We start from the raw sequence: 57,671 nt of genomic DNA on the forward strand, positions 1-57,671 counted from the left end.
TTTCTTCGTTGAGTGAAACGGTGAAGGTGGGGTCTTCCGCTGACAGCTTCTGGATAGCGGTTGACATCTTTTCCTGGTCACCCTTGGTCTTGGGCTCGATAGCCACGAAGATCACGGGGGCGGGGAAGGTCATGGATTCCAGAACGACGGGGTTGGCGATGTCGCAGAGGGTGTCACCGGTGGTGGTGTCCTTCAGACCAATCGCTGCGTAGATGTGGCCTGCCTGGATCTCTTCAACAGGGTTCTCCTTGTTGGAGTGCATCTGGAAGAGCTTGCCGATACGTTCCTTCTTACCCTTGGTGGCGTTCAGGACCTGCTGGCCCTGTTCTGCCTTACCGGAGTAAACGCGGATGTAGGTCAGCTGACCGTAGAAGGGGTGGGCTGCAACCTTGAAGGCCAGTGCTGCGAAGGGCTCGTCAGCTGAGGGCTTGCGGGTTACTTCAACCTCTTCGTCGGTGGGCAGGTGGCCGATCATCGCGGGGACGTCCAGCGGTGAGGGCAGGTAGTCGAGAACTGCGTCGAGCATGGGCTGGACGCCACGGTTCTTGAATGCTGAGCCACAGAAGACGGGGTAGGCTTCGTTAGCTACGGTGAGCGCACGAACGCCAGCCTTGATCTCCTCGATGGACAGTTCGCCCTCTTCGAGGTACTTTTCCATGAGCTCTTCGGAAGCTTCAGCAACGTTTTCGATCAGTTCGGCACGGTACTGTTCAGCCTTTTCCTGGAGGTCAGCAGGGATTTCCTGGATCTCGTAGGAGGCACCCATGGTGACGTCGCCCTTGGCGTCGCCGGGCCAGACGTAGGCCTGCATGGTGAGCAGGTCGACGACGCCGACGAAGTCGTTTTCAGCGCCGATGGGCAGCTGCATAACGAGGGGCTTAGCGCCGAGGCGCTTGATGATGGTTTCTACGGTGAAGTAGAAGTCTGCACCCAGCTTGTCCATCTTGTTGACGAAGCAGATACGGGGAACTTCGTACTTGTCAGCCTGACGCCAAACGGTTTCAGACTGGGGCTCAACGCCTTCCTTGCCGTCGAACACTGCAACAGCGCCGTCGAGGACGCGCAGTGAACGCTCAACCTCAACGGTGAAGTCGACGTGGCCGGGGGTGTCGATGATGTTGATCTGGTTGTTCTTCCAGAAGCAGGTGGTTGCCGCGGAGGTAATGGTAATACCGCGTTCCTGTTCCTGAGCCATCCAGTCCATGGTTGAAGCACCGTCGTGGGTTTCACCGATCTTGTGGTTGATACCGGTGTAGAAGAGGATGCGTTCGGTGGTGGTGGTCTTACCGGCGTCGATGTGCGCCATAATACCGATGTTGCGGACCTTATTCAGGTCGGTAAGCACGTCTAGTGCCACTTTGTTCTCCCTTGTGAGAAACTCCGAAAGCCTGCCGCTATGTACTTGTGCAATAACGGCAGGCTACGAAGAAATTACCAGCGGTAGTGTGCGAAGGCCTTGTTGGATTCGGCCATCTTGTGAGTGTCTTCGCGACGCTTCACAGCGGCACCGAGACCGTTGGATGCATCCAGGATCTCGTTCATGAGACGCTCGGTCATGGTCTTCTCGCGGCGGAGCTTTGAGAAGCCAACGAGCCAGCGAAGAGCCAGAGCGGTTGCGCGGCCTGCACGAACCTCGACGGGGACCTGGTAGGTCGCGCCGCCGACGCGGCGTGAGCGAACCTCGAGTGAGGGCTTGACGTTGTCCATAGCCTTCTTGAGGGTTGCTACGGGGTCTGCGCCGGTCTTCTGAGCAACACCTTCGAGAGCGCCGTAAACGATACGCTCAGCGGTGGACTTCTTGCCGTCCAGCAGAACCTTGTTGATGAGCTGGGTAACCAGCGGTGAACCGTAAACGGGGTCGTTTACGAGGGGACGCTTAGGAGCGGGACCCTTACGAGGCATTACTTCTTCTCCTTCTTTGCGCCGTAGCGTGAACGGGCCTGACCGCGGCCCTTAACGCCCTGGGTGTCCAGTGCGCCACGAACAATCTTGTAACGAACACCGGGGAGGTCCTTTACACGACCACCGCGAACGAGCACGATGGAGTGTTCCTGAAGGTTGTGACCCTCACCGGGGATGTAAGCGGTAACTTCGACGCCGCCGTTGAGCTTAACACGTGCGACCTTACGCAGTGCTGAGTTCGGCTTCTTGGGGGTGGTGGTGTATACACGGGTGCATACGCCACGCTTCATGGGGTTGCCCTTAAGTGCGGGCGCCTTGGTCTTGACGACCTTGGGTGCACGGCCCTTACGGACCAACTGCTGAATTGTAGGCACTTGTTCTCCGTTTGGTATCGGCCTCCCCGCTAGGGGTGACCGGTTTACTTGCCTTCTGACCCCATTACTGAGGGCAAAAGAAAATCTAACGACTGAGCAAAAGTTTCCCAGACACAACAAAAAATGGCATTTAGGCCTCAAGATCGCTTTTCCGGCTTTTGCCGGGCGAACAAGGCCAAAGGACGGTGTCCATTCTGCCATTGGTCTAAGGTACCTCCGCCTCCTAGAGAGGGGCAGGCACTGTACATAGGGTAGTTAAACTACCTGCTCAGTACTCCAAGTACGACTCTACCCTGTTTCTAGGCCTTAATCCAGCCCTATTCCAGCTCTTTCCTGCCGGTGCCAGCTTTAAACCGGTGATATCCCGCACTTAAGTCCATAATCTCCCTCAAAATGCAGGACGCCCCACCCCGCCCTCCCTGCCCAGGGGCAGGGAAGAGGGGTGGGGCGTCCGTCCGGGGCTCAGGGCTAGGAGACTCGGAACTCCCGGGTGGTTCCGGTGAAGGGGGTAATCCAGCCTGAGCTTGTCTTTGAATCGCCGTGGTAAACCAGGCGGTAGGTACCGGGGGCAGCGTCAGCCGGAATCTGCCACTCAATAGTCACCCGCGACTGGGCAGCCAAATGCCGCTTCCACCGGAACCTGGTATTCGGGTCATTATCCCCAGCAACCGTCACCCAGCTATTGCCCTGCTTCCGCTGGACCTCCAGGTAGGTTGAATTCAGTTGCTGATCATTATTGGGATGGGCTCCCACAAAGAGGGCAGACACCGTGCGGCCACGAGGAGTATTCACCGGCTGGGTCAGCACCTTGCCGTAATGGTTCCCCACCCCAGGCAGGTCATACAAGACCTTACCGACAGCAGACTTCATGGGAGTACGCACCGCAGGCTTATCCCCCAGAGGTAGGGCCGTGCCGTCCCTCAACGATGTACCCACCGTATTCAAAACCTGACGGTAGGCGCCCATCGAGTTAATACCGAAAATTGTCGCCCCACCCTCATACTGCTGGGAGACGTACTCCTGCGGGGTCGCCACATAATGGCTATAAGCGTTGGTCACGCCCTGAACAATAATGTGCGACTGATCCACGCCCAAGAGCTGGGCCATATCCTGCCGGTACTGAACACCCACAGCGCTGTTGTGTTCCCCGGGCAGACCGAGCACATAGTAAGACCCAAATCGCATGATTTGGATGGGCAGCTTCTGCTGAATCTGGTTATGAACCGCCAAGAAATTAGCCTTGGGGTACTGGCAGGCCGTCAAAGGAGCAGACGCATTGTAGGCAAGCCAGTTAAAATCAGCCAGCACCTTATTAGCGTTAGCCCCCTCATAGAACCCAGCTGCCCCGGGGCCGTCCTCCAGGGAACCAGCCGCAAAGGGGGCCCCCAGGGAGGCATTACAGGTAGAGCCGGGGTAGCCAGTACCGGTGAAGCGGGCCTCAACATTAATCTTCGAAAAATCAGTGTAGGTAATCCGAGAATCCAGGCCCTGCCCCACGGGGGTGCCGGGGCTCGCCAGCTGGGCCCGCACCGCGTCCGCCTGCTTAGTGCCCTGAATCTTTACGTTCTCGAACTCGTTATTGGTCGGCCCCATGCCCGGCTGCAGCCAGGTATTCGGGGAAACATCCCCGCTGTTTGCGTTGGCAAAGGCCGCCACGAAAGCGTCGTCCTCAGAACCCGCATTGAGGTTGACCCCGTGGTCCACCGTCTCAAGCAGGTAGGAGGCATACCCCTTGTTATCTGACGACACCAGGGTATTTTTGTTGGTCAAGGATGTTGGGTGGATAGCGAACCAGTTCAGGACGGCCCGGGTCACCCCGTTATGCTCAAACCGGAAGGTGGTGTTGGTGGGGTCAACCCCGTTGACCAGCTCCTTCATCAGGTGCTGCGGGTTCTGCTGCTGGGCCACAGCCGACCGGTTCACGCCTACGCCGGTCACCTTCGTCGTTGAAACCGTCACGTTACCAGGGGCAAGGTCGGCCAGGGCCTCACGGATAGCCTTCATTGAACCGTTGACCTGGGCCCTAAAAGTAGGTTCATGGAAACCCAAGGTGGTGAGGTTGTAGAGGGAATCCTTGCTGACACCGCCGGGAGTGGCATGGGTGTGGGTCGCCGTAATCATGACGTTAGACTCGCCAAACTCCGGCCCGATCTCGCTCTTGAGGCGGTTCAGCAGCTCAGCGCGAACACTGTTCCAGCCACTCAGGGCGTCCAGCACAACCATCAGGTTACGAGAACCCGTCGCCGGATCAATCACCACAAAAGCCCGGGCGTACTGGCGGGTATGGATACCACTGCCCTTCTGGGTGTCTGTTGCATACCCCATGAAGCCAACCTCTGCGACTTCACCGGTCATATCAGCCACGCCAGCCCCCACCAGGAAGGGGTTCTGGGCCGTCGGGCGGGTAGATTTCACCAGGGCGGCAATACTCGCTGACGATACCGTCGCAGGATTCGCCTGGTAGGTCGCCTCAGCAGGGGGAAGCAGGACGCCACCTGCCAGGGCCACGGTAGCGCCCAAAGCCCCAACTTTCAGCCACAGCTGCTTAGTCTTTCTCATGAATAACCTCAAAAGTGCGATAGGCGCCGTCCAGCGCCTAGAGTGGTGTGTAACCTAACTAGATTACGGGGTTTTCGGCCGAAATACCCGCACTTGTGACACCTGTCAAGATTTCATCCAAGGAGCCCCTCCTGAGCACTCCAGACCAGTCCTACCTCGTTGGTTTGATCGGTAGCGGCATCACCGCGTCCCTCACCCCACCCCTCCACGAATACGCAGCTGATACCGCCGGAATCCGATATCTCTGCCGGCCTCTTGACATAGACCGGCTCGGCCCTGCGGGACGCTCGGCAGCAGCCACCCCCGTTGGGGATCTCCTGCGCTGGGGTTTCGACCTGGGCTACAACGCTTTCAATATCACCTACCCCTACAAGCAGGATGTTCTCCAAGAACTCGACGACGTTTCTGCCGAGGCCCAGCGGCTCGGCGCAGTGAACACGGTCGTCCTTCGCGACGGGCGCACCGTTGGGTTTAACACGGACGTCACCGGCTACTCCAGGGCCCTGACCACGGGCCTCTCCCCTACCGCCGCTGACCTCACTAGGGTCACCCAACTCGGCGTAGGAGGCGCAGGCTCTGCCACCGCAGACGCTCTTCTCAGCCGGGGTGTCCAACACCTTGCCCTCTTCGACACAGACTACGAACGGGCAGAAACAAAAGCCCGGCACCTCTCAGCCCTCTTCCCCCAGGCAAGAATACAGGCGGTAGCAGAAGCAGACCTCGCCGCCTCAGTAGGCGACTCCACCGGCCTGGTCAATGCAACACCCATCGGTATGCACCACCACCCGGGAAGCCCCCTGCCCCTGGACTACCTCCACAGCGACCTCTGGGTTTCGGACGTCATCTACCTACCCCAAAACACCCCCCTCATCACCCAGGCCCGTCGCCTCGGCTGCCGGATCCTCCCCGGCGGGCTCATGGCCGTCGGCCAAGCCATTGACGCCTTTGAGCTCATTACCGGCCACCGCCCAGACTTTGCCCCCATGCTGGCCCACTTCGAGCAGCTCCTCGACGGCCAACAGGGCAAGGCAACAGGCCAAGCCTAAGTCGCCCCCGTCCGTCCGACCCCCAGCCAGCTGCCCCCTAGCAAGACCAAAGGGCGCTCCCCCACCATCGTGGGGAAGCGCCCTTTATCTATACCCTAGGGTTCGGTTTACTTGCCGAACTCGTAGTCATCCAGCGGAATCGCCTGGAACTCGGGGCTAATAGCACCCTCGTTAGTTTCGGCGTAGCTGAAATCGTTGTAGGGGGTCGCGGTCTGAGCGTACAGGGCTTCACGGGCCTCGTCGGTGGGCTCAACCTCGATGTCGTTGTAACGGGCCAGGCCGGTACCAGCGGGGATGAGCTTACCGATGATGACGTTCTCCTTGAGGCCAACCAGCGGGTCTTCCTTACCTTCCATAGCAGCCTGAGTAAGAACTCGGGTGGTTTCCTGGAAGGAGGCAGCTGACAGCCAGGACTCGGTCGCCAGTGACGCCTTGGTGATACCCATCATCTCGGGACGGCCCGAGGCAGGACGCTTACCCTCAGCAACAGCTGCACGGTTAGCGTTCTGGAAGGCGATGTTCTCCACCAGCTCACCGGGGAGCAGGTTGGTTTCACCGGAGTCAATCACGGTAATACGACGCAGCATCTGACGGACGATCACCTCAACGTGCTTGTCGTGGATACCTACACCCTGGGAGCGGTAAACGCCCTGGACCTCGTCCACCAGGTGCTTCTGGGCCTCGCGGGGACCGCGAATACGCAGAACTTCCTTGGGGTCAACAGCACCGGCAACCAGCTGGGTACCGACGGTGATGTGGTCACCTTCAGCAACTTCCAGGCGGGCACGACGCAGGACGGGGTAGGCAACCGGCTCGTCACCGTTATCGGGGGTGACGATTACGCGCAGGGACTTGTCGGTGTCCTCGATGGTGACCCGGCCAGTGACCTCTGAAATCGGGGCAACACCCTTGGGGGTGCGGGCCTCGAAGAGTTCCTGAATACGGGGCAGACCCTGGGTAATATCGTCAGCTGACGCGACACCACCGGTGTGGAAGGTACGCATGGTCAGCTGGGTACCGGGTTCACCAATGGACTGGGCCGCGATAATACCGACGGCTTCGCCGATGTCGACCAGGTTGCCTGACGCCATGGAACGGCCGTAGCAGAGGGCACAGACACCAACTGCTGACTCACAGGTCAGAACGGAACGAACGCGAACTTCCTGGATACCAGCCTTGAAGAGGTCGTCGATGACGATATCTGATACGTCAGCGCCTGCCTCAGCCAGGACGGTGCCGTCTTCAGCCACAACGTCAACAGCCAGGGTACGTCCGTGGATGGAGGACTCGACGTTCTCGTGCAGGGTGACGACGCCGGACTCGTCTGCCTGAATCAGAGGCAGGGTCAGGCCGCGGCGGGTGCCACAGTCGTCCTCGCGGACGATGACGTCCTGGGAGACGTCGACCAGACGACGGGTCAGGTAACCGGAGTTTGCGGTACGCAGCGCGGTATCAGCCAGACCCTTACGGGCGCCGTGGGTTGCGATGAAGTATTCCAGAACCGACAGGCCCTCACGGTAGGAGGACTTAATCGGGCGGGGCATAATTTCACCCTTGGTGTTAGACACCAGACCACGGATACCGGCAATCTGACGGACCTGCATCCAGTTACCACGAGCACCAGAAGTCACCATGCGGTTAATGGTGGTGTTCTTCTCGGCCAGGTTCTGCTTCATGGCCTCGGCGACCTCGTCGGTTGCCTTGGTCCAAATGTCGATCAGCTCGGTACGGCGTTCAACGTCGTCGATCAGACCCATAGCGAACTGGGATTCGATGTCGGCAGCCTGGGCCTCGTAGCCTTCCATAATGGTGGGCTTGGTGGGCGGTGCCGCGATATCGGTGACGGCAACGGTCACGCCTGAACGGGAGGCGTAGTAGAAGCCGGTGTTCTTCAGTTCGTCCAGGGTCTTAGCAACCACGTGCATGGGGTACTTCTCAGCAAGGTCGTTGATGAGGGCACCCAGGGACTTCTTGTCGGCGACGCCGGTGTACCAGGGGTAGTCAGCGGGCAGGGTCTCGTTGAAGATGACCTGACCGACGGTGGTTTCAACCAGGACGGGCTGGCCGGGCTCGTAGCCTTCGGGGGCTTCCCAGCCCTCGTAGGGGACGAAGTCGTCGAGAACGATCTTGACCTTGGTGTAGAGCTCAATTTCGTGACGGTCCATGGCCATGATGGCTTCTGCGTAGGACGAGAAGAGGCGGCCTTCGTTCTTTTCACCATCGCGGGGGGTGGTGAGGTGGAACAGACCGATGATCATGTCCTGGTCAGGTACCGCAACGGGGCGACCGTCGGAGGGCTTCAGGATGTTGTTGGAGGACAGCATGAGAATGCGGGCCTCAGCCTGGGCCTCGGGTGACAGGGGCAGGTGAACTGCCATCTGGTCACCGTCGAAGTCAGCGTTGAATGCTGAACAGACGAGGGGGTGCAGCTGGATAGCCTTACCTTCGACCAGCTGGGGTTCGAAGGCCTGAATACCCAGACGGTGCAGGGTGGGAGCACGGTTCAGCAGAACGGGGTGCTCGGTGATGATCTCTTCGAGGACGTCCCAGACCTGGGGGCGGAAACGCTCGACCATGCGCTTAGCAGACTTGATGTTCTGGGCGTGGTTGAGGTCCACCAGGCGCTTCATGACGAAGGGCTTGAAGAGCTCCAGGGCCATCTGCTTGGGCAGACCACACTGGTGCATCTGCAGGGTGGGGCCACCAACGATGACGGAACGACCTGAGTAGTCAACACGCTTACCGAGCAGGTTCTGACGGAAGCGGCCCTGCTTACCCTTGAGCATGTCAGAGAGGGACTTCAGGGGACGGTTACCGGGGCCGGTGACGGGGCGGCCGCGACGGCCGTTGTCGAAGAGGGAGTCAACGGCTTCCTGCAGCATGCGCTTTTCGTTGTTGACGATGATCTCGGGGGCGCCGAGTTCCAGCAGACGCTTGAGGCGGTTGTTGCGGTTGATGACGCGACGGTAGAGGTCGTTGAGGTCGGAGGTGGCGAAGCGGCCACCGTCGAGCTGGACCATGGGACGCAGTTCCGGCGGGATGACGGGAACGTAGTCCAGGACCATACCCAGCGGGGAGTTGTCGGTGGTCAGGAAGGCGTTGACGACCTTGAGGCGCTTGAGGGCGCGGGTCTTCTTCTGACCCTTACCGGTCTGGATGATCTCCTTGAGGGCCTCAGCTTCGGCCTCCATGTCGAACTTTTCCAGGCGCTTCTTGATGGCCTCTGCGCCCATGGAGCCTTCGAAGTACATGCCGTACTTGTCGACCATGCCACGGTAGAGGGACTCGTCGCCTTCGAGGTCAGCGACCTTGAGGTTCTTGAAGCGGTCCCAGACGCGCTCGAGGTGCTCGATTTCGCGTTCTGCGTTCTTGCGGACGGCACCCATCTGGCGCTCGGCAGCGTCGCGCAGCTTGCGCTTCTCGGCAGCCTTGCCGCCTTCAGCCTCGATCTTGGCGAGTTCCTCTTCGGTTTCGCGGGCAATCAGGTTGATGTCGGCAGCCAGCTGGTCCTGCAGGACCTTCTTGTCGCGGTCGTGGGCAGCCTGCAGATTGGGCAGGTCCTCGTGGCGGGCTTCTTCGTCCACATGGGTGATCATGTAGGCGGCGAAGTAGATAATCTTTTCGAGGTCCTTGGGAGCCAGGTCAAGCAGGTAGCCCAGGCGGGAGGGAACACCCTTGAAGTACCAGATGTGGGTGACGGGAGCGGCCAGCTCAATGTGGCCCATGCGCTCACGACGCACCTTGGCACGGGTTACTTCAACACCACAGCGCTCACAGATGATGCCCTTGAAGCGGACACGCTTGTACTTACCGCAGTAGCATTCCCAGTCGCGGGTGGGGCCGAAGATGCGCTCGTCGAAGAGGCCTTCCTTCTCGGGCTTCAGGGTTCGGTAGTTGATGGTTTCGGGCTTCTTAACCTCGCCGTAGGACCAATCCAGGATGTTCTGGGAGGTCGCTAGGCCAATACGCATCAAACCAAGTGAAGATTCGTTGGACATTTGGTCCTTATCTCTTTCCTAGTATTTTGAAGTCTTTGTGAACAGATGAGGGAACCGAAACCGGTTTAGACCTCTTCGACAGAGCTAGGCTCTGCGTGGGACAGGTCAATGCCCAGGTCATCTGCTGCTCGGAAGCCTTCGTCTTCTGCATCGCGCATTTCGATGGTCTGACCGTCGGTTGAGAGGACCTCAACGTTCAGGCAGAGGGACTGCATTTCCTTGATCAAGACCTTGAAGGACTCAGGAACACCCGGTTCGGGGATGTTCTCGCCCTTGACGATTGCCTCGTAGACCTTGACACGGCCGTGGACGTCGTCGGACTTGACGGTCAGGATTTCCTGCAGGGTGTAGGCGGCACCGTATGCTTCCAGTGCCCACACTTCCATTTCACCAAAGCGCTGGCCACCGAACTGGGCCTTACCGCCCAGGGGCTGCTGGGTGATCATGGAGTAGGGGCCGGTGGAACGGGCGTGGATCTTGTCGTCAACCAGGTGGTGCAGCTTGAGGATGTACTGGTAGCCAACGGATACCGGCTCGGGGAAGGGCTCGCCGGAGCGACCATCGAGCAGGCGGGCCTTACCTGAGCTGTTGATCAGGCGGTCGCCGTCGCGGTTGGGGTTGGCGTGATCCAGCAGTTCGAAGAGTTCCTCTTCACCAGCACCGTCGAACACGGGGGTTGCGACGTTGGTCGGGCCAGATTCCTTGGGGAAGTTGTGGAGCTTGTCCAGCCAGGCGGGGTTGCCCTCAATCTTCCAGCCCTGCTTGGCCAGCCAGCCGGTGTGAACTTCAAGTACCTGACCGATGTTCATACGACCGGGGACGCCCAGGGGGTTGAGGATGACGTCAACGGGGGTGCCGTCTTCCATGAAGGGCATGTCCTCGATGGGGAGGATCTTGGTAATAACACCCTTGTTACCGTGGCGGCCTGCCAGCTTATCGCCGACGGTGATCTTACGCTTCTGGGCAACGTAGACGCGCACCAGCTGGTTGACGCCGCTGGGCAGGTCTTCGTCGTCGTTTTCGCGGTCAAAGATACGGACGCCGATAACGGTACCGGACTCGCCGTGGGGAACCTTGAGGGAGGTGTCACGGACTTCTCGGGACTTCTCACCGAAGATCGCACGGAGCAGGCGCTCTTCGGGGGTCAGTTCGGTTTCACCCTTGGGGGTGACCTTACCGACCAGGATGTCGCCAGCTTCAACCTCAGCGCCGATGTGGATGATACCGCGCTCGTCGAGAGCTGAGAGGACCTCTTCGGAGACGTTGGGGATGTCGCGGGTGATCTCTTCGGCACCCAGCTTGGTGTCGCGGGCGTCGATTTCGTGCTCTTCAATGTGGATTGAGGTGAGTACGTCGTCGGAGATCATGCGCTGGGACAGGATGATACCGTCCTCGAAGTTGAAGCCTTCCCAGGACATGTAGGCCACGAGCAGGTTCTTACCCAGAGCCAGCTCGCCCTTGTCGGTGGAGGGGCCATCAGCAATCAGGCCACGGGCCTCAACGCGGTCGCCCACCTTGACCACAACGCGGTGGTTGTAGCAGTTACCGGGGTTGGATCGCTGGAACTTGAGGATGGGGTAGGAGGAGGTGGTGCCGTCGTCGTTACGGACGACCACCAGGTCAGCGGAAACCTCAGAGACTACGCCGGCCTTCTTGGCCAGGACGGAGTCACCGGAGTCGATCGCTGCGTAGCGTTCCATGCCGGTACCGACGACAGGTGCCTCGGATTCGAGCAGGGGAACGGCCTGACGCTGCATGTTAGCACCCATCAGTGCTCGGTTAGCGTCGTCGTGTTCCAGGTAGGGAATCAGGGCGGTTGCCACGGACACCATCTGGCGGGGGGAGACGTCCATGAACTCGATCTCGGAGGCGGGTACCAGCACAGCTTCGCCGGAGCCGTCGCCTGCACGGCAGAGGACCTGCTCTTCGGAGAAGGTCATGTCGGAGTTCAGAGGCGCGTTGGCCTGTGCGATGGTGTGGCCCTTTTCGTCATCAGCGGTGAGGTACTTGACCTCGTCGGTGACCTTGCCGTTCTTGACGATACGGTAGGGGGTCTCGATGAAACCGAAGGGGTTGATTCGGGCGTAGGTTGCCAGCGAGCCAATCAGACCAATGTTGGGGCCTTCAGGGGTTTCGATGGGGCACATACGGCCGTAGTGGGAGGGGTGGACGTCTCGAACTTCCATGCCTGCACGGTCACGGGACAGACCGCCGGGGCCCAGGGCTGAGAGACGACGCTTGTGGGTCAGGCCTGCCAGCGGGTTGTTCTGGTCCATGAACTGGGAGAGCTGGGAGGTACCGAAGAATTCCTTGATGGAGGCAACAACCGGGCGGATGTTGATCAGGGTCTGCGGGGTGATGGCCTCGACGTCCTGGGTGGTCATACGCTCGCGGACGACGCGCTCCATGCGGGACAGGCCGGTACGGATCTGGTTCTCGATCAGTTCGCCGACAGCGCGGATACGGCGGTTGCCGAAGTGGTCGATGTCGTCAACGTCTACGCGGATGTCGACCTCCTGGCCGTCGCGGACACCCTTGATGGTGGTGCCACCGGCGTGCAGGGTAACCAGGTAGCGGATCATCGCTGCGATGTCGTCCTGGGAGAGCACGGAAGCTGAGGGGTCGTTGACGGGGGTGTCGATGCCGAGCTTGCGGTTCACCTTGTAGCGACCGACCTTTGCCAGGTCGTAGCGGCGGGGGGTGAAGTACATGTTGTCCAGCAGGGCCTGGGCAGCGTCAACCGTGGGGGGTTCGCCCGGACGCAGCTTGCGGTAGATGTCCAGCAGGGCCTCTTCGCGGGTCTGGACGGTGTCCTTCTCCAGGGTGGCGCGGATGGAATCAAATTCACCGAATTCAGCCAGGATCTTGGCTTCGGTCCAGCCCAGGGCCTTGAGCAGGGTGGTGACGGACTGCTTACGACGGCGGTCCAGACGGACACCGACCTGGTCGCGCTTGTCGATTTCAAGCTCGAACCAGGCACCGCGGGAGGGGATAATCTTCGCGGTGTAGATGTCCTTATCGGAGGTGCGGTCAGCGGTCTTTTCAAAGTAGGCGCCCGGTGAACGAACCAGCTGGGACACCACAACGCGCTCGGAGCCGTTGATGACGAAGGTGCCGGATTCGGTCATGAGGGGGAAGTCGCCCATGAACACGGTCTGCTGCTTAATTTCGCCCGTGTTGTTGTTCATGAACTCGGCCTTGACGTACAGGGGGGCAGAGTAGGTCGCGTCGCGATCCTTGCACTCTTCCATGGTGTACTTGGGGTCGGCGAATTCAGGATCGGAGAAGGACAGGGACATGGTGCCCTGGAAGTCTTCGATCGGGGAGATTTCTTCGAAAATGTCAGCAAGGCCGGAGGTCTGGCTGACAGAGGTGTCGCCAGTTTCTGCTGCTACAGCGGCTTTCGCTGCCCAGCGTTCATTACCGACGAGCTGATCAAAGCTGTCGAGCTGGAGCGCGAGCAGGTTAGGAACCTGCAGGGGCTCAGCAATTTTTGCGAATGAGATTCGACGCTGCGAATCTACGCCATTAGCGGCTTCAGTATGAGAGGTGCTCGAGGCGACCAAGATGGGGATCCTTCCACAGACAGGTCTGTTCGTACCCGCTCCCCCGCCAGGGGAAGTACGTGAAGTTACCCAGAAAAGAGCGGCAAACTAGCCGAAAAAGCACCTGTGCCGTGCTGGTGTTGGCTCGATTGATGTTCAAGGGTACTGGCGTACTTTAACCTGTGACAACCGGCCCACCGCTATATGAAGGCACAGAAGATTAGGGAAGCGCAAATATTCATGCTACAGCAAAATACCTGCGCTGTCCATACCTAATCTCTGCTCATTTTGCAAACTCTCTTCAGCTCTAGCACTCCACCACATTAACCGCCAGACCACCCATGGAGGTTTCCTTGTAGCGGTGGGACATATCCTCACCGGTCTGGCGCATGGTTTCGATGACCTGGTCCAGGGAGACGCGGTGCTGACCGTCGCCGCGCAGGGCCATCTTGGCTGCGGTCACGGCGTTAGAGGCTGCCATGGCGTTGCGTTCAATACAGGGAATCTGCACCAGGCCGCCGACGGGGTCGCAGGTCAGGCCCAGGTTATGTTCCATGGCGATTTCGGCGGCGTTCTCGATTTGCTCGTTGGTTCCGCCCATGACCTGGGCAAGCCCGGCAGCTGCCATGGATGAGGCAGTGCCTACCTCCCCCTGGCACCCAACCTCAGCCCCAGAAATTGAGGCCCGCTTCTTGTAGAGGGCCCCGATCGAGGCAGCTGCCAAGAAGAACTCAACGACGGCGTCGTCCACAACCTTCTGCCCCCGGTGGCGCACCGAGGGAACATAGTTGAGCGCATAGTGCAGGACGGCAGGAATAATGCCAGCAGCCCCGTTGGTGGGGGCTGTGACGATGCGTCCCCCAAAAGCGTTTTCTTCATTGACGGCCATAGCCATCAGATTGACCCAGTCAATGGCGAATTCGGGTGACTTCTTGGGGTCTTCAGCCAAGAGGTCCCGATGCCACTGGCCCGCACGGCAGCGCACCTTGAGGGGGCCGGGCAGGTAGCCCATACGCTCCAGGGAGGAACCGATGCATTCCTTCATCACCTGCCGGATCTGCAAGATACCGTCCCGCACCTCGTCCTCGCTGCGCTCAGTCTTCTCGTTTTCCATCTTGAGCTGGGCGATGGAAAGGCCTGCACTATTGGCCATATCGAGTAGTTCCTCACCCGAGCCAAAGGGGTAGGGGGCCTTGGAGAGCCCGGTAGAACCTGATGATTCTTCGTTCTCCTCAACAATGAAACCGCCACCAATGGAGAAGTAGGTCCGTTCCAGTAGCAGGTCCTCCCCCGCGTGGGCGGTGATCTTAATACCGTTGGTATGACGGGGTAGCACCGTGAGAGGGCGCAAGGTGATATCGGCTTCCCGGTAGGTCAGGACGGGGCCGCTCACCTGGGTTGCATCCGGGCTAGGTGCTCCACCCTCAAAGGCGGAGGAGGGGTAGCCGGCCAGGGGCAGGGTACCGTCCACCTGGTTCCGGTCGAGGAAAGCGTCAGCTGCTGCTATGTCGATGGTTTCCGGCACAAAACCAACTAGCCCCTTGAGGGCTGCGCTCATGGTTCCGTGTCCGGCGCCGGTGGCGGCCAGGGAACCGTAGAGGTCAATATGGATTCGGGTGACATCCCCCAGCTTTCCTGCGTCAATCAGTTCGGCGATGAACCGGTTGGTGGCCCGCATGGGGCCCACTGTGTGGGAGCTGGAGGGGCCGATCCCTATCGAGAAAAGCTCAAAAACTGAGATGTCATAGTCCAGGGCCTCAGCCTGGGTTTGGGCGTCGGGCTGGGGCTGGCCATGGCCGGGAGAAAAGTCTGGCACTGAGTCGATCTTCATTGTCTCAACCTGTTCTGGCACCGGGTGGGGTACCTGTGTGTGCGGGGCGGACGCGCTCGGGGTGGGAGGGCGGGCGCTGGTGGGGCAAGGAGGTGGGTCTAGATATGCCAAGGGCGGGTGACATAGAGCCACCCGCCCTTTCGCGAATCTACTTCTGACGCTTGTAGAAGGGCAACTCTACGATGTCGAAGGGGGCGACCTTACCACGGATATCGACGTTGATGGTCTCACCGACGGTAGCGTGCTCGGTAGCCAGTAGGGCCATAGCAATGGGGTAGCCCAGGGTGGGTGAAGGAATGCCCGAGGTGATCTCACCGATCTCGGTGCCGTTCTCGTCCACCAGCTTGGAACCTGCGCGGCCGGGACGCTTGCCCTGGGCCTTGAGGCCCACCAGGGAACGAGCCGGGGTCTGCTCAGAGAGCTGAACCAGGGCGTCCTTGCCCACGAAGTTGGCGGCCTTCTTGGTCAGGGCAATCTCAACCAGCTTGCCCATACCCGACTCGAAGGGGGTAATGTCGCGGCCCAGTTCGTGGCCGTAGAGGGGCATGCCGGCCTCCAGGCGCAGGGAGTCGCGGGCGGCCAGGCCTGCAGGAATGGCCCCGTGCTTCTGGCCGCGCTCGGCTGCCAGGGCCCAGAGCTTGGCGGCGTCCTCGTTGGCGACGTAGATTTCGAAGCCGTCCTCACCGGTGTAGCCGGTGCGGGCCAGCAGCACCTCGATGTCGCCGAAGCGCAGCGGGGCTGCTGCGTAGTAGCCCATGGAGGTGATGGTCTCAGCATCTGAGGGGTCCATATCCAGCAGGATAGCCTCGGAGGCCGGGCCCTGAACCGCAACCAGGGAGGTCTGGGCGGTCTCGTCCATCAGTTTCACGTCAAAGCCTGCGGTGCGGGCGCTCATGGCCTCGTAGTCGGCGGCCACGTTGGCAGCGTTGGGAATGACCAGGAACTCTTCCTCGCCCAGGCGGTAGGTAATCAGGTCGTCGATGACGCCACCGTCCTCGGCCAGGAGCAGGGAGTACTTGGCCTTACCCACCTTGAGAATGGACATGTTGGAGAGCAGGGCGTAATCCAGGAAGGCGCCAGCATCGGGGCCGGTCACACGGAATTCACCCATGTGGGAGAGGTCGAAGAGCCCGGCAGCTGAGCGCACAGCCTTGTGCTCTTCAACGTCGTTGGTGTACTTGAGGGGCATGTCCCAGCCGCCGAAGTCAGTGAAGGCGGCGCCCAGGTCTGCGTGGACCTGGTAGAGGGAAGTTTTCTGGGGTGACACGGTCAACCTTTCAGGGTATCTGGTGAGTCAAAGGTGGGGGCTGGCCCCGGTAGGTGAGCACCGGGGCCAGCTAGTGAGGCCGGTTTTTAGGCGCTGTGGATTTCGAGGTCGAAGGCTTCCATGGGCGGGCATTCGCAGACAAAGTTGCGGTCGCCACCGGCGCCGTCGATGCGGCCAACGGGGGTGAAGTACTTGTTCAGTCGCAGGGACTGGACGGGGTAGGCTGCCTGGGAGCGGCTGTAGGGGCGGGTCCATTCGTCGGCGGTGACGACCTCGGCGGTGTGCGGGGCGTTGCGCAGGACGGACTCTTCAACTGCTACCTTGCCGTTGATGACTTCCTGGATTTCAGCGTGGATCAGGGTCATAGCCTCGATGAAACGGTCCAGTTCGGCCAGGGACTCTGATTCGGTGGGCTCGACCATGAGGGTGCCGGGCACGGGGAAGGCCAGGGTGGGTGCGTGGAAGCCGTAGTCCATGAGGCGCTTGCAGACGTCCTCGGCAGTCACGCCGGAGGCGGCGGTCAGCTCGCGCAGGTCCAGGATGCACTCGTGGGCAACCAGGCCGGTCTCACCCGCGTAGAGCACAGGGTAGAGGGAGCCCAGCTTCTTGGCGATGTAGTTGGCCGAGAGGATGGCGGTTTCGGAAGAAGCTCGCAGGCCCTCAGCGCCGGTCATGGCGATGTACATCCAGGAGATGGGCAGTACACCGGCTGAGCCGAACATAGCCTGGGAGATGGGCAGGGGTGCGTCAGCCAGCTGGCCCTGGGCATCTGCCTCGTAGCCGTTGCCGGGCAGGTACTTCTCCAGGTGGGCGCCAACAGCGACGGGGCCGACGCCGGGGCCGCCACCACCGTGGGGGATGGCGAAGGTCTTGTGCAGGTTCAGGTGGGAGACGTCGCCACCGAACTTGCCGGGCTGGGCCAGGCCCATCTGGGCGTTGAGGTTGGCGCCGTCCACGTAGACCTGGCCACCGGCGTCGTGCACCAGCTGGCAGACCTCAACGACCTGCTCCTCAAAGACACCGTGGGTGGAGGGGTAGGTGATCATGATGCCGGCGATGGTGTCGCCGTACTTTTCGATCTTGGCCTTGAGATCTTCGACGTCGATGGAGCCGTCGGGGGCGGTTGCAACACCGGCAACAGCCAGGCCAGCCAGGGCGGCTGAGGCTGCGTTGGTGCCGTGGGCGCTCATGGGGATCAGGACGACGGTGCGCTGGGTATCACCATTTGCCTCGTGGTAGGCGCGGATAGCGCGTAGGCCAGCGTATTCGCCGGACGCACCGGAGTTGGGCTGCAGGGAGATGGCGTCGTAGCCGGTGATTTCAACCAGCCAGGCAGAGAGCTCGTCGATGAGGGCCTTCCAGCCGGCAGCCTGGTCAGCAGGCACGTTGGGGTGGATGGAGGCGAACTCGGGCCAGGAAATGGGTTCCATCTCGGCTGCAGCGTTCAGCTTCATGGTGCAAGAACCCAGGGGGATCATGGTGCGGTCCAGGGCCAGGTCCTTGTCTGAGAGGGAGCGCAGGTAGCGCATCATGGAAGTCTCAGAGCGGTAGAGGTGGAAGACCGGGTGGGTCATGTAGTCGTCGGTCCGCAGCAGGGCCTCGGGCAGCTCGTAGGCGTCGGTCTCCCCCAGTTCCCCGCCCAGGGCAGCAACCAGGTCTTCGAGGACCTCGTCGGTGTGGGATTCGCCCACTGAGATGGAGATACGGTCGGCTGAAATCTTGCGGATGTTGACGCCAGCTTCCAGGGCCTTAGCAACCAGCTCGTCGGCGCGTCCTTCAGCTTCAAAGGCGACGGTGTCGAAGAAAGTCTCGTGGACCAGCTTCAGGCCGGCTGCGGTACCGGCAGCGGCAATGCGGGCGGCCTTGTCGTGCAGGCTGTTGGCGATGGCGCGTAGGCCCTCGGGGCCGTGGTAGACGGCGTAGGCACCGGCGGCGATAGCTAGCAGGGCCTGGGCGGTACAGATATTGGAGGTGGCCTTTTCGCGGCGGATGTGCTGCTCGCGGGTCTGCAGGGCCAGGCGGTAGGCGGGCTTGCCGAAGGCGTCCTGGGAGACACCGACCAGGCGGCCGGGCAGGTTGCGTTCCATGCCCTTGGAGACTGCCATGAAGGCAGCGTGGGGGCCGCCGTACCAGAAGGGCAGGCCAAAGCGCTGGGAGGAGCCAACAGCGATGTCAGCGCCCTGGTGGCCGGGGGCGGTCAGCAGGGTCTGGGCCAGCAGGTCAGCAATGACGGTGACCAGGGCGCCGCGCTCCTTAGCGGCCTTGATGATCGGCTCAATGTCGCGCACCTCGCCGTCGTGGCCGGGGTTGGAGATAATGACGCCGTAGAGGTCGCCCTCGGGCAGGCCGTCGGCAAAATCGGTGATAACGAAGGGGATCCCCAGGGCTTCGGCGCGGCCACGGACGACGGAGAGGGTCTGGGGCAGGGCGCGGGAATCCAGGGCGAAGAAGCCGTTCTTGACCTTACGGTTGGCACGGTGCATCATGACGGCGGCCTCAGCAACAGCGGTTGCCTCATCGAGCAGGGAGGCGTTGGCAATGGGCAGGCCGGTCAGCTCCATGACGGTGTTCTGGAAGTTCAACAGGGCCTCAAGGCGACCCTGGGAAATCTCAGGCTGGTAGGGGGTGTAGGAGGTGTACCAGCCCGGGTTTTCCAGGATGTTGCGGCGAATCACGGCCGGGGTGATGGCGTCGTAGTAGCCTGCACCGATCATCTGGTGCTTGACGACGTTCTGGGCCGCGTAGGAGGCAATCTTCTTCTGGGCCTCAAGTTCGGTTAGGGGGGCAGGCAGGTTCAGGTCGCCTGCCAGGCGGATGTTGGCGGGAATGACCTCGTCGATGAGGGCGCCCAGGGAATCGTAGCCAAGGACCTGAAGCATAGTCTCTTGGTCGGTGGAACGGGGGCCGAGATGGCGGTCAATGAATGACATGGGGGTGACTCTCCAGGGGGTTAGAGGGTTTGCTCAGCCCACAGTGGTGCCCTGTGGGTGTGCCCTCCCCGCTCTGTTAAAACCTGAGAGTTTTGGTTCGCAGCTACCCATCACGCTTGGTAGCGGGCGCGAATTTTGCCCCTTCGGTGGGGGTTTGACGCCCCTCTCCAGAGTTGCCTCACTGAGCGGTACATTTGCCTGAGAGTTTCCCGGGGAGGGTTTGCTCCTTCGGCGCCGGTGCTTGCGGTCCCTCAACCTCAAGCTAGCCGGTCTCTCCCGCACCAGTTGTTACGGCAGTTTCAGTTATATCTCAACTATTGTGCCACACATTACAATTTTGCACCAGCCCGGCCTTGACCTGGGAAAAAGCCCAATCTTGGCCCCCTGCCTAAGACTGAATCCACTGATTGATCCCCCCTTCAACACTGTAGAGGTCACTGAAACCAAGCGAGTTGAGCAGCTGCAGGGCTTTCTGGGACCTTACCCCTGCCGCGCAGTACAGAAGATAACGCCCCTGCCGGTTGGGCATAACGGTGTCCAGGGCAGCCCCCAAGGCCGGGTTATCTACCGCCTGCTCAATGAGCGACAGGGGCAGGTTGAAGGACCCAGGCACAGAAAGGGCTTCATGCTCATAACCCTCCCGCACATCAATGAGGGGAGCCCCCTTAAAGTAATCAGATCCATAGACATCTTCCCAGGCCACCTCTACCCCAAACTGGTCTGGCTCCGCACCGGGCGGCTCAGGCAGGACGTCACCCCCCGCCTTCCCCGCAGTAAGGCCAGGAGCCGGGGCGGGGGCGTCCTTATCCAGGGCACTAGAACCCGGCTGCACCCGAGGGAGTGCCGGGCGGCCAGAAGCTACCAGGGGGATGTATTCCCACCGGCCGGTCAGACCAGTGTAATAAGCCACCTCCCCCATCAGCGGGTTACCGGCACCCGTCACAATCTTGATGACCTCCATCGCCATTGAGGTACCAACAACCCCCGCCAAAGCCCCTATCACACCGGCTGTAGCACAGTTAGGAACCGAACCAGGCTCAGGCTCCACCGGGTAAAGATCCTCATAGACCGGCCCCCGCCCAGCCCAAAAGACAGACATCTGGGCATCAAAACCTAAAATCGCCCCCCAAACGTGAGGAATACCAGCTGCCGCAGCTGCCCGGGAGGCAGCATAGCGGGTAGAAAAGTTATCAGAACCATCAACCAGCACATCAATATCGGCCAGCAGGTCAGCGGCCGAGTCCTCGGCAAAACGGGCCTTGACCGTCTCAACCTGAATCAGAGGATTAAGCTCCCGCATGGTCTGGGCCGCCGAATCAGCCTTCGACGCCCCCACCCGGGCATAGGAGTGAATAACCTGCCGGTGCAGGTTGGATGGCTCCACGACATCGTCATCAATAATCACCACCCGGCCCACCCCAGCCCCGGCCAAATACAGCAAGGCAGGCGAACCCAAACCACCTGCCCCAATAACCGCCACCGAGGCGTCCTGCAAGCGCTTCTGCCCAGCCTGCCCCACCTCAGGCAGAATCATCTGCCGGCCGTAGAGCTGGTAGGCCAGGGGAGAAAAATCAGAAGACATAGCAGCTAAATCCTTACCAATCGACAAAAACCATTATTGAGCAGGGGTATCAATACCAACCCACTGCACCGCCCCACTGGTGAGCTCCTGCTCCTTCCAAATAGGAACCTCAGCTTTGATACGGTCAGCAAGGCGCTCGCAGGCGGTAAAGGCGGTGCCCCGGTGGGCAGCAGCTACCAGGACTGTCAGCGCCGACTCCCCGATGGGGATGGGGCCAACCCGGTGAACAGCCCAGATTCGAATACCAGGAATCTCATCAGCTACAGACCGGGCAACCGTCGCAATCGCATCAGAAGCTAGGGGGTGGGCCGTATAAGACAGGGCAGAAACAGCCTGGCCGTGGTCGTGGTCCCGCACGATACCGTCAAAGACAACCAGGGCACCCATGGCCCGGGTCATGGTGGCCCCTTTAGCGTCTGCCAGCAGGGGCTCAAGGGGCTCTTCTGTGATATTGGTGTGGACAACTATCGATTCGACCGGTTCTAGGGGCCGGCCTGCATAAGGGTTTGCCGGGGAGGGGCTAATCGGCTTTTCTGGTTTAGTGGTCATGGTTGTCCTTCAGCTGGTGGCAGATATGGGATACCAGAGGGGTCAAGACGGCACAGCCGTCTTTCACTCCCCCCGTGGAGCCGGGCAGGGTCATGATGAAACTGCGGCCAATCAAACCTGCTATTCCGCGTGAGAGTACAGCAGCGGGGGTGCTTTTGAGGCCCTCTACCCAGAAGGCCTGCATGATTCCGGGGATTTCAGCGGTGAGGTGGGGGCGGATTGCTTCCACCGTGAGGTCATCAGAGTTCAGGCCGGTACCGCCACTGGTCAGAATGAAGGTGGGGAGGTTGCCACCTGCCACAAGCCTGTTGAAATAGGGCTGGAAGTCAGCGTCGGCAAGGACGATAGCATCGGGGGTGTCAAAGCCCTGCTCCCGGAGCCAGGATACAGCCAGGGGGCCAGATTTATCCCGGTAGATACCCTGGGCGGCGCGGGTGGAGGCAACAATCACGAGGCCAGTTGAGCCCTCAGGTAGGGAGGAGGTTGTACTCATTTAGGCCACTTTCCAGTCTCCGGATTTTCCGCCGCTTTTTTCAAGGACCCGGATCCCGGTAATTTCTGCGTGCTTATCGACAGCTTTGACCATGTCATAGAGGGTCAGGGCTGCACCGGAAACGGCGGTGAGTGCTTCCATCTCAACCCCGGTAACGCCCCGGGTTTTGACGAGGGACTCAATGCGGACCCGGTCTGGGTGACGTTCAAAGTCAACGGTCATTTTGCCCAGGGGTAGGGGGTGGCAGAGGGGGATGATCTCGCTGGTTTTTTTAGCTGCCATGATTCCGGCGACCCGGGCCAGGGGCAGGGCGTCCCCCTTAGGGAGGTTAGCCGTGAAGAGTTTTTCAAGGACGTCCGGGCGGGTCACCAGGTAGCCTTCCGCGATAGCTGTGCGGGTGGTTTCCTTCTTGTCGGTAACGTCAACCATGTGAGCGCTCCCGTCGGCACGGACGTGGGTGAGCTGGGTGCTGTCTGCAGGCTGAGTGGGGTTAGGGGCTGTCATGGGTTCCTTATAAGGGTAGCTACCTGGTTGAGTCGGGGTTGATTATAGGGGTATTACGGTGACGGTCTTACCGGCGGTATAGACCACATCCGGTTCAAGTTCGATGAGGGCCTGGGCCTGGGCGGCCCGGTGGAGCAGGTGGGAGCCGGTGGCCGGATCCGGGGTGGCCAGGGTGAGGACGGCCCCGCCCTTCTGAACTTCTGCCTTAAGGCTTGCCCGCCGGTACTGGGTTTTACCGGCAGGTGCCTGCAGGGCCTGATCGGTGACCAGGATAGCCTCTCGCCTGGAAACTGGTCGGCCCGCGAGCGCAGCCAGGGTGGGCCTAAGCAGGAGGTGGTAGCTGATGAGGGTGCTGACCGGGTTGCCCGGCAGGCAGAGGACGGGCAGGGGGGATGAGCCGCTGCCAGGTAGCAGCGCTATCCCTTGGGGGCCGCCGGGCTGCTGGGTTACATGCCCAAACCAGGTCTGGGGTGCCAGCCGGGTCAGGCCCTTTCTGACTACTTCGTATTTTCCGGCGCTGATGCCTCCGCTGGTGACTACCAGGTCCGGGTGGAATCTTTCCACTGCCTCGGTCAGTCCGGTGCAGAAGTCCTCGGTGGAGTCGCTCGTAGCTAGGCGCTCGGTGATGCATCCGTCGTGTTCTGCCAGGGCGCGGAGCATAGGGCCGTTGGCGTCAAAAATGGTTCCGGCAGCTGGTGGAACCTGGGCGGTGTCACCTTCCCCCGGGCTCGGGTGGGGGGCCAGCTCGTCCCCGCCGGTGACCACCAGGAGCCGGAGTTTTTCCCGGACGGGCACCTGCCCGATCCCCTGGGCGGCAAGGGCCCCCAGCAGGGCGGGGGTCAGGGGGGTTCCGGCAGGAGCAAGCAGCTCACCGGCTAGGATGTCTTCACCGATGTTCCGCACGAACTGGCCCAGCTCGGCCACCGGGATCTCTACCTGCCCACCAGCGGGGGCAAAACCGGCCTGGTCGGCTTCAGCCCCAATCACCCGGGTGAGTTCAACCGGTACCACTGCCCTATAACCGGCAGGCAGGGGCGCACCTGTCATGATCGGGTAGGCCAGGTGATCGGCCACCGCATGGCCCCTGGTAGCTGATCCTGCCGGGATATCTGGCCCCACCTGGAAAATGCGCCGGGGGGCGGTTGCGCCGGTAGCGGTCAGGGCATACCCGTCCATCTGGGAGTTGGTAAAGGAGGGGGCCGGGTAGGGGGCAGTCAGGTCCTCAGCGAGGACCCGCCCGGCTACCTGTCCCAGCGGCAGGGTTTCACTGCGGGCAGGCAGGGTTTCAGCCAGGATGCTGTGGATGAGACTGGCGTACTCAGTAGGGGCGTAGTGGTCGCCGGTGGGCAGGGCAGGGTGGCTCACAGGCGGCCTCCTTTCAGGGTGAATATCCAACGGATCAGAACTGCCCATGCCAAGAGGGCCAGGTAGATGGCAATGAGCATGAGGGCAGCGCCTAGGGCCTGATCCATCTGGTTTGAGCCCAGGGCTAACTCAATCGACAGGGGAATTGTGCGGGTTGCCCCCTCAACGTTACCGGCGAAGGTGATGGTTGCCCCGTACTCTCCCAGGGCCCGGGCAAAGGCCAGCAGGGCGGCGGTCGCCAGCCCCGGGGCGGCTAGGGGCAGCAGGACGCGGGTACTCACTTGGGTAGCGTTCGCCCCCTCCAGCCGGGCTATTTCTTCGCATTCAACAGGTAGGGCTCGGAGGGACGTTACGGTAGTGGCTATGAAGAAGGGCAGAGCTACAAAAAGCTGGGCAAGCACCACGGCTAAAGGGGTGTAGGCAATGCTCAGCCCTAGGTTTTCCAGGTGGGCCCCCAGCACACCGCGGCGCCCCCAGAAAAAGAGCAAGGCTAGGCCCGATACGACGGGGGAAAAAATAATAGGGGCATAGATCAGGCTGTAGAGGGTGCCCACCAGGAACCGGTGGCGGGTTCGCTCTAGAACAGTGGCAAGGACGAGGGCGGTGGGGGTCCCCAACAGGGCGGCCAGGGCGGTGGTGGTTAGGGAGGTTCCCAGGGTCAGGCCGGTTGCAGTCAGAAGCTGGGGGGAGGTAAGAACCTGGGGCAGGTTCCCCCAGGGGGCCCGCACTATCAGGGCCAGCACCGGGGCTAGGGCGAGGCCCAGGGTAAGGAGGGCAGGGACGAGGGCCCAGGCAGGCACCGCTGTAAAAAGCGGCCTGCGGGGGTGGCGATGAGTCGTCCCTGAAGTCATATCTACCAGTTTAGGGGGTGGTAAAGCCGTGGCGGGTAAGAATGTCCCGGGCCTGCTCTGATTCCAGGAGCCAGGTGGAAAAATCCATGGCTGCCGGGTTACCCTGCCCCCGCTGGGTCAAAGCCAGCGGATAGCTGTTAGGTTCAACCTCAGGCAGGGGAATGACCTGCACCCCTTCGAGGGTGGCGGCGTCGGTGGTGTAGATAAAACCGGCATCAGCCTGACCGGTAGCCAGCTTGGTTGTGACCGCCGAAACGCTGTTTTCTTGGGTGGCGGAGGAAGGAACCAACTGAGCCCGGTCCAGTTCGGCAGCAGCTAGCCGGCCACAGGGAACCTCCGGGGCGCACAGGGCCGTGATGACCCCGTCCTGCCCGAGATCTTCTAGGGAATCAACCCCAGCAGGGTTACCCGGGGCGGTAGCCAAAACCAGGGTGTTGGACGCTAAAAGGGTTGGCTCCCCGGTCAATTCTTGGGGGGCAACCTCCCTCGCCCGGTCCATAGACACCGTATCAGCGGTAATTAAGAGATCAGGGGTGGCACCCTCTTGCAGGTGGGTGACCAACTGGGCGGAGCCTGCGTAGGTGGCCTTAATATTGATTTCCGGGTGGGCTTGCTGGTACTCCGCAATGAGGGCATCCCCAGCTACCCCTAGGGAGGCAGCTGCGAACAGTTCAACCTCAGCCCCCTCCTGCCCGCTACATGCGGTAACAGCCAGGGGGACTAGGGCAAGGACGGCTAGAAGGCGGCGGGTGGGGGGCACAAGAACTCCGGTTGGTTTGGACAATCTGACGGGGCTGGCTCCAAGGACCATGCTTCCATTAGATTAGGGTATAGTCGGGTGGTTTTTGACTCCAGGTCACAGACCCTCAACAAGATCTCAAAATATTAATTTTTTTCGCGTGGAGAGAGTGGCAATGCCCCGGTCTAACCAACACAATGCCCCGGTCCCCCTGGGCACCGTGATCCCGGTGTGGGTGAGCTCAAGATCCGCCGACGCGCCGACGTCCGGCCCCCTTGCCGACCGCTGGGGTAGAACCGCCACCGACCTGCGTATCTCCCTCATGGATAAGTGCAACCTGCGCTGTGTCTACTGCATGCCCGCCGAGGGGCTCAACTGGCTCCCGGGCAGCCAGCTTCTCACCCTCGACGAGGTAGTCCGCCTGGTACGGGTGGGTGTGAGGGATCTGGGGATAGAAGAGGTCCGTTTTACCGGCGGTGAGCCCCTGGTACGGGCCGATTTGACCGACATTATCGCAGCCGTCCACTCCGACCACCCCCACCTGCCCATCGCCCTGACCACCAACGGCATAGGGCTTGAGAAAAAAGTGGATGCCCTGGCAGCAGCCGGACTTAACCGGGTCAATGTCTCCCTCGACACTATCTGCCCCGAAACCTTTGCCCAGCTCACCCGCAGAGACAAGCTGGCCTCCGTGCTCACCGGAATTGAAGCAGCCGCAGCAGCCGGGCTCACCCCCCTCAAAATCAACGCGGTACTCATGGCCGGCGTCAACGATGAACAGGGCCACGAGCTCCTAGCTTGGGCCCTGGATGGGGGCTACCAGCTCCGTTTTATCGAGCAGATGCCCCTGGACGCCGACCACAACTGGACGCGCGAAGGCACCATCACCGCCGAGCAGATTCGTCAGCGCCTGGCCGACCACTACGACTTGCTGCCCCACGGGCGTCCGCGCGGGGCTTCCCCCGCAGCACTCTGGGACGTCTACCCGCTCGGTCACGCCGCTACAGCGGAGCCCCTGGGGCAGGTGGGTATCATCGCCTCGGTTACCGAGCCCTTCTGCTCAGCCTGCACCCGCACCCGCATCACCGCCGACGGCAAGGTGCGCTCCTGCCTCTTCTCCCTGACCGAGACCGACCTCATGGGCGCCCTGCGCGGCGGAGCCAACGACGCTGAACTCGCCCAGATCTGGCGCGGAGCCATGTGGACCAAGCCCAAGGCCCACGGCAAGGACACCGTCGGCTTCGACACCCCCGATTTCACCCAACCTACCCGATCCATGAGCGCCATTGGCGGCTAACTCACCAAGGACACCCTCATGCAGATTAACTTCTTCGCAGCAGCCCGGGCGGCAGCAGGCCGTCCCAGCCTCACCCTCGACCCAGCCCAGCTACCTGCCCCCACCCTCGCCCAGGTTCGTACCTACCTGGCAGAAGAATTTACCGGCAGCACTCCCTCGGGCCAGACCCTAGCCGATATTCTGCCGCGCTGCACCTTCCTGGTTGACGGGGTTGCCGCCACCGGCGGGCAACTCGATGACCCGGCCCTCCTGACGCAGGCTGAGCGCCTGGACGTACTCCCGCCCTTTGCCGGTGGCTAGGAGGAAAACCCGGTGAACACCCCCAGCTACTCAGCCCTGATCCTGGCAGGCGGACGCTCCTCCCGCCTGGGCGGGGTGCCCAAGGCCCTGCTCTCCAACGGTGATCACACCCTGCTCGACGGGGTACTCGCCGCCTGCGCCGGGGCCGTTGCCCGGGTTGTGGTGGGCCCAGCAGAACTGGCCCTACCCGCGGGGGTCTTGCAGACCCGGGAGGAACCGGCCTTCGGTGGGCCCGCTGCCGGTATTTCCGCTGGGCTGAGCGCCCTCAAGAAAACCAACCCGGGTTTCTTGAGCTCGTCCCAGCACTGGGTGCTAGTTCTTTCCTGTGACCTGCCCCGCGTTGGGGCCGCAGTTCCCCTGCTCCTTGAGGCGGCGGCATCCGCACCGGAGCAGGTGACCGGCTACTGGGCTGTGGCGGAGGGTATCACTCAGCCCCTGCTGGGCGTCTACCGGGCCGCTGCCCTGGCCCCTGCCTTTGCAGGGGATACCGCCAACGCCTCCGTCCGCCGTTTTCTCAGCCCCCTTGAACCCGCAGAGCTAGAACTACCTGCCGAACTGACCGCCGACGTTGATACCTGGGAGGCCGCCCGCGCCGCAGGCTACACCCAGGCACCGCCCCAGCCCTAAGGAGAGCCCCCGTGCACCATACCAGCTGGCACCAGGCCAGGCAGCTCCTGCACCGGGCGGGGGCAGCTCTGACCCTCACCGAAGAAGAGGTCCCCCTCGCTGAAGCCATCGGCAGAACCCTGGCCCGCGACGCCCGCGCCCTGCTGCCCGTTCCCCACTATGACTCCTCAGCTATGGACGGCTACGCCACCGCCGGGGCCCCGTCCTGGCAGGTACTGACCCACCCGCCAGCTGCCGAGGGCGAGAACGTCCACCGCAAAACCCTCCCCCTCGCTCCCGGCCAGGCCACCCCAATCCTGACCGGCGGGTTGCTTCCACCGGGTACCGAAGCTGTCATCCGCCAGGAACATGCCCTGCTAGAAGGCAACACGCTTAGCCCCGACCCCCGTTTTTTTAGTGACCGGGGATACCCCAGTCCGGGGGCCGACATCCGCCGGGCGGGTGAAGAGCTCCCCGCAGGCAGCAGCGTGCTTGCCGCGGGCACCCGTATCACCGCCCGGCACCTCGGCGCCCTCGCCACCCTCGGTCTCGATACCCTGACCGTAACCGCCCGCCCAACCGTGGCTATCGCCTACACCGGCAACGAAATTATTACCGCAGGTCTGCCGGGCCCCGGCCAGGTACGCGACGCCTACTCCCTCGCCTTCCCCACCATCATCGAAAACCTGGGGGCATCAGTCACCAGCACCTGCCGCCTACCAGACAGCAAAACCAAACTCACCGACTGGCTCACCACCACCCAAGCCAACCTACTCCTGATCACCGGCGGCTCCTCAACCTCCACCGCCGACTGGGTCCGCCGCGCCCTCCACGACCTCCAAGCAACCTACCTCTTCGAATCCGTCGCCGTCCGCCCCGGCCACCCAGCCCTAGCCGCCCACCTACCAGCCAGCAGCAACCCGGCTGCCCCCCTCGTCCTGGGCCTGCCCGGCAACCCCCTAGCCGCCTACACCGCCCTCTACTCCTACCTCACCCCCTGGCTCACCGGCACAACCACAACACCCCTAGCTGACCTGCCCACCGGCGTCCTCACCCACAAGGTACCCGGCTACCGCAAACACGATTTGCGCCTCCTCCCCGCCACCCTCACCCCCTCACCTGACGGGGCAACCCTCACCCCCCTGCCCAAAACCCAATCCCACATGCTCACCTCCTTCGCAACAGCGGACGCCCTCGCCCTCGTCCCACCAGACGGAGCAACAGCAGGCAGCACCGTCAGCTACCTGCCCCTCACCTAAACCACCCCACCCCAGCCCCCACCAAAAACCCATATAATGGCAAGGTCACACAGTGCGCCCCTCACCCCATAGAAGCAGGAAAAACAGCGTGCCCCAGCCAAAACTCGGCGACGTCGCCGCCCTCGCAGGTGTCTCCCCCACCACCGTCTCCCGGGTACTCAACAACCGCGGCTACATCTCAGAAGCAACCCGCGCAAAAGTCTACGACGCCATGAAGCAAATCGGCTACCGGCCCAACGCCATCGCCCGATCCCTCCAAGGCCAAAAAAGTCAGCTCATCGGGCTCATCTTCCCCTCCGTCGCCAACCCCTTCTACGGCGAAATGGCCTACCGCATCGAATCCCACCTAGCCGACCACGGCTACAAAACCATCCTCTGCAACTCCAACGACCACCCCGAATCCGAACAACGCTACCTCGACATGCTCCTCGCCAACCAGGTCGACGGAGTCATCACAGGCGCCCACTCCCACGTCGTCGAAAACTTCCCCCACTTCGGCGCCCCCCTAGTCACAATCGACCGAGTTGACACGGGAAAAGCCCCCAACGTCTCCTGCGATAACTTCGACGGCGCCTACCGGGCAACCCGCCTCCTCATAGAAACCGGGGCAACCCACATCGCCCATATCACCTCAACCCTCTCCCCCGATAACAAACGACAACAGGGCTACCACCACGCCATCCAAGAAGCCGGACTCACCCCCTACCTCCTCGAACTAGGATTCACCACCCCACACGCCACCACCCGTGAAAAAATCGAATCCTACCTACAAGAGAACCCTCAGGTCACAGCAATCTTTGCTTCAAATGATCTCTACGCCGCTGCCGTCCTCGACTATGCCAGTGACCGGGGGATGGCTGTCCCAGAGCAGCTCCAGGTCATCGGCTTCGACGGCACCGAAGCCGTCCGTTCCCTCCTGCCCCATCTCACCACCGTCGTCCAACCCATCGACGCCATCGCCCAACGGGCCGTTGCCCAACTAGTTCACGCGATCTCCGGCAGCGAAGAACCCCTCACCGGCTGTGACGTTCTCCCGGTAGATATCAGCTACGGGAGTACAACCCTGTAGCGCCAAAACCAATAAAACCCAGGGGCGCAAACATATTGCTTGCGGCCCCTGGGCCATCGCGATAAGAGGAAATCTACTTAGTTACCGCTGGTGTTCTTGTAACGGTAGATGAAGGTTGCCATAGCGTCACGGTTAATAGCTTCGACGGGACGGAAGGTCTTATCGGGCCAGCCGGTAGTAATTTTCTGTGAGCTAAGCCAGGAGATTTCCTTGTAGAACTGGTTCTGGGGAGTCACATCGACGAAGGCTGAGGTTTTCGGGGCTGTGTATGCTGGGCTACCTGCCAAGCGATAGAAGAAAGCGGCCATAGCATCCCGGTTGACGGCTTCTTCAGGATGGAAGGTCTTATCAACGAATCCGGTTGTAATCTTCTTGGAAGCCATCCACTCAATTTCCTTGTAGAACTGGTGATCAGTGGGGACGTCCGAAAAGGTTGGCTTTGCAGGAGCTGTGAAGGCAGGTGAGCCTGCCATACGGTAGAAGAAAGCGGCCATTGCACCACGCTCAATACTGGTGAGCGGGCGGAATTCCTTATGGGTTCCCATGTCCCAGCCGGTGGTGATGCCCTGTTTACTCAACCAATTAATTTCAGAGAAGTAGGGCAGCCCGGGGGGAACGTCACTGAAGATTTGGCCGGGGGCAAGCTGCGGTACAGGAGCCGGAGCTGATTCCGTTGTGGGCTGGCCCAGCCGCTTGGCAGCTGCCACAGCGGCCCCGGTGTTGAGCTGGCGGTAGCCGCTGGCGTCGCTGCCGGTGCTCTTGAGGGTGTTGCGGATCTGCTCAATGGTCATGCCGGGGTGGACCTGCTTCATGAGCGCGATGGTGCCAGCGACCATGGGGGCTGCCTGGGAGGTGCCGTAGAGACCGGAGAAGGTGGGGGTGGTGGCGGTGGTGCGGCCTGCGTTGGAGGTTGAGTTGACCTGTTCGTAGAGGGTTCCGCCCGGTGCTACGACGTCGAGCATCTCACCCCAGTTGGAGTAGCGGGTGATGGTGTTTGCAGAGTTCGTGGATCCTACCACGATAGCGAAGTAGCAGTTGGCGGGGGTCCACCAGTTGGCGTTCTGCCCTGCATTGCCTGAGGCGACGACGACGGGTACGCCTCGGGAGTAGGCTCCCTTGACGGCGGCGTCCATTGCTGAGGGGCAGGTGGTTTCGGGCCAGGCGAGGGAGGCATTGACGACGGTTGCGGGGTTGGGGTTTTTGGGGGCGCCTGGGACGGTGCCACCTGATGCCCAGACGATACCGTCGGCTATGTCTGAGGCGTATCCCCAGCCGTTGACGCCGAGGACGCGTACCGGCTGGATTTTGGCTCGGGGGGCGACACCTGCCAGGCCGGTTCCTTGGGCAGCGGCGGCGGCGATACCGGCGACGTGGGTGCCGTGCCAGTTGGAGGGGGTTTCCCCTGAGAAGGTTCCTATGTCGGTGGGGTTGGAGTCTCGGCCACCGCCGTCGCGGGCGTATTCGTCGGTGGAGATGAAGTCGTAGCCGGGTACGACGTTGCCGTCGAGGTCAGGGTGCTTGGTGATACCGGTGTCCACGATGGCGATGGTGGTGCCGGAGCCGTCTGCGGTGGCCCAGGCGGGGGCGACGTTAGAGACGCGGAAGTTCCAGAGGGTGCCGTAGAGGGGCTCGGAGGGGGCTACGGTGGCCGCTGATTGAACGGCCTTGACGAGGTAGTCAGGTTCTACGGCGACGACGGCTGGGTCGGCTTCGAGGGCGGCGATGGCTTGGTCTTGGTCTGCGTCTGTTAGGGCGGTGTCTGTTTTGATGACGCCTGAGGTTGTGTCTTCACCGACTGAGTTTTTGATGACTGCTGCTTCATCGACGACCGGGGTGTTTTCGATGGCCCGGTCGATGACGCTTTGGCGGTCTTCGAGGGGGAGGTTTTCGGCGAAGGTGACGATGAGGCGGTCGGTATCTTTGACGAGGTCTTGGGTGGCTGCTGCGGTGAGGGGGTCTTCTGTTGGGGTGGTTGCGGTTACCGGGGTGAGGGTGCTGAAGAGCAGGGTGGCGAGGAGGCCGGTGGTGGCCCAGCGGCGGGTGCGCTTGTGGTGGTGCATAGTGTTACTTAGTGTCAGGTTTAGGGCTGGGGGAGGTTTTTGGAGACTTGGGTGGTGGGGGCTGGGTGGAGCATTCCGAGGGCGGGTTTGCCGCCTTTGAAGCGGAAGAGTTCGATGAAGCCGTGGCGGGCGTAGAGGGAGGCTGACCGGTAGGTGGAGGCTTCGAGGTAGGCGGGGTGTTCGCCGAGTTGTTCGCGGCGGAAGTCGAGGAGGTGGGAGCCGATTCCGTGGCCTCGGGCGGTGTCGTGGACGCCGATGGTGTAGAGGTACCAGTGTTCGAATTTGGGTCGGGCGGCGAGGAGGCGGAATTCGGTGATGGTTGCTTTGAGCAGGCCTCGGCCGAGGACCTTGTAGTAGTCGGGGAGGGCTTTGAGGTCGGCTATGAGGTTGCCTTTTTGGGCTTCGGGTGAGAGCCAGAGGGCTGCGCCGAGGACGGTGCCGTCGGGGGTGACGGCGATGTCGATGGTTCCCTTGGGGCCGTAGGTGGTGCGGATTTGGAAGTCGAAGAGTGCCCGGACGGTGTCAATGCGGCCGTCCCCGCCCATGGCCTTGCTCATGACGGGGTCGTGGGCGAAGGCGTTGGTGAGGGCTTCGATGACGCCGGGGTAGTCGGCTTCGGTTGCTTCGCGCACGGTAAAGTCGTGGTTTTCAGGCATGGTTGTCCCCTCTTGTGTGGTGGTGTGATGTTTCTAGGTTACCTGGCCTGGGCTCTGCTGACGAGAAAAAACTCGCCCCGTCTCCGTCCTTGGTATTTAGGACGGAGACGGGGCGGGTTTGCTCCTTGGGCAAGGTTGACCGGTTAGACGGTTGCTACCTTGGCGGCTACGGAGATGAGGTTGTCACCTGCTGAGACGCTGCCACCGGCTACTACTGCTAGGGCGGTGGAGTCGACGGTCTTCTTGGCGTTGGTGATGACCAGCGGGGTGGTCAGGGGGTAACCGGCGGCCTGGATGGCGTCCATGTCGAATTCGACGAGGACGTCGCCGCGCTTGACGATGTCGCCCTTCTTTACCTTCGGTTCGAAGTGCTTGCCGTCGAGTTCTACGGTGTCGAAGCCGATGTGCATGAGCAGTTCGATTCCGTTGTCGGTGCGCATGCCGATGGCGTGGCCGGTGGGGAAGGCAACGGTGACCTTACCGTCGGCGGGTGCGTAGAGCTTGCCTTCGGTGGGTTCGACGGCTGCGCCGGGGCCGAGGGCGCCGGAGGCGAAGGTAGGGTCTGATACTGCAGAGAGTTCAAGGGCGGTGCCGTTGAGGTGGGCGCCCAGTTCGAAGCCTTCGGTGGTAGCGGTTGAGGACGCGGCGGCAGCGGCTACAGGGGCTGCAGCAGCTGCGGGGGCTGCGGTTTCAACGTCTTCTTCAGCGACCTGGCCTGCGAAGGCACGCTTACCGTAGATGAAGGAGGCGCCGGTGGACAGGACAGCTGAGGTGAGGATGGCAATGATGAAGCCCATCCAACCCATGCCCTGGGAGGGGTCAATGGAGGGCAGGCCCAGGAAGCCGGCGGCACCCAGACCAGAGGCCTTGACGCCGAAGATAGCGATGAGGGTTGAGGCAACTGCTGAGGCGCCCATACCGATGTAGAAGGGCCAGCGTAGACGTAGGTTGACGCCGAAGATGGCGGGTTCAGTAATACCGAGGAAGGCTGAAGGAGCGGTTGCACCTGCCAGGGCCTTCATCTTCTTGTCCTTGGTGGTCAGGTAGACGCCGAGAGCGGCACCGCCCTGGGCGACGTTAGCCATGGAGGCGATAGCGAAGATGAAGGAGCCACCTGCTGCCAGCAGCTGCAGTTCAATGGGCGGGAAGGACTGGTGCAGACCGGTGATGACGATCGGTGAGTAGATCAGACCGAAGAGGAAGCCACCGACGGGGCCGGCTGCGGTGTAGAGCCAGTTGATGCCTTCACCGAGCAGAGTACCCAGCTTGAACATGGGCGGGCCGACCAGCATGAAGGTGGCAAAACCGGTGATCAGGAGGGTGAGGGTGGGGGTGAACATGAAGTCGATGGTGCCCTTGAGCACCTTGTGGAAGAACTTCTCGATGTTGGCCAGGATGAAGGAGACCAGGATGACGGGCAGGACGGTGCCCTGGTAGCCAGCCTGCTGGACCTGGATGCCGAAGACATCCCAGTAGGTCATGGTGCCTTCTTCGAGGGCTGCTGCTACGCCGTAGCCGTTGACCAGGGTGGGGAAGACCATGGCAGCGCCCATGGTCATGCCGAGGTAGGGGTTACCGCCGAAGACCTTGGTGGCGGTGAAGCCGACGAGGACGGGCAGGAAGGCGAAGGCTGCGGCAGAGAGGAGGTTGACGATGCCGGCGAAGCCTTCCCAGGCGGGGTAGAGCTCGATGAGGGACTTCACTGGATCGAAGATCTTGGGGGCGGTCAGGACGTTGTTGAGCGCCATGAGCAGACCGGTACCGACCAGCACGGGGATGATCGGCAGGAAGATCTCTGAGACGGTCTTGATGAAGCGGGTGAAGAGGTTACCCTGGTTAGCTGCGACGTTCTTGAGTTCGTCCTTGGAGACCTGCTTCATACCGGAAGAGGCCATGTGCTTGTAGACCTCGTCAACGTCGCCGGGGCCCACGATGATCTGGAACTGGCCGGAGTTGTTGAAGGTACCCTTGAGGTCTTCGTCGTTGTCCAGGGCGGCCTGGTTGACGGCGTTCATGTCTTTGAGCACCAGTCGCAGGCGGGTGGCGCAGTGGGCGCCCGCTGCGATGTTGTCCGCGCCGCCGACGGCGGTGAGGACGCGCTCAGCCACGGATTTGTGATCCATGTGTTCTCCTTGTGGTTGGGCCAGGTTTTCCCCGCTGTGGTGTGGTTCAGTCCCGGCACGAGTGTGTATGCAGTCTTTCAGATATTGTCTGAAAAACAAACATGCCAATCGTTTGACATATTAGCACCAAAACGTAGCCTAGAACACTCTTATTACCAGAGTCTGATACCCCTTTTTAGCCCCGTATTTTCAGCCCGCAAGACCCCTCTCAAACCCACATAAAAACAGGTAAACCCTCGCGGGGGCTAGCCTGCCCCAACAAGTAAGCCCCCACCTGCAGATAGACAGGTGCCCGCTCCCCCAGTCGGGGTAGCGGGCACCTCACAATCTTCGGATCAGCCTTAGGCCTGGCGTTGAACCGTCAGGAAATCTCCACCTGCTGCCACATGCTGGCCTTGGCCAGCGATCGTCAGGTCAGCAACGGCTTTTTTAGCATTGGTAATCACCAGCGGGGTGGTCACGGGGTAACCGGCTGCCTTGACCTGCTCCAGGTCAAATTCCACCAGCACCTGGCCCTGGGTGACCCGATCCCCCTTGGAGACCTTCGAGTCAAAGAACTTACCTTCTAGCTCAACGGTATCGAAGCCGACGTGAATCAGGATCTCCAGCCCGTCGTCGGTCCGCAAGCCAATAGCGTGACCGGTGGGGAAAGCTACTGTGACCTCAGCGTCAGCGGGGGCAACAACCCGGCCCGCCGTCGGCTCAATGGCAGCCCCGGGACCCAGGGCGCCGGTTGCAAACATCTGGTCGCTGACCTGGTCTAGGGCAACTACGGTTCCCTCAAGGTGGGCTACCAGCTGGCTGCTGGTGCCGCTGCTGGGAGCGGGGGCCTGGGAGGCTGCTGATTCGTCAGTGCCGCCAAAGAGCTTTTTGAAGAAACCTGCCATGGTTGTGTCCTCACTGTGAGAGTGTTTGAGTTTCTGAGCCCCAGACTACCACTGTGACCGGGATCTAGCAGGTGGAGGAGGTAATGTGCCGTTTCCATTAACCGGCATTTTTACCTTTACTCGGGCAGGACGGCTACAGCCAGCTCGCGGACGGCTTCCGGCTTGGTCAGCTGCACGGTACGGGCGGTGCCGTGGAAGAAGGTTCTTGAGGAAAAGGCCTCGGCTCCGCCGTCCATGAAGAGTTCGGTTCCGGCAGCGTCAATGAGAAGTTCGAAGCTCCGGGTTGGTGCTGGCACAAGGGCCCGGGTGCGCACGTCACCGCCCACATGGTAGCGGGTTCCACTGCGGTCGAGGCGGGCGGAGTCTTCGCTGAAGGTGAGGGTGAGGGCCGGGCCCTTCGCGTCCTCAATGACGAGATTAACGGGGCCTGCGCTGACGTCCACGGTGCCGGTCAGACGGAAGACGCGGGCGTCCTTCAGCTCCGGCAGGGTTCCGTCTGCTGCCACCTGGGCGGGGGTGAGGGGCAGGGCGGTGTTCAGTTGCTCGACGGGGTTTTGGTAGACCTTGCCGTCGCGGACGGCGAGCGCCCTGGGGTAGGTCATCTGGTGGACCCAGTGGTTGTCCCAGGAGGGCAGGTCGTCCTGGTCGGCGTTGCCGAACCAGCCCAGCATGATGTGTTCTCCGGCGGGGGTGAGGGTGTTGGAGTAGACCTGGGGGGCGTAGAATTCGGTGCCTGCGTCGAGTTCGGTGAAGGGGGTGGTGACGGTGAGGTGGAGGCCGTCGAGGGTTCCGGCGACGTAGCCGGTTTGGAAGATGTTCTGGTATTTTTCGCCGTCGGGTTCCATGCCCTGGGGGCTGAAGATGAGGACGGCGGTTTCTTGGCCGGTGACTTCATCTGTTTGGAAGATGAGGTTGGGGCATTCGTACATGTAGCCGAGGTCGGTGAGGGTGGGGTCTGAGAAGGTGAGTTCGCCGGCGAAGTCCCAGGTGCGGCGGTCGGTGGAGGTGTAGACGACGACGGCGCCGGTGAGGTTTTCGCGTTGGGCACCGATGACGGCCCACCAGTGGCCGTTGCGTTCGAAGACGTGGGGGTCGCGGTAGTGGGCGGTGTAGCCTTCTGCGGGTCCTGAGATGAGGGGGTTGTTGGGGTGGCGGCGGAAGGTTTCGCCTCCGTTGGTGGAGGTGAAGAGGGCCTGGTAGGTTTCGCGGTTGCCGTCGTCGTCTTTGACGTTGCCGGTGTAGAAGAATTCGAGGTCGCCATTGGGGGCGACAATGCCGGAGCCGGAGTAGCAGCCGTTTTTGTCGTACCACTTGATGGGGGCGATGGCGGTTTTCTGGTCCTGCCAGTGGGTGAGGTCTTCGCTGGTGGCGTGGCGCCAGAAGACGGCGCGGATGGGGTGGACCGGTGAGTACTGGTAGAAGGCGTGGTAGGTGCCGTCGTGGTAGACCAGGCCGTTGGGGTCGTTGAGGCGGCCGACGGGCGGTGCCAGGTGCAGGGCCGGGTAGTCGGGGTCGGTGCGCACCTGCTCGTGGTAGGTGGCATAGGCTTGCTCGGCAGCTGCGAGCAGTTCGGCGGCGTCCGGACGTCCGGGCTTAGTCACGCGGGGCTCCTTGAGTGGGTGCGGTAACGGGTTCTGTCAATCGTTGATCATATCCAGCTTACCTCTTGCCTTCCCTGGAGCCTTAGGCCTATGGGGCACAGAGCAGACCGGCAAATATTCCAGTTTGTGATAGGGGCTAGCCCACGAAGGTTCTACCGGCAGAGGCTGGTGGTGGCGCTTACGGCCAGATGGTCAGAATCGCCCACCTGCTGGTAGGTTATATCCTCGCTGTTAGCCGGTGGCCCCTGCATGAGTATGATGTGGTCGATGGGGGCCTTCATTCCTAGGAGCCCACCTACCGGCCAGGTTCCCTCAACCTGCTGGGCGGCCATAGCTGCGTCGGCCCCCAGCTGTGAGCTCGCTCCGGCGTAGCTGGCTAGGCTCCCGTGGAGTAGGGTTGCGTTGAAGTCGCCGGCGATGAGGTCGGGGCGGTTCTTGTCGTGGGCCAGGCGGTCAATGGTGGCTAGGTCGTCGCGCCACTGGGGCATGTAGGAGGGGACGGGCGGGGCGGTATGCACCGCTAGCAGTGAGGGGTGGCCTGTGCCCTGGTTTTCAGGGGTCAGCAGGAGGGCGCCGAAAGTCATGGGTACCTCTTGCGCGGTGTAGGTGCCCAGCCGGTCACTCACCAGGGTCAGGGTAGGGGCGATGTGGGTTCTCTCGCTGGTGGAGGTGAACACCTGGTAGCCCGGTACCCCACTAGCCAGGGCTGGTGTATCGGGTGAGACTTCAGGAAGGACCAGAAAATCTGGTTCATCGGCCAGTAGCTGGGCTAGGGACTGAGCGGTCAGGGTGTCCAGGGCGTTGTAGGTAGTAACCCGGTAGGGCTGCATATTCACGCACCCAATAGCGGGTACTGCGCGTGCCTGGTAGCGCCCAGCCCCGTAGGGGTCGGTGACAGCCAGCAGACTAGAAGCGGCACAGGCTACCGCCGTCAGCCCGGCAAGGCAGCGGGTGATTCGGCTGGTTGCTCGGCGCAGCGCCACCGGCAGGGCCACTATCAGGACGCCCGCCCCGGCTACCGCAAGCAGGGTGGGGAAAGCGACGGCCTGGGCTATGATCAGGCGGGTGGTCAGCCATGCGGTGACCGGGTGCCCCGGCAACACCAGGATAGCCAACCAGGTCAGAGCAGCAGCCAGCAACAGGCACCAGAGTGTGCGAATCAGAGTCTTACCCATGGCCCCAGCCTAACTAAAGCTAACAGGCAAGGGAAGAGGTGGGGCGCGTCCGTCCTTAAACAAAAAAGCCGCAAGGGCGGCAACCCGTAACGGGTGCCGCCCCTGCGCCAAAGATAAGAAAAGTAAGAAACTTACTTGAGGGTGACGGTTGCGCCAGCGCCTTCGAGAGCTTCCTTAGCCTTCTCAGCGTCTTCCTTGGAAACGCCTTCGAGAACGGGCTTGGGAGCGCCGTCAACGAGGTCCTTAGCTTCCTTCAGACCCAGTGAGGTGAGGGCGCGAACTTCCTTAATAACGCCGATCTTCTTGTCGCCAGCTGATTCGAGGATAACGTCGAATTCTGACTGCTCGTCAGCGCCACCTGCAGCGTCGCCACCGGCAACACCAGCAACAGCAACGGGAGCAGCTGCGGTTACGTCGAACTCTTCTTCGAAAGCCTTGACGAATTCTGAAACCTCAACGAGTGAGAGTTCCTTGAATGCTGCAATGAGTTCTTCGATTGAAAGCTTAGCCATGAGTTTGGCTCCTTCTTTGATTCAGTTGCAAGCCGGTTTCTGGCTTGCGAGCTTGAAAATTTTGGGGTGGCCCAGGGGGCCTAAAGTCTGGTGTGAAAGTCAGCAGAAGCGATTACTCGGCTTCGGGTGCTGCGCCTTCTGCTTCTTCCAGCTTGATACGCAGAGCGTCAACGGTGCGAGCAACCTTTGCGATTGCGCCCTTTGCGCCGCCTGCGACCTTCGCAAGAAGGACCTCGCGTGATTCGAGGTTTGCAAACTTGTTGATACCAGCTTCGTCGAGAGCTTCGCCCTCGAAGTAACCGCTCTTAACGATCAGCTGGGGGTTAGCCTTGGCAAAGTCACGCAGACCCTTCGCAGCATCAATGAAGTCGCCCTTGATGAATGCGATTGCGCTGGGGCCGTGGAGCTGACCATCGAATGCGTCGATGCCAACTTCCTTAGCCGCAATAGCGGTCAGAGTGTTCTTTACCACGGCGTACTCGGTCTCAGCGCCCAGTGCACGACGAAGTTCCTTCATCTGTGCAACGGTGAGACCACGGTACTCGGTGAGAATTACGCCGTTTGAGGCTTCAAGGAGTTCCTTGATCTCAGCGACGGCAGCAATCTTATCCTGTGTTGCCATGGTGTTCCTTCCAGTTCTTATCCCGCCAGGCCAACAAAAAATGCCTCGGCGCGTAGGCGTCGAGGCATAATACAAGCCCAGCATTCACTGGTTTGTATTCTGTTATCTTCACCTACGCAGGTGGGCGGTTGGCCCTTATCGTGCCTGTAAAAGGCACAGACCGGCGGTCTTTGGTTACTTCATCTAACCACGCTTAGCGGGCCCTTGGCAAGTTAAAACCGGGTTTAAGGGTGCTTAATCACTTAAAGAGGTGCAGGGCACCTGGCCTGACCTGCAGGTGTAGACCCTGGCCTGTGCCTACCGGGGTTTCTGGGAGCACTGCGGTGAGGCGGGTTCCTGCAGGCACCAGCAGGTTTCCGCAGGAGTGGGGTAGATGGGTAGCCTGGGTGGTTTCGAGGCTGTAGCGGGTCCCTGCTGTATGGGCTAGCACGCCCAGCACCCGCACTGGCAGGGCCCCGGGACTGTTGGCGTCCGCCCTTTCAAAACCGTGGGCAGAGATCCCGGCTAGCACCGCCTGCCCGGCGCTATCGAGGCTGAGTTCGTTGTAGAGGGGGTGCAGCAGGCGGGCAACCTGCGCGGACGCCGGGGCGGCCAGTACCTGCCCCGGGGCGGCAACCTGGGCCAGGCGTCCGCCCTCTAACACCGCAAGCTGCTGGCCCATGGTGAGGGCTTCGTCAGGGGTATGGGTGACGTAAATACCCGTGAACCCCAGCTGGCTGTGCAGGGTGAGCAGATCGGCTCGGATCGCTTCGCTCAGATGTTCGTCCACGCTGGAGAGCGGCTCGTCGAAGAGGGCCAGGGCTGGTTTGCGGACGAGGGCCCGGGCGATACCGGCTCGTTGGGCCTGGCCTCCCGAGAGGTGGGCGGGTTTCTTTCCCAGGTGCTCCCCCAGCCCCAGGGTATCGACGAGGGATAGGTAGTGGTCGCGGTCTAGTTGCTGGTGGGTGTGCAGGCGCTGGGCGAAGAGGATGTTCTCTTCCAGGGTCAGGTGGGGGTAGAGCACGGGTTGTTGAAAGACGAAGCCTACCGGCACGGCGTCCTGACGCCCCCGGGGCGGCGCCCAGCGGGCAGCGGGTCTTTTCACGACCCCTACCGGTCTGCCTTCGTAGCTGACACTGCCCGCGTCGGGGGTTTCCAGCCCGGCGATGATACGCAGCAGGGTGGACTTGCCCGAACCTGACTCCCCCACCAGGGTAAGGAGGCTGCCACCGGGCACGGTCAGGTCAATGTCGCTCAGTAGGGTGGAGGCACCAAACCGTTTGGTCAGGCCGGTGATGGTGAGGGCGGGGCTGGTCATGCCCTCTATTATGCCTGACGGGTCTGGGTCTTCACCGGGCGAACCTGCGCCTTATCGCCGGGCCTGCGCCTGTCTGCGGCAGGCTCAGCGAGAAGGCGCACGCTCGTTAGGGCAGCAGTTAGCCTCGTGCCTGCTCAATACGGTCATCGGGGTAGATAATCTCCCCCTGCTCTACCAAATCTCGAATTGAACCGGGCAGGTTCTCACCGCTCAGCCCGGGGAGCAGCCCCGCTTCGGCCTCTCTGCCCCACACCGTGGGCGCCACGTCTCGGCCCCATTTGAGGACGCCACCCCCTCTATGAATCTTCGCGGTATAGCCGATACTAGGGGCAGGCTCCCCCGGGTGGGCTGGCCTGTCGCTGACTGTGTCGGGGTGGACGACCTGTACTAGACGGTTAAGGAGTGGCAGGGGATCCTCGTCGTCGGTGTGTTGCGCGGCCTGCTCTGTGTACCAGGTGCAATCTTCGCTGTGTTCTACTGCAAACCAGTGGGGCAGGTGGCGTTCAAAGTTATGTTCGGTGATGGTCAGTTCTTCGCTCAGGAGTTGTGGGAGGTCCCAGGTGATGACCTGCCCTTCTTCGATGATTTCAGGGGCTTTCACCGGTGCCTGGGCTAGGTACTCAATCAGGGTTTTCACATGCGGGTGTAGCCAGTGGCCGGGGTCTTGTTCGTCCCAGCGGATTTCGCCGGTGCGGGTGAGTAGCCCTTGCGAGATGAGTTTTCCAGCGCGGTCTTCGAAGCGGGAGTACGCTTCAAACTGATACATCGGCTCGCCGTCGCCGCGTTCTTCTGCAGGCCCCAGGGCGGAGATATTGATTCGCATTTCGCTTTCGAGGGGGCCACCGGCGTAGTTGTAGATGGTGTAGTCGGTGGGGAAATCGCCCTCGTAGAGGGTTTCTAGGCGGTAGAGAAAGACGGTTTGGCTCACCGGTTCTTGTAGGGCAAGCAGCCCGGGGTAGAGTGACTTTTCATCGCGGTAGGCGGGTAGGTCGGACGGGCGCGGGTAGGGGTAGTGGGCGACGCGGTACACGGGGTGGGGCCTCCATTCATCATTGAAAGGGGTGTGCTCTTGACCACAAGATTAGTCGGTGGGGGCTGAAAAATCTAGACCCGGGCGTCCGCATACCCCGCCCTCTCCCCGTTCTCACTCCACCTCCCCGCTACAACAAAAGGCAGGCTCCCCGCGCCTTATGCGTGGGGAGCCTGCCTTGTTTAACCGTTAGGGTCTAAGAAACTTAGGCTACGGTAGTGGGGTCTACGGGGACGCCGGGGCCGAAGGTGGTGGCAACGGTGACCTTTGAGATGTAGCGGCCCTTTGAGGATGAGGGCTTGAGGCGGTTGACTTCTTCAAGAGCTGCTTCGAAGTTCTCGGTCAGCTGCTCAGCGGTGAAGGAGGCCTTACCGATGATGAAGTGCAGGTTTGCGTTGCGGTCAACGCGGAAGTCGATCTTACCGCCCTTGATGTCGGCAACGGCCTTGGCGACGTCCATGGTGACGGTGCCAGTCTTAGGGTTGGGCATGAGGTTACGGGGACCCAGTACCTTACCCAGGCGGCCAACCTTGCCCATCATGTCGGGGGTTGCAACTGCTGCGTCGAAGTCGGTCCAGCCACCAGCGATCTTTGCGATCAGTTCGTCTGAACCAACGTAGTCGGCGCCTGCTGCTTCTGCGGCTTCTGCCTTTTCGCCTGCGGCGATGACGACGACGCGGGCGGTCTTACCGGTGCCGTTGGGCAGGTTGACGGTACCGCGTACCATCTGGTCTGCCTTGCGGGGGTCTACGCCGAGTCGCAGTGCGACCTCAACGGTTGAGTTGGGCTTGTCTGCCGCGATGTCCTTTGCAACTGCAATAGCCTCGGCGGGTGCGTAGAGCTTGTCCGCTTCGATCTTGGCTACAGCTGCCTGGTACGCCTTGCTGCGCTTTGCCATCTGCTTTTCTCCTTTGCAGGTGTGGTCTTTGGTGAGCCGCGCTCGGCTCTGCCACATGCCTCCCGTGGGTGGGGGGCTCTAACAATTGTCTTGGGGTGAGGTTGTGTGCCTCGGTTTCCCTGGTGTGCAGGGGGAAGGGTTTTAGCCTTCGACGGTGATGCCCATGGAGCGGGCGGTGCCGGCGATGATCTTCGCTGCGGCGTCGATGTCGTTAGCGTTGAGGTCTTCCATCTTGGTCTGGGCGATTTCCTTGACCTGGTCCATGGTCAGGGAGCCGACCTTCTGGGTGTGGGGAACGCCGGAGCCCTTTGCAACGCCTGCTGCCTTCTTGATGAGCTGGGCTGCGGGAGGGGTCTTGGTGATGAAGGTGAAGGAGCGGTCCTCGTAGACGGTGATTTCTACGGGGATGATGTTGCCGCGCTGGGCTTCGGTTGCTGCGTTGTAGGCCTTGCAGAATTCCATGATGTTAACACCATGGGCACCGAGGGCGGGGCCGACGGGGGGCGCGGGGTTAGCGGCGCCTGCCTGGATCTGCAGCTTAATGAGGCCTGCGACCTTCTTCTTGGGAGCCATTTGTGTTTGGTCCTTTTCTTAGCTGGTGGACCGGCGCACAGGAGTATGCACCGGGCGGTGGTGTAACCATGGCGGCGGCTACACCGGGTAGGGGCACACCGGCGTGGGTGCGCACATACAGTCTTCTATCTTAGTACGGTCTTTGGTTTTAATCTATTGCTGGCCGGACGCAGGCCACTGGGGGCTTGCTCACAGGCCAGAAATTTCGGGGGAAGGAGGGTAGAACGCAACCGCCCGGCTCCCCTGGTTGGAGGGGGCCGGGCGGCTGGGTTTATCTCTAGAAGAGAGGTCTTACATCTTCGAGACCTGGGAGAAGTTCAGGGTTACGGGGGTTTCGCGCTCAAAGACGGAAATCAGCACAACCATAGAGGACGAAGCCGGGTTGATCTCTGAAATCGTGGCGGGCATACCCTCGAAAGGACCTTCCTTGACAGTAACAGCCTCGCCCACCTCGTAGGCAGTCTCCATCTGAGGAGCAGCCTTGGGGGCAACACCAGCCTCAGCCTGCTCAGCCTCAAAGACAGGAGCCAGCATGTCAACAACCTCATCCAGACGCAGAGGAACCGGGTTGTAGGCGTCCTGCCCCACGAAGCCAGTCACACCGGGGGTATGGCGCACAACACCCCAGGTTTCATCGGTCAGGTTCATACGCACCAGGGCGTAACCGGGAACACGCACACGACGCACCAGCTTCTTAGTGGTGTTCTTAACCTCCATGACCTCTTCCATGGGAACCTGAACCTCAAAGATGTCATCTTCAGCGTTCAAGGTCTGCATGCGGGACTCAAGGTTAGCCTTGACCTTATTCTCGTAGCCAGCGTAGGTATGAACGACGAACCATTCACCCTCCTGGCGGCGGAGCTTAGCCTTAAACTCCTCCAGGGGATCAACAGCAGGTTCGCTAGCTTCTTCAGCAGCCTGAACCTCTTCAACAACCTCAGCAGCTGCAACCTCCACGGCTTCAGCGCCCTCGTCGGTAACCTGCTCTGCAGGTTCTACAACCTCATCGGCTTCCTGGTGCACTTCCTGCTCGGACACGCTACCCTACTTTCATCACGTTGGGTTGGCGGGCTTGGCCCGCTCCTTGCTTACAAAGAATAATGTAAATGCCCGGGCTAAGGACCCGGGCTCAGCTTAGAAAAGCTGCATGGCTTACATGCCGTTACCGAAGAGCCAGAAAGCCCCCTGGCCAAAGACATAGTCAAGACCAGAAATCAGCAGGAGCATGAAAACAACAAAGAAAAGAACAATGATCACATACTGCACCAGCTCTTTACCGGTAGGGGTAGTGACCTTCTTAAGTTCCGCGATTACCTCGCGGAGGAACTGGAAAATACGGCCGAAGAAGCCGAGCTTCTTCTCGTCGCCTGCTTCGTTAGAATCGGCGGTCCCGGCGGCGATAGTTTTAGCCATGTGAGGCCCGCCCCTTTCTAGAACTTATCGTGAACCCAATGCAAGGGTTTGATTGACAGTAAAACCTGTGAGGCAAAAGCAGGGCGGACAGGACTCGAACCTGCAACCTGCGGTTTTGGAGACCGCTGCTCTACCAATTGAGCCACCGCCCTTCAAGGGACAAACCCTCAAAGCGACCCAGCCCTCAGGCATAGGTCTAAAGCTGTTCGGTTGCGAACAACGCTATCTACTCTAAAACATATTTTTTGCTTTGGCAATTCCACCCCTCACCTAAGCCCCTCACCCCGTATGCTTAAAAGGTAGGAAGGGGCCGTGCGTCCCGTCCTACCCACCGACACCACCAGATAATCCTGCACTCTCACAGGACGAAAGCGAGATTCCTCTCATGTCTGCCCGCGTATCGCGCCGAATCGGCGCTATTGCCCCCTCCGCAACCCTCGTTGTTGACGCCAAGGCCAAGGCCCTCAAGGCCCAGGGACGCCCGGTGATTGGCTTCGGTGCCGGTGAGCCCGACTTCCCCACCCCCGCCTACATTGTGGACGCCGCCCGCGAGGCCCTCAACGACCCGGCCAACTTCCGCTACACCCAGGCCGCTGGCCTGCCCGCCCTCAAGCAGGCCATCGTCGAAAAAACCAAGCGTGACTCCGGTATCGACATCGACGCCTCCCAGGTCATCGTCACCAACGGCGGTAAGCAGGCCGTCTACCAGGCTTTTGCTACCGTCATCGACGAGGGCGACGACGTCCTCCTGCCCGCCCCCTACTGGACCACCTACCCCGAGGCTATCCGCCTGGCTGGTGGCAACCCCATCGAGGTCTTCGCGGGCGCCGACAAGGAATACAAGGTCACCCCCGACATGCTGGAGGCCGCCTACACCCCCGCCACCAAGGCCCTCATCTTCGTCTCCCCCTCCAACCCCACCGGCGCGGTCTACACCCCCGAAGAAACCAAGGCCATCGGCGAATGGGCACTGGAAAAGGGCATTATCGTCCTCACCGACGAAATCTACGAGCACCTCACCTACGACGGCGTGCCCTTCACCTCCATCGTCAAGGCCGTGCCCGCCCTGGCTGAGAACACCGTCATCATGAACGGTGTAGCCAAGACCTACGCCATGACAGGCTGGCGCGTAGGCTGGATGATCGCCCCGGCTGACATCACCAAGGCAGCCACCAACCTGCAGTCCCATATGACCTCCAACGTCAACAACATTGCCCAGCTGGCAGCCCTGACCGCAGTCTCAGGTTCCCTGGACGCCGTCAAGGAAATGCACGAGGCTTTTGACCGCCGCCGTAAGACCATCGTTGAGGGCCTCAACGCCATTGAGGGCGTCCACTGCCCCACCCCCAAGGGCGCCTTCTACGCCTATGCCGACGTCACCGGCCTGCTGGGTAAGACCATCGCCGGTAAGACCCCTCAGACCTCCGCCGAGCTGGCCGAAATCATCCTGGAAGAAGCCGAAGTAGCGGTTGTTCCCGGTGAGGCTTTTGGCCCCTCCGGCTACCTGCGTCTCTCCTACGCCCTGGGCGACGACGACCTGGCTGAGGGCCTGGCCCGGATGCAGAAGCTGTTGGCAGACGCCCAGTAGGGTCAGATATCAATAGCCCCTAGGGTGGTGCAGGTGAAATTCACCGGCACCACCCTTTCTGTCTTAAAGTCAGTTCTGACCCTAACAGAGAGGCTGAAAACATACACCCAAACTATCCCCACAGCTATCCACACAAGTGCAGACCTATTAGAATAGAAACCAACACAAGCCCACAGGTTTGCCCCGGCAAACCCACACGGTTTTGAGAACACCATCACAAGATTTCCCCTCATGTGGGAATAGCTAGGAGATCCTCCCATGAAGATCGGTCTGCTGACCTCCGGCGGCGACTGCCCCGGCCTGAACGCTGTTATCCGAGGCGCCGTCCTCAACGGTATTAAGACCTACGGCGACGAATTCGTTGGCTTCCGCGACGGCTGGCGCGGCGTCGTCGAAGGCGACTTCATGGACCTGCCCCGCACCAAGGTCCGCGGCCTGGCCCGCACCGGCGGCACCATCCTGGGCACCTCCCGCACCAACCCCTTCGACGGCCCCAAGGGCGGCCCCGAAAACATCGAAATCATGATGGAACGCAACGGCATTGACGCCATTGTCGCTATCGGCGGCGAGGGCACCCTGGCCGGGGCCAAGCGTCTTGCTGACGCTGGCCTCCCCGTCGTCGGTGTCCCCAAGACCATCGACAACGACCTTCAGGCAACCGACTACACCTTCGGTTTTGACACCGCTGTTTCCATCGCCACCGACGCCCTGGACCGCCTGCGTACCACCGGCGAATCCCACCACCGCGCCATGGTCGCTGAGGTCATGGGCCGTCACGTCGGCTGGATCGCCCTGCACTCCGGCATGTCCGGTGGTGCCCACGCCATCCTGATCCCCGAGGTCAAGGTCTCCATGGACGAGGTTTCCGGCTGGGTCAAGGAAGTCCACGACCGTGGCCGCTCCCCCCTAATCGTTGTGGCTGAGGGCTTCATTCCCGAGGGCTTCGACGACGTCATGGCTGGCAAGGGCCAGGAGAAGGACGGCCGCCCCCGCCTGGGCGGTATCGGCGACTGGGTTGCCCAGGAAATCGAACGCATTACCGGCATTGAAACCCGCAACACCACCCTGGGCCACATCCAGCGCGGTGGCGCCCCCACCGGCTTTGACCGCGTGCTCTCCACCCGCCTGGGTATTCAGGTTGTCGACATGATTCACGACAAGGAGTGGGGCAAGATGGTTGCCCTGCAGGGCACCGAAATCAAGCGTGTTGATTTCGCTGAGGCCCTCAACGGCCTCAAGACCGTTCCCCTGCACCGCTACGAAGAGGCTAAGGTCCTCTTCGGCCGCTAGGCCATACGCCTCACACTAGAAACGACTGTCTCCCCAAGATTGTTTGGGGAGGCAGTCGTTTTTATCGGCGTTTGCTTTCCGTGTCTGTGCCGCGTCTACCGGGGTGCAGGCTCAGAGATTCCTAGCGCAGGAAGTCCCCCATGTTCCGGCGGCCAGCTACCTGGCCTGCGTCCGGGGCAACGATGAGGGTCTGGGCGGCGGCGTACTCGGTAGTTGCCGGGTTGCCGTCGGCGTCCGTATCTCCCCCGTCAACAACGCGCAGGGTAGCGGCCGAGTCAAGGGATCGCTTCAGGACGGCCAGGGCGATAGGCCCGGCCTCGTGGTGCAGGGCCACCGAGGTTACGGTGCCCACCTTTTTCTCACCGTTCATCACGGCAGAACCGGCAGCGGGCAGGGTGTGCTCGGAGCCGTCTAGGTCGAGGAAGGTCAGGCGGCGGGGCGGGTGGCCCAGGTTGTGCACTCGAGCCACAGTCTCCTGGCCCTTGTAGCAGCCCTTGTCCAGGTGGACGGCGGTGCGCAGAAGATCCAGCTCGTGGGGAATCGTTTTCTCGTCGGAGTCCACGCCCACGCGCGGCCGCCAGGCCTCTACCCGCAGGGCCTCAGCAGCCCAGATTCCTGCCAGTTGAGCGCCCTCGATTGCATCCAGCAGACGGTGGGAGGGCACGATGGTCAGGTAGCGGCGGTAGCCGGACGCCGGGTGCTCGGCTTCGTCAGCGGCAGCATAGGTGTAGCCGCCGGGGGCAAGGCCTGCCCCCCAGGGGTCTACCCAGACGGTACCGGCTGCCAGCACGGCGTCCGCCCCGTCAGTCTCCCGGGGGTCCAGGGTGGATTCGAGGACCGCGTAGGAATCAGTGCGGTCGGTAATTTCAACCCGGAGCATGAACTTCATGCGGTTGAGGTAGTCAGCCAGGGGGGCTGCCTGGTCGCGTTCGGTGATCAGCCAGACGGCGCCGTCCTTCTCAACGGCGAAAGCAGCGAACTCAATGCGCCCCTGGGGGGTCAGTAGGAGCAGCTCGGTGCTGTCCCCCTCCCCCAGGCCGGTCAGCACCTGGGTGGAGAGGGTGGTCAGCCAGCTCAGGCGATCCTCGCCCGCAACCGTCACCACGCCCAGGTTGGAGCGGTCCACCAGGGTGAGCCTGGCGTGGCGGGCCAGGGACCGCTGTTCAGCCACAGGGTCCCCATAGTGGGCTGCCACACCGGCGTCGGCCCCACTGGCAGCAAAGGCCCCGGGACGACGCAGCAGCGGGCTGGTGTAGGCCGGGCGGGTGGCCTCGTCGCTAGTCAAGGTTCTCGCCGCCGAACATGGTGGTGCCCAGGTCCTCGCCGCTCATCGACGAGGTCTTCCGCAGTTCAGCTGAGGCGTGCTTCTCCAGCTTGCGGGTGACGGGGTTGGCGGTTTCCCAGTCCCACATGAGGTTGCCGTTGACCAGGCCCCAGAGGCGCACGGAGCCAGCGTATTCCTTGGTGATTTCGTCCTGCAGCATGTTGCCGGTCTGCATACGAACCACCGGGCCCTTGATCATGCCAACGTAGTTCTCGGTCAGGCCGCCGGGGTGGGCGATAGTGGCCAGAATGTTGAAGCCGCCATCTTCGTTGCGGAGGGTTTCTACGGAGTCAGCGTTGGGGTAGACGGGCACAACGTCCGCCGGGACGAGGCCGGGGCCGACGTCGCCGTCTACCTGGGGGCGGTCAAGCTGCCAGAAGCCGGTTTCGACGGTCAGGGGGCGCAGTTTCTGGCCCTGGTCATCGAGGAGGAAGGATTCGGCCCGGTATTCGATGAAGGGCAGGCCGTCCTGGGTGAAGGTGATGATCTGGCCGAAGGGGGTCTCTTCTGAGCCCTCGTACCAGAGGGTGCCGGTGCCTTCCCAGGTGCCGAGCAGCCAGGAGAAGGGGACGAGTTCGGGGGTGAGGTTGGTGGGGATTTCAATAGCCATAGACACTAGTTTAGTAGTGCTGGCCGGTAGCGGGGAGGGTCTGGGGCCCGGGTAAGCCCAGGGAGAATATCCCGAAGGAAGTCTTATCTAAAAGAGGCAGACAAAAATTCAGCCCCCGTTCACCTGTGAACGGGGGCTGGCTGGTATTGGGTGGATCAGTTTACTTCTGACCACGGAAGAGGCCGCTGATGACGGCCCACATGCTAGCTGCAATGGCGATACCTGCGGCGCCCAGCAGAACGAGGAAGAAAATTTCGAGTGCGACGATGTTGATATCCATGACGCTAGCCTATCACGGGGGTGAGGAATGTCGCACACACATAGGCGAGTACACCGATAAATGCTACGGGTGTTACGCCGAGGGTCACGGCTCCTCGTCGGGGCCCTTCTTTGGGGCCAGCTGATATCACGCGAATTCCTAGCAGACCAAGAAATAGGGCGATGCCGAGGCCAAGACCGATGATGGGCCAGGCGCTTGCTCCAGGTTCTGCGAGGAAGGCCAGGCCGATCCAGCCGGCAACAGAGACGGAGGCGAGAACACCGGTGACACAGCTAATCACTGATTCCAGACGCCCGATAGCCCCTTCACCCCGGAGCAGTTCAGCAATGAAGCTGGCAACAACACCCACGGCGGCAATGGCGGGCAGGGCACTGAGGGGGTTACCGGACGAGTAAAGCCAGGAATAGACAATGGAGGCTAGCCCTGAGATGAGAATAATAACGGAGTGGCTGGTGACCCGGCGGACGCCCCTCAGTTCGGCGACGCCGGTGGCTGCGGGCCAACCCCCAGCAATGAGCAGGACGGCCCCAAGCCCAGCGAGCACTGTCAGGGCTGGTGAGAGCAGGGCGGCCAGGACGAGGACGGTGAGGGTGACCACGGCGGAGAGGGCTACGAGGGTGTACCGGGACCGGGGGGTCGCCCCAATGCGTCCGATGGGCCCTTCATAGACTGTTTTTTGGCGGGCGCGACGGAGCTTGTTCAGCTCAGGCACGAAGGTGCGGATGGCCCGGGTGTGGGTGGTTTCTTTGGTGGTCACGGTGGGTGTTTCGTTTCGCTGGTAGCCTGCGTGTGGTGTTTAGCTAGATTACACCCATCTTCTCGTATTGCGAGTCTGTTTATCAATGACCTGGGGCCGCGTTTTATACTGGTCAGAAGTGAGTCTGGTTTCGAGGAGTGGGTTACTTGCTGAATGTAGTCGTTTTGAGTGATTCTACGACTGACCCCGCCGATGTTGCCCAGGCCCTAGGTTTGTTGTCGCACCAGGTTTCTGTTTTGCCGCTTAGTTCGGTGGTGTCAGCGGTGCAGGCCCATTCGCCTGATCTTGTCATGATTGATGCCCGGGAACATCTGGTTGCGGCCCGTAATGGGGCCCAGATGTTGAAAGGCGCTGGTTTGGTGCCGCCCTTGCTGATGGTTCTTACTGAAGGTGGCATGGCTGCCGTGGCCCCCCAGTGGCTGGTTGATGACATTGTGTTAAATACGGTGGGCCCGGCTGAACTTGAGGCCCGCTTCCGTTTGCTGTCTTCCCAGGTCGTTGAAGAGGTTGCCCCTGAAAGCACTGTGATTCGGGTGGGCAATATTTCGGTTGATGAGGCCTCTTATTCTGCCAAGTTGCAGGGGGTCCCCTTGAACTTGACCTACAAAGAGTTTGAATTGCTGAAGTTTTTGGTTCAGCATCCTGGGCGGGTGTTTACCCGGGCCCAGCTCTTGTCTGAGGTGTGGGGTTATGACTATTACGGTGGCACTCGCACGGTGGATGTTCATGTCCGTCGGCTGAGGTCGAAGTTGGGCCCTGACCACGAGCAGTTGATTACGACGGTACGCAATGTGGGGTACAGCTTTAATGCCCCGAAGGGTGAGGCTAGGTAAGGAGGTCGCTGTGTCTGGTGTGGTCCGTAAGGTAGTGATTACTGGTGATGTAGCTCAGCGGTTTTCTGATATGGCAGGTTATGTTGCAGCCTATGACGGGGCTGCAGCTTTTTCTGAGCAGACCCTGGTTGAGGTCGGCAAGGGAGCAGCCGGTGGGGCTCGTTTGTTTGAGCTTGTTCAGGACGACGCCCCGGCAGGCTTCGCTGCCCTCGTCCAGGAGGGCGATGTGTGGGTCCTTGAAGTTGCAGTTGCCCCAGAGAAGCGGGGCCGGGGAGTTGGGAAGGCTCTCGTCACGGCGGCTGCTGAGTCGGTCGCTGGGGAGCCTCTACGCGCCTGGGTACATGCTGGCGCCGATGAGACGAGCAGCGCCGTCCTGTCAGCCCAGGCTCTTGCCCGCTCTTTAGGGTGGACGCCCACCCGCGAACTCTACAAGCTGGGTCTTTCCCTGACCGACGGTGGGGGCGAGCGCGTCCGCGCCCTGGCCCAGAGCTACCCCCTCCCGGCTGGCCTGCGCCTTGCAACCTACACCGAGGACGACGCTGCCGCCTGGGTTGAGGTCAATGCTGCTGCTTTTTCCCACCACCCTGAGCAGGGCCGCCTGGGCCTCGATGACCTGCAGGCCCGGGTCGGTTCGCCCTGGTTTAGGGCCGAGGGTTTCTTTTTAGCCCAGGACGAGTCCGGCCAGCTGGCAGGGTTCCATTGGACGAAGATCCCCACCGGGCAGGGGCCTGACGCTGCCGGCCAGTCACCAGAGGGCGAGGTGTACGCTGTTGGTATTGCCCCAAACTGGCAAGGGAAGGGGCTCGGCAAGGCTCTCACCCTCGCTGGCATGGCCTACCTGGCAGAAGCCACCGATGAAGCCGGACGCCCCCTCCAACGCATTGTTTTATACGTTGACGCCGAAAATACTGCAGCGGTTTCCCTCTACCGGTCCTTGGGATTTGCCCCCGTCACCGTCGACCGACAATACGCACCGGCTAAGTAGCCCTAGAATTTTCTTACCACTTCACTGCACCATCTGAAAGGTCCACCATGGTTCATACCCCGCACGAGAAACCTACTGCTCACCCGCATATCGGCGGCGATATCAACAAGATTGAACGGGCTGAAACCCGCGTTGACCGTATTGACGCCAGCGAGAAAATTAAGCAGCCCAGCCTTGAAGGTGATTTCGGCACCGACCGTTTCCTCGACCGGGAAACCTCCTGGCTGGAATTCAACACCCGCGTTCTCGAACTAGCTGAAGACCCCAACCTTTATCTGTTAGAGCGCCTGAACTTCCTGTCGATTGTGACCTCCAACCTGGACGAATTCTTTATGGTGCGCGTAGCCGGTCTGAAGCGTCGCATCGCCACAGGTATTGCGGTGCCCTCAGCGTCCGGCCTCAGCCCCGAAGAGCAGATGGAGCAGATCTCCGTTGCGGCCCACGCCCTGCAGGAGCGCCAGGCCCGGGTCTTCCACGAGCAGGTCTACCCCGAGCTTGTTAAAGAAGACATCCGTATCGTCGGCTGGCAGGACCTCTCAACCACAGAGAAGGAGCGGCTCACCCGCTTCTTCCGCGCTGAGCTCTTCCCCATCCTCACCCCCCTGGCTGTTGACCCGGCCCACCCCTTCCCCTATATCTCTGGCCTGTCCCTCAATCTGGCGGTAACCGTCCGTAATCCCCAGACCGGCAAGGAACTCTTTGCCCGTCTCAAGGTCCCCGAAACCATGGACCGGATGGTAGCTGTGGACGGTTCCCGGGCAGTCAAGGCCTCCTCCGGGGCGGTCCGCTTTATTCCCCTGGAAGACATCATCGCCGAACACCTGGATATGCTCTTCCCCGGCATGGAGGTCGTTGAACACCACACCTTCCGCGTCACCCGCAATGAAGACCTCGAAGTTGAAGAGGATGACGCCGAAAACCTCCTCAAGGCCCTCGAAAAGGAGCTGCTGCGCCGCCGTTTCGGCCCGCCCGTCCGCCTCGAAGTAGTCGATACCATCAACCCCAACATCCTTGAACTGCTGGTATCAGAACTCCGCATTGACGAGCACGAAGTCTACAAGCTCCCCGCCCCGCTCGATATGCGTGGCCTCTCCGACATCGCCAAAACCAACCGGCCGGCCCTGCACTACCCCAAGCACGTCGCCCACACCTCCCGCTGGCTCAACGCCAACGAAACCTCCAAGGCAGCCGACGTCTTCACCGCCACCCGCGCCCACGACGTCCTGCTCCACCACCCCTACGACTCCTTCGCCACCAGTGTGCAGGCCTTCCTGGAGCAGGCAGCCGCCGACCCGGCCGTCCTCGCCATCAAACAAACCCTCTACCGCACCTCCGGCGACTCCCCCATTGTGGATGCCCTCATTGAGGCGGCCGAAGCCGGTAAGCAGGTCCTGGCCCTGGTCGAAATTAAGGCCCGCTTTGATGAAGAAGCCAACATCAACTGGGCCCGTAAGCTCGAACGCGCTGGCGTGCACGTGGTCTACGGCATCGTAGGCCTCAAGACCCACTGCAAGCTCTCCCTGGTCGTGCGAAAAGAAGCCGACGGCCTGCGTCGCTACTGCCATATTGGCACCGGCAACTACCACCCCTCCACGGCCCGCTTCTACGAAGACCTTGGCCTCATCACCTGCGACCCCCAGATCGGTGAAGACGTCTCCCGCCTCTTCAACCAGCTCTCCGGCTACGCGCCGAAGACCACCTACAAGCAGCTCCTGGTGGCCCCCCGCTCCCTACGCTCAGGCCTGATCGACAACATCAACCAGGAAATCAGGCATAAGAAGGCCGGTCACGCCGCCAAGATCCAAATCAAGTGCAACTCCATGGTGGACGAAGCAATCATCGACTCCCTCTACCGGGCCTCCCAGGCCGGGGTTGAAGTCAACGTCGTCGTTCGAGGCATCTGCGCCCTCCGCCCCGGCGTTCCCGGGCTCTCCGACAACATCAAGGTCCGCTCCGTCCTGGGCCGCTTCCTCGAACACTCCCGCGTCTTCACCTTCGAAAACGCAGGCAAGCCGAAGGTCTACATCGGTTCAGCCGATATGATGCACCGCAACCTCGACCGCCGCGTTGAAGCCCTCGTACATGTTAAGGCAGAAGCCCACGTCAAGTACCTGTTGGACATGTTCTCTAACTACCTTTCGGAGAAGACCAGCAACTGGCATCTGGGCCCCGACGGATCCTGGACCCGCCACCACCTCGACGCCGACGGAAACCCCCTGCTCGACGTCCAGGCCTACTACCTGACAAGCCGAGAAAAGAAGCGCTCCAAGGCCTCATAACCCCACACCACAGCCCATTCAGGCGGTCAGGGGTAGAATATCCAGAGGCTAACGAAAGGTTAGCCACAGGACGCTCCTGGCCGCCTGCCCAGACCTCCCACACCCCGGAGTCCCACCATGCCGCACACCGAGCCCTTCTACTCCGCCTACGACTACGACGGCAACCTAGCCATCAGCCGTAGCGCCAGCACCAAGGCAAGCATCAACGCCGCCGGTGCCCTTATTTGGCGGTACCATCACGACGAACTCCAGGTGCTCATCATCCACCGGCCCCGGTACGACGACTGGTCCTGGCCCAAGGGCAAGCAGGACCCCGGCGAAACCCTGCCGGAAACCGCCGTCCGCGAAATTGAAGAAGAAGTAGGCCTGAAAGTAACCCTGGGAACTCCCCTGGCCGTCACTGCCTACCAGGTCAAGGGAAAATCAAAAGAGGTCTACTATTGGGCTGCCGAGCTCCCCTCCGGGGCAGTCCCCCAGGCCGACCTCGGTGAAGTCGATGAGCTTCGCTGGGTCACCCCCAAGCAGGCCAAGGCCCTCCTCACCAATAAGACGGACCTCAAGCCCCTAGAAACCCTCATCAACCTGCACCGCAGCAGCCACCTGCGAACCCGCCCCGTGATCGTCCTTCGCCATGCAAAGGCCAAGCCCCGCTCCACCTGGGCCGGGGCCGAGGGGGAACGCACCCTGGCAGCCACCGGCAAGCGACAGGCCCTGGCCGTGGGCCGCCTGCTCGAAGCCTGGCACCCCGAGCGCATCATCTCCTCCCCCTGGGTTCGCTGCATGCAAACTGTCTTCCCCTACTCCAAGGCCAGCGGCATCAGCATTAAGGAAAAGCGCAGCCTGACGGAAGCAGATAATGCCCGCGCCCCTCGACGGGCCCAAAAGACAGCTGAGTCCCTTTTTGAAAAGCGGGACCGCGCCGTCGTACTCTGCACCCACCGGCCTGTGCTGCCCACCGTTCTGCATGTTCTCGGTGAGCATGTGGGCAAGCGACTCCGAAGCCACCTACCCACCCATGACCCCTACCTCAAGCCCGGTGAAATGTGGGTCCTGCAGGTTTCGGTTGACCACCCCAAGACCGTGGTCTCCCTTGAACAGGTCAAACCCTTCGAAGACTAAAGATCCTCATGACTATACCTACCCCCTATGAAGACCTGCTGCGCGAGATTATGGCGACCGGCGACGAGAAATCCGACCGCACCGGCACCGGCACCAAGAGCGTTTTCGGCCGTCAGATGCGCTTTGACCTCTCTGAGAGCTTCCCGCTGATCACCACGAAGAAGGTGCATTTTAAGTCTGTCGTGATTGAGCTGCTCTGGTTCCTGCGTGGGGAGTCCAACGTGCGCTGGTTGCAGGAGCGCGGCGTCACCATCTGGGACGAGTGGGCTAACGAGGACGGCGAACTCGGCCCGGTCTACGGGGTGCAGTGGCGCTCCTGGCCGGCCGGTGAGGGGCAGACCATCGACCAGATTGCCAAGGTGCTTGACTCGCTCAAGAACAACCCCGATTCCCGCCGCCATATTGTCTCTGCCTGGAACCCGGCTGAGGTTGACGATATGGCCCTGCCACCCTGTCATGCCCTCTTCCAGTTCTACGTGAAGACCCGGGAGGACGGCCAGAAGGAGCTCTCCTGCCAGCTCTACCAGCGGTCTGCTGACATGTTCCTGGGCGTGCCCTTCAACATTGCTTCTTACGCCCTGCTGACCCAGCTGATCGCTGAAGAGGTGGGTATGGTGCCCGGTGAGTTCGTCTGGACCGGCGGTGACTGCCACATCTACTCCAACCACTACGAGCAGGTCACCGAGCAGCTGTCGCGCGAGCCCTACCCCTACCCGCGCCTGCGTATCAAGAATAAGAAGCCCTCAATTTTTGACTACGAGTTTGAGGACTTTGAGCTGGTAGATTACCGCCACCACCCCCTCATTAAGGCCCCAATTGCGGTCTAGGGCCAAGGAGTTAAGCGTGAACGGTGAGCTGGTCAGCGGCTCGGGTACCCTGCCCGAGCTAGCGGCTATCTGGGCGCAGGCAGGCAACGGGGTGATTGGCCGTAACGGCGACATGCCCTGGTATGCCCCCGAGGACCTAGCCCATTTAAAGGCCCTGACCCTGGGTGCCCCGGTGATTATGGGCCGGGTGACCTGGGAGTCCTTCCCGCCCCGCTTCCGCCCCCTGCCGGGGCGGCTCAACCTTGTGATTACGCGTTCTGTCTCGCAGATTGCAGAAAAGGACGGCGCTATCTGGGCGCCTTCTCTCGATGAGGCTTTGGGGGCGGCGCAGAGTTTAGCTCCGGACGCCCCCACCTACTGGGTGCTTGGCGGCGGCTCCCTCTACGCCGAGGCCCTGGGCCGCACCGACCTGCCCGGGGTGGCAGGTGGGCAGGTCACCCGGGTAGAACGCACCCTCTTTGAGGCTGAGATTTCCGGTGACACCTACGCCCCTGAGCTGGGAGCCGACTGGGCCCTGGCAGCCGAAAGCACCCCCGTCCGCTCAGACAAGGGCTACGCCCTCACCACCACGGGCGAGAGGCTCCCTCTCACCATGCGGTTCCAGACCCTGCACCGGGCAAACCCCAAAGGTTAAGACCAATAAGCTGACACAAACCTAGCCGGCGAATATCGCCCCAAACCACCCAAGATCTTGGCAGCCGAATCTTCCAACCCGTACTCTTCGCCAACTTTTTCAAAAGCCTGCGGCAAACGGGTCAGCACTTCTTCAACCAGCTCCTGAGCCCGTTCTAGCGAAAGACCCAAACGCTGCCCCTCACATTAAAGCCTGGGCATTATCGGGCAAAAGTCCCTTTAGGAATGGCAGT

General features: G+C 61.4%; 47 protein-coding genes, 1 tRNA gene, 2 pseudogenes and 2 riboswitches (2 of these 52 cut by a window edge). Of the genes and pseudogenes, 14 read left to right on the plus strand and 36 right to left on the minus strand.

Going from position 1 to position 57,671, the window contains the following annotated elements; translation table 11 throughout:
* The 4 genes from fusA to L7A15_RS02900 form a co-directional block, all read right to left on the minus strand.
* A protein-coding gene (gene fusA / locus L7A15_RS02885; protein WP_237188158.1) for an elongation factor G crosses the window boundary here: on the minus strand, positions 1 to 1,357 show its 5' portion. The gene continues 758 nt to the left of window position 1, outside the view; the window shows 1,357 of its 2,115 coding nt (coding positions 1-1,357); it begins with the start codon at positions 1,355 to 1,357; its stop codon lies beyond the left edge, outside the window.
* A 74-nt stretch (positions 1,358 to 1,431) separates the two neighbouring features.
* A complete protein-coding gene (rpsG, locus tag L7A15_RS02890) occupies positions 1,432 to 1,902 on the minus strand; it encodes a 30S ribosomal protein S7 (RefSeq protein ID WP_185174277.1) in 471 nt (156 codons plus the stop codon).
* Positions 1,902 to 2,276: a 30S ribosomal protein S12 gene (gene rpsL / locus L7A15_RS02895; protein ID WP_083090707.1), complete on the minus strand. Its 375-nt coding sequence runs from the start codon at positions 2,274 to 2,276 to the stop codon at positions 1,902 to 1,904. The genes rpsG and rpsL overlap by 1 nt, the downstream gene beginning before the upstream one ends.
* A 468-nt stretch (positions 2,277 to 2,744) precedes the next feature.
* The gene (locus L7A15_RS02900; RefSeq protein WP_237208109.1) at positions 2,745 to 4,835 is read right to left on the minus strand and encodes a neutral/alkaline non-lysosomal ceramidase N-terminal domain-containing protein; all 2,091 of its coding nucleotides are present in this window, start codon (positions 4,833 to 4,835) and stop codon (positions 2,745 to 2,747) included.
* 95 nt (positions 4,836 to 4,930) lie between these two features.
* On the opposite strand from L7A15_RS02900, the gene L7A15_RS02905 reads away from it, so the two are divergent.
* Entirely contained in the window at positions 4,931 to 5,881 is a 951-nt protein-coding gene (locus tag L7A15_RS02905; RefSeq protein ID WP_237208110.1) for a shikimate dehydrogenase, read from the plus strand.
* A 107-nt stretch (positions 5,882 to 5,988) separates the two neighbouring features.
* On the opposite strand, the gene rpoC is transcribed toward L7A15_RS02905, so the two are convergent.
* The 12 genes from rpoC to modA form a co-directional block, all read right to left on the minus strand.
* Positions 5,989 to 9,879 carry a DNA-directed RNA polymerase subunit beta' gene (gene rpoC / locus L7A15_RS02910; RefSeq protein WP_237191598.1) on the minus strand — a complete coding sequence of 1,297 codons (3,891 nt, stop codon included), beginning with the start codon at positions 9,877 to 9,879 and terminating at the stop codon, positions 5,989 to 5,991.
* 65 nt (positions 9,880 to 9,944) lie between these two features.
* A complete protein-coding gene (gene rpoB / locus L7A15_RS02915; protein WP_237208111.1) occupies positions 9,945 to 13,445 on the minus strand; it encodes a DNA-directed RNA polymerase subunit beta in 3,501 nt (1,166 codons plus the stop codon).
* 286 nt (positions 13,446 to 13,731) lie between these two features.
* Positions 13,732 to 15,255 (minus strand): L-serine ammonia-lyase, encoded by a 1,524-nt coding sequence (locus L7A15_RS02920; RefSeq protein WP_237208130.1) that lies wholly within the window; start codon positions 15,253 to 15,255, stop codon positions 13,732 to 13,734.
* A 148-nt stretch (positions 15,256 to 15,403) separates the two neighbouring features.
* Positions 15,404 to 16,522, minus strand: coding sequence for a glycine cleavage system aminomethyltransferase GcvT (gcvT, locus tag L7A15_RS02925; RefSeq protein WP_237208860.1), 1,119 nt, complete (start codon positions 16,520 to 16,522; stop codon positions 15,404 to 15,406).
* A gap of 86 nt (positions 16,523 to 16,608) precedes the next feature.
* Positions 16,609 to 19,452: an aminomethyl-transferring glycine dehydrogenase gene (gene gcvP / locus L7A15_RS02930; protein WP_237188693.1), complete on the minus strand. Its 2,844-nt coding sequence runs from the start codon at positions 19,450 to 19,452 to the stop codon at positions 16,609 to 16,611.
* Between the two features lie 63 nt (positions 19,453 to 19,515).
* Positions 19,516 to 19,628, minus strand: a riboswitch (glycine riboswitch).
* Positions 19,629 to 19,741: riboswitch (glycine riboswitch) on the minus strand.
* A 99-nt stretch (positions 19,742 to 19,840) separates the two neighbouring features.
* Positions 19,841 to 21,034 carry a ThiF family adenylyltransferase gene (locus L7A15_RS02935; protein ID WP_237188695.1) on the minus strand — a complete coding sequence of 398 codons (1,194 nt, stop codon included), beginning with the start codon at positions 21,032 to 21,034 and terminating at the stop codon, positions 19,841 to 19,843.
* Between the two features lie 33 nt (positions 21,035 to 21,067).
* Entirely contained in the window at positions 21,068 to 21,583 is a 516-nt protein-coding gene (locus tag L7A15_RS02940; protein WP_237188696.1) for a molybdenum cofactor biosynthesis protein MoaE, read from the minus strand.
* The gene (locus L7A15_RS02945) at positions 21,573 to 22,076 is read right to left on the minus strand and encodes a MogA/MoaB family molybdenum cofactor biosynthesis protein (RefSeq protein WP_237208861.1); all 504 of its coding nucleotides are present in this window, start codon (positions 22,074 to 22,076) and stop codon (positions 21,573 to 21,575) included. The genes L7A15_RS02940 and L7A15_RS02945 overlap by 11 nt, the downstream gene beginning before the upstream one ends.
* Positions 22,077 to 22,580: a cyclic pyranopterin monophosphate synthase MoaC gene (gene moaC / locus L7A15_RS02950; protein WP_272878662.1), complete on the minus strand. Its 504-nt coding sequence runs from the start codon at positions 22,578 to 22,580 to the stop codon at positions 22,077 to 22,079.
* A gap of 42 nt (positions 22,581 to 22,622) precedes the next feature.
* Positions 22,623 to 23,945, minus strand: coding sequence for a molybdopterin molybdotransferase MoeA (locus L7A15_RS02955; RefSeq protein WP_237188700.1), 1,323 nt, complete (start codon positions 23,943 to 23,945; stop codon positions 22,623 to 22,625).
* Positions 23,942 to 24,796 carry an ABC transporter permease subunit gene (locus tag L7A15_RS02960; protein ID WP_237200226.1) on the minus strand — a complete coding sequence of 285 codons (855 nt, stop codon included), beginning with the start codon at positions 24,794 to 24,796 and terminating at the stop codon, positions 23,942 to 23,944. The genes L7A15_RS02955 and L7A15_RS02960 overlap by 4 nt, the downstream gene beginning before the upstream one ends.
* Positions 24,797 to 24,806: 10 nt before the next feature.
* Entirely contained in the window at positions 24,807 to 25,607 is an 801-nt protein-coding gene (gene modA, locus L7A15_RS02965; RefSeq protein WP_237200225.1) for a molybdate ABC transporter substrate-binding protein, read from the minus strand.
* A 103-nt stretch (positions 25,608 to 25,710) separates the two neighbouring features.
* Between modA and moaA the strand changes: the two genes are divergently transcribed.
* From moaA to L7A15_RS02990, 5 genes are all read left to right on the plus strand, one after another.
* Positions 25,711 to 26,832: a GTP 3',8-cyclase MoaA gene (gene moaA, locus L7A15_RS02970; protein ID WP_237212272.1), complete on the plus strand. Its 1,122-nt coding sequence runs from the start codon at positions 25,711 to 25,713 to the stop codon at positions 26,830 to 26,832.
* 18 nt (positions 26,833 to 26,850) lie between these two features.
* Complete coding sequence (locus tag L7A15_RS02975) at positions 26,851 to 27,132, plus strand: MoaD/ThiS family protein (protein WP_237208863.1); 282 nt, start codon at positions 26,851 to 26,853, stop codon at positions 27,130 to 27,132.
* Between the two features lie 12 nt (positions 27,133 to 27,144).
* Positions 27,145 to 27,759 carry a molybdenum cofactor guanylyltransferase gene (gene mobA / locus L7A15_RS02980; RefSeq protein WP_237208864.1) on the plus strand — a complete coding sequence of 205 codons (615 nt, stop codon included), beginning with the start codon at positions 27,145 to 27,147 and terminating at the stop codon, positions 27,757 to 27,759.
* Positions 27,760 to 27,770: 11 nt separating this feature from the next.
* Positions 27,771 to 28,997 carry a molybdopterin molybdotransferase MoeA gene (locus L7A15_RS02985; protein ID WP_237208865.1) on the plus strand — a complete coding sequence of 409 codons (1,227 nt, stop codon included), beginning with the start codon at positions 27,771 to 27,773 and terminating at the stop codon, positions 28,995 to 28,997.
* An 88-nt stretch (positions 28,998 to 29,085) separates the two neighbouring features.
* Positions 29,086 to 30,066, plus strand: a complete 981-nt coding sequence (locus tag L7A15_RS02990) for a LacI family DNA-binding transcriptional regulator (protein ID WP_237208866.1) — start codon at positions 29,086 to 29,088, stop codon at positions 30,064 to 30,066.
* A 77-nt stretch (positions 30,067 to 30,143) separates the two neighbouring features.
* On the opposite strand, the pseudogene L7A15_RS10750 reads toward L7A15_RS02990, so the two are convergent.
* The 16 genes and pseudogenes from L7A15_RS10750 to L7A15_RS03070 all read right to left on the minus strand — a co-directional run.
* Positions 30,144 to 30,692: pseudogene (locus tag L7A15_RS10750) on the minus strand (S-layer homology domain-containing protein); the annotation flags it as partial.
* A gap of 129 nt (positions 30,693 to 30,821) precedes the next feature.
* A pseudogene (locus tag L7A15_RS03000) lies at positions 30,822 to 32,126 on the minus strand (S8 family serine peptidase); the annotation flags it as partial.
* A 20-nt stretch (positions 32,127 to 32,146) separates the two neighbouring features.
* Positions 32,147 to 32,782 (minus strand): GNAT family N-acetyltransferase, encoded by a 636-nt coding sequence (locus tag L7A15_RS03005; RefSeq protein ID WP_237208867.1) that lies wholly within the window; start codon positions 32,780 to 32,782, stop codon positions 32,147 to 32,149.
* A 143-nt stretch (positions 32,783 to 32,925) separates the two neighbouring features.
* Positions 32,926 to 34,905 carry a sucrose-specific PTS transporter subunit IIBC gene (locus L7A15_RS03010; RefSeq protein WP_237208868.1) on the minus strand — a complete coding sequence of 660 codons (1,980 nt, stop codon included), beginning with the start codon at positions 34,903 to 34,905 and terminating at the stop codon, positions 32,926 to 32,928.
* 341 nt (positions 34,906 to 35,246) lie between these two features.
* Positions 35,247 to 35,792 (minus strand): PTS sugar transporter subunit IIA, encoded by a 546-nt coding sequence (locus tag L7A15_RS03015; RefSeq protein WP_237208869.1) that lies wholly within the window; start codon positions 35,790 to 35,792, stop codon positions 35,247 to 35,249.
* A 116-nt stretch (positions 35,793 to 35,908) separates the two neighbouring features.
* Positions 35,909 to 37,393 (minus strand): glycoside hydrolase family 32 protein, encoded by a 1,485-nt coding sequence (locus L7A15_RS03020; protein ID WP_237208870.1) that lies wholly within the window; start codon positions 37,391 to 37,393, stop codon positions 35,909 to 35,911.
* 152 nt (positions 37,394 to 37,545) lie between these two features.
* Positions 37,546 to 38,568 (minus strand): endonuclease/exonuclease/phosphatase family protein, encoded by a 1,023-nt coding sequence (locus L7A15_RS03025; protein WP_237208871.1) that lies wholly within the window; start codon positions 38,566 to 38,568, stop codon positions 37,546 to 37,548.
* 131 nt (positions 38,569 to 38,699) lie between these two features.
* Entirely contained in the window at positions 38,700 to 39,080 is a 381-nt protein-coding gene (gene rplL / locus L7A15_RS03030; protein ID WP_237188725.1) for a 50S ribosomal protein L7/L12, read from the minus strand.
* Positions 39,081 to 39,192: 112 nt separating this feature from the next.
* The gene (rplJ, locus tag L7A15_RS03035) at positions 39,193 to 39,702 is read right to left on the minus strand and encodes a 50S ribosomal protein L10 (RefSeq protein WP_237188727.1); all 510 of its coding nucleotides are present in this window, start codon (positions 39,700 to 39,702) and stop codon (positions 39,193 to 39,195) included.
* Between the two features lie 238 nt (positions 39,703 to 39,940).
* Positions 39,941 to 40,999: an ABC transporter ATP-binding protein gene (locus L7A15_RS03040; protein ID WP_237208872.1), complete on the minus strand. Its 1,059-nt coding sequence runs from the start codon at positions 40,997 to 40,999 to the stop codon at positions 39,941 to 39,943.
* Between the two features lie 118 nt (positions 41,000 to 41,117).
* Positions 41,118 to 42,029 carry a hypothetical protein gene (locus L7A15_RS03045; RefSeq protein ID WP_237208873.1) on the minus strand — a complete coding sequence of 304 codons (912 nt, stop codon included), beginning with the start codon at positions 42,027 to 42,029 and terminating at the stop codon, positions 41,118 to 41,120.
* A gap of 205 nt (positions 42,030 to 42,234) precedes the next feature.
* Positions 42,235 to 42,927 (minus strand): 50S ribosomal protein L1, encoded by a 693-nt coding sequence (gene rplA, locus L7A15_RS03050; protein WP_237188731.1) that lies wholly within the window; start codon positions 42,925 to 42,927, stop codon positions 42,235 to 42,237.
* 141 nt (positions 42,928 to 43,068) lie between these two features.
* A complete protein-coding gene (rplK, locus tag L7A15_RS03055) occupies positions 43,069 to 43,500 on the minus strand; it encodes a 50S ribosomal protein L11 (protein WP_237200211.1) in 432 nt (143 codons plus the stop codon).
* A gap of 291 nt (positions 43,501 to 43,791) precedes the next feature.
* Positions 43,792 to 44,538, minus strand: a complete 747-nt coding sequence (gene nusG, locus L7A15_RS03060) for a transcription termination/antitermination protein NusG (RefSeq protein ID WP_237200210.1) — start codon at positions 44,536 to 44,538, stop codon at positions 43,792 to 43,794.
* 114 nt (positions 44,539 to 44,652) lie between these two features.
* On the minus strand, positions 44,653 to 44,913 hold the full coding sequence (gene secE, locus L7A15_RS03065) for a preprotein translocase subunit SecE (RefSeq protein WP_237188741.1): 261 nt from the start codon (positions 44,911 to 44,913) through the stop codon (positions 44,653 to 44,655).
* Positions 44,914 to 44,992: 79 nt separating this feature from the next.
* Positions 44,993 to 45,065 (minus strand) — tRNA-Trp (locus tag L7A15_RS03070).
* 233 nt (positions 45,066 to 45,298) lie between these two features.
* Between L7A15_RS03070 and L7A15_RS03075 the strand changes: the two genes are divergently transcribed.
* The gene (locus tag L7A15_RS03075) at positions 45,299 to 46,501 is read left to right on the plus strand and encodes a pyridoxal phosphate-dependent aminotransferase (RefSeq protein WP_237208874.1); all 1,203 of its coding nucleotides are present in this window, start codon (positions 45,299 to 45,301) and stop codon (positions 46,499 to 46,501) included.
* A 258-nt stretch (positions 46,502 to 46,759) separates the two neighbouring features.
* The gene (locus L7A15_RS03080; RefSeq protein WP_237208875.1) at positions 46,760 to 47,791 is read left to right on the plus strand and encodes a 6-phosphofructokinase; all 1,032 of its coding nucleotides are present in this window, start codon (positions 46,760 to 46,762) and stop codon (positions 47,789 to 47,791) included.
* Between the two features lie 121 nt (positions 47,792 to 47,912).
* On the opposite strand, the gene L7A15_RS03085 is transcribed toward L7A15_RS03080, so the two are convergent.
* The 3 genes from L7A15_RS03085 to L7A15_RS03095 form a co-directional block, all read right to left on the minus strand.
* Positions 47,913 to 49,076, minus strand: coding sequence for a YgfZ/GcvT domain-containing protein (locus tag L7A15_RS03085; protein ID WP_237208876.1), 1,164 nt, complete (start codon positions 49,074 to 49,076; stop codon positions 47,913 to 47,915).
* On the minus strand, positions 49,069 to 49,725 hold the full coding sequence (locus L7A15_RS03090) for an FABP family protein (RefSeq protein WP_237208877.1): 657 nt from the start codon (positions 49,723 to 49,725) through the stop codon (positions 49,069 to 49,071). The genes L7A15_RS03085 and L7A15_RS03090 overlap by 8 nt, the downstream gene beginning before the upstream one ends.
* 284 nt (positions 49,726 to 50,009) lie before the next feature.
* Entirely contained in the window at positions 50,010 to 50,762 is a 753-nt protein-coding gene (locus tag L7A15_RS03095) for a hypothetical protein (RefSeq protein ID WP_237188748.1), read from the minus strand.
* Positions 50,763 to 50,908: 146 nt separating this feature from the next.
* On the opposite strand from L7A15_RS03095, the gene L7A15_RS03100 reads away from it, so the two are divergent.
* The 6 genes from L7A15_RS03100 to L7A15_RS03125 all read left to right on the plus strand — a co-directional run bounded on the left by L7A15_RS03100 (position 50,909) and on the right by L7A15_RS03125 (position 57,439).
* Positions 50,909 to 51,595: a response regulator transcription factor gene (locus L7A15_RS03100; RefSeq protein ID WP_237188749.1), complete on the plus strand. Its 687-nt coding sequence runs from the start codon at positions 50,909 to 50,911 to the stop codon at positions 51,593 to 51,595.
* Between the two features lie 10 nt (positions 51,596 to 51,605).
* The gene (gene mshD, locus L7A15_RS03105) at positions 51,606 to 52,580 is read left to right on the plus strand and encodes a mycothiol synthase (protein WP_237208878.1); all 975 of its coding nucleotides are present in this window, start codon (positions 51,606 to 51,608) and stop codon (positions 52,578 to 52,580) included.
* 47 nt (positions 52,581 to 52,627) lie between these two features.
* Positions 52,628 to 54,859, plus strand: a complete 2,232-nt coding sequence (locus tag L7A15_RS03110) for an RNA degradosome polyphosphate kinase (RefSeq protein WP_237191607.1) — start codon at positions 52,628 to 52,630, stop codon at positions 54,857 to 54,859.
* 117 nt (positions 54,860 to 54,976) lie between these two features.
* On the plus strand, positions 54,977 to 55,978 hold the full coding sequence (locus L7A15_RS03115; protein WP_237208879.1) for an NUDIX hydrolase: 1,002 nt from the start codon (positions 54,977 to 54,979) through the stop codon (positions 55,976 to 55,978).
* Positions 55,979 to 55,986: 8 nt separating this feature from the next.
* Positions 55,987 to 56,805, plus strand: a complete 819-nt coding sequence (locus L7A15_RS03120; RefSeq protein WP_237208880.1) for a thymidylate synthase — start codon at positions 55,987 to 55,989, stop codon at positions 56,803 to 56,805.
* Positions 56,806 to 56,821: 16 nt separating this feature from the next.
* Entirely contained in the window at positions 56,822 to 57,439 is a 618-nt protein-coding gene (locus L7A15_RS03125; RefSeq protein WP_237208881.1) for a dihydrofolate reductase, read from the plus strand.
* Between the two features lie 180 nt (positions 57,440 to 57,619).
* Here the strand turns inward: L7A15_RS03125 and L7A15_RS03130 are convergent, their stop codons facing one another.
* A protein-coding gene (locus L7A15_RS03130) for a HipA N-terminal domain-containing protein (protein ID WP_237188818.1) crosses the window boundary here: on the minus strand, positions 57,620 to 57,671 show its 3' end. 158 nt of this gene lie beyond the right edge of the window; only the last 52 of its 210 coding nucleotides appear in the window; its start codon lies beyond the right edge, outside the window; its stop codon occupies positions 57,620 to 57,622.

The organism is Rothia nasimurium (assembly GCF_928391935.1).
GTDB classification, from domain to species: Bacteria; Actinomycetota; Actinomycetes; order Actinomycetales; family Micrococcaceae; genus Rothia; species Rothia nasimurium_D.

Coding starts and splice junctions, on each gene's coding strand:
- L7A15_RS02900 (WP_237208109.1), bottom strand. CDS start 4,835: ATGAGAAAGACTAAGCAGCTGTGGCTGAAAGTTGGGGCTTTGGGCGCT.
- L7A15_RS03080 (WP_237208875.1), top strand. CDS start 46,760: ATGAAGATCGGTCTGCTGACCTCCGGCGGCGACTGCCCCGGCCTGAAC.
- L7A15_RS03040 (WP_237208872.1), bottom strand. CDS start 40,999: ATGACCAGCCCCGCCCTCACCATCACCGGCCTGACCAAACGGTTTGGT.
- L7A15_RS03115 (WP_237208879.1), top strand. CDS start 54,977: ATGCCGCACACCGAGCCCTTCTACTCCGCCTACGACTACGACGGCAAC.
- rplA (WP_237188731.1), bottom strand. CDS start 42,927: ATGGCAAAGCGCAGCAAGGCGTACCAGGCAGCTGTAGCCAAGATCGAA.
- L7A15_RS02975 (WP_237208863.1), top strand. CDS start 26,851: ATGCAGATTAACTTCTTCGCAGCAGCCCGGGCGGCAGCAGGCCGTCCC.
- L7A15_RS03015 (WP_237208869.1), bottom strand. CDS start 35,792: ATGGCAGGTTTCTTCAAAAAGCTCTTTGGCGGCACTGACGAATCAGCA.
- secE (WP_237188741.1), bottom strand. CDS start 44,913: ATGGCTAAAACTATCGCCGCCGGGACCGCCGATTCTAACGAAGCAGGC.
- modA (WP_237200225.1), bottom strand. CDS start 25,607: ATGGTCCTTGGAGCCAGCCCCGTCAGATTGTCCAAACCAACCGGAGTT.
- L7A15_RS03025 (WP_237208871.1), bottom strand. CDS start 38,568: ATGGGTAAGACTCTGATTCGCACACTCTGGTGCCTGTTGCTGGCTGCT.
- L7A15_RS03090 (WP_237208877.1), bottom strand. CDS start 49,725: ATGGCTATTGAAATCCCCACCAACCTCACCCCCGAACTCGTCCCCTTC.
- L7A15_RS03075 (WP_237208874.1), top strand. CDS start 45,299: ATGTCTGCCCGCGTATCGCGCCGAATCGGCGCTATTGCCCCCTCCGCA.
- L7A15_RS02945 (WP_237208861.1), bottom strand. CDS start 22,076: ATGAGTACAACCTCCTCCCTACCTGAGGGCTCAACTGGCCTCGTGATT.
- L7A15_RS02920 (WP_237208130.1), bottom strand. CDS start 15,255: ATGAAGATCGACTCAGTGCCAGACTTTTCTCCCGGCCATGGCCAGCCC.
- rplK (WP_237200211.1), bottom strand. CDS start 43,500: ATGGCTCCCAAGAAGAAGGTCGCAGGCCTCATTAAGCTGCAGATCCAG.
- L7A15_RS03110 (WP_237191607.1), top strand. CDS start 52,628: ATGGTTCATACCCCGCACGAGAAACCTACTGCTCACCCGCATATCGGC.
- rpsG (WP_185174277.1), bottom strand. CDS start 1,902: ATGCCTCGTAAGGGTCCCGCTCCTAAGCGTCCCCTCGTAAACGACCCC.
- moaA (WP_237212272.1), top strand. CDS start 25,711: ATGCCCCGGTCTAACCAACACAATGCCCCGGTCCCCCTGGGCACCGTG.
- L7A15_RS02940 (WP_237188696.1), bottom strand. CDS start 21,583: ATGACCACTAAACCAGAAAAGCCGATTAGCCCCTCCCCGGCAAACCCT.
- L7A15_RS03010 (WP_237208868.1), bottom strand. CDS start 34,905: ATGGATCACAAATCCGTGGCTGAGCGCGTCCTCACCGCCGTCGGCGGC.
- moaC (WP_272878662.1), bottom strand. CDS start 22,580: ATGACAGCCCCTAACCCCACTCAGCCTGCAGACAGCACCCAGCTCACC.
- rplJ (WP_237188727.1), bottom strand. CDS start 39,702: ATGGCAACACAGGATAAGATTGCTGCCGTCGCTGAGATCAAGGAACTC.
- rpoC (WP_237191598.1), bottom strand. CDS start 9,879: ATGTCCAACGAATCTTCACTTGGTTTGATGCGTATTGGCCTAGCGACC.
- L7A15_RS02960 (WP_237200226.1), bottom strand. CDS start 24,796: ATGACTTCAGGGACGACTCATCGCCACCCCCGCAGGCCGCTTTTTACA.
- L7A15_RS03005 (WP_237208867.1), bottom strand. CDS start 32,782: ATGCCTGAAAACCACGACTTTACCGTGCGCGAAGCAACCGAAGCCGAC.
- gcvP (WP_237188693.1), bottom strand. CDS start 19,452: ATGTCATTCATTGACCGCCATCTCGGCCCCCGTTCCACCGACCAAGAG.
- rplL (WP_237188725.1), bottom strand. CDS start 39,080: ATGGCTAAGCTTTCAATCGAAGAACTCATTGCAGCATTCAAGGAACTC.
- L7A15_RS02935 (WP_237188695.1), bottom strand. CDS start 21,034: ATGTCTTCTGATTTTTCTCCCCTGGCCTACCAGCTCTACGGCCGGCAG.
- L7A15_RS03120 (WP_237208880.1), top strand. CDS start 55,987: ATGACTATACCTACCCCCTATGAAGACCTGCTGCGCGAGATTATGGCG.